This window comes from Flavimaricola marinus (assembly GCF_900184895.1).
Taxonomy (GTDB): domain Bacteria; phylum Pseudomonadota; class Alphaproteobacteria; order Rhodobacterales; family Rhodobacteraceae; genus Flavimaricola; species Flavimaricola marinus.
Window position 1 is genome coordinate 54169 of sequence record NZ_FXZK01000010.1, and the last position, 57671, is coordinate 111839.

A 57671-nucleotide genomic window follows, 5' to 3' on the forward strand; every position below is an offset into this window, starting at 1 on the left:
ACGACGAGGTGCCGACCTTCGATTTGAACGGCTCGATGACCGGGACCAACCTCGCAGGGGACGTGTTCAACGTCTCCGGGCCGGTGACCGTGACGGCGGCCATCGGGGCGGAACCCTCCGGCGACACCGTCTTCGTGCTGCTCGGCGGCAGCGAACTGGATTCGCCGCACACCGCGACGATCAACGGCGCGCCCAGCGATCCGTTCCTCGCGCTGATCGGCGTCGGTACGGAATAGCGCGACAGGCCGGATGCGGCGGCACTAGGCCATCGCACCCGGCCGTGAGCGTCAGGGATCGTTGTCGTCCACTTCCAGCTGACCCGATAGGCGACGGAACAGGATGCTCCAATACATGCCCACGGCCAGAACGAGGCTCAGCGCGAACAGCGCCAGCCAGGTGTTGAGCGACGGATTGGCGAGGCTGATCACGCCCCGGTCGACGAGAACCCAGACGATGGCGCCGACGATGGCCAGCACCAGCAACATCCCGAACATCCCGATCGAACGCAGGGTCGCCGTCATATACACGATATAGGACACGGCGAGGATCAGCCCGCCCAGCACCACCAACGGCAATTGCGCGTCGAAATTCGCCAAGGCCCAATCGACATAGTTGAACTCGGTCGGGTTGTAGGTCGCGGCCAAGAGCACGAAGGCAAAGACCCAGCGCAGCAGAAATCCCATCGGGTTGATCCTCTTGTTTTGTTGCGGCGCACCATGGCGGGCCGGGGCGGGGCTGTCCAGCGGTGGCGGGGATGCAATATGCGGTTTCGCCCGCCGCGTGGCAGCGATATAGGAGGCGTCGAAAACTCTCCGAGGGGACAGATATGGCAAACGTGGTGGTCGTGGGCGCTCAGTGGGGCGACGAAGGCAAAGGCAAGATCGTTGACTGGCTGAGCGAACGGGCCGATGTCATCGCCCGGTTTCAGGGCGGTCACAACGCGGGCCACACGCTGGTCGTCGAAGGGGTCACCTACAAATTGCACGCGCTGCCCTCGGGCGTGGTGCGCGGGGGCAAGCTGTCGGTGATCGGCAACGGGGTCGTGCTCGACCCGTGGCACCTGATGAACGAGATCGAGACGATCCGCGCCCAGGGCGTGACGATCAGCCCCGAAACGCTGATGATCGCCGAGAACACGCCGCTGATCCTGCCGTTCCACGGCGAGCTCGACCGGGCGCGGGAAAGCCAGAACTCCGTCGCCAAGATCGGCACCACCGGGCGGGGCATCGGCCCGGCCTATGAGGACAAGGTCGGCCGCCGGGTCATCCGGGTCGCCGATCTGGCCGACGACGCCACGCTGGAATTGCGGGTCGACCGGGCGCTGGTGCACCACAATGCGCTGCGCAACGGGCTGGGGCTGACGCCCATCGACCGGGACGGGCTCTTGGCACAACTCCGCGAGATCGCGCCGAAGGTGCTGGAATACGCGGCCCCGGTCTGGAAAGTGCTCGACGAAAAGCGCAAGGCCGGCAAGCGGATCCTGTTCGAAGGGGCGCAGGGCGCGCTTCTCGACATCGACTTCGGCACCTATCCCTTCGTGACCTCCTCCAACGTGATCGCGGGGCAGGCGGCCACCGGCACCGGGATCGGTCCGGGGGCGATCGATTTCGTTCTGGGCATCGTCAAGGCCTATACCACCCGCGTCGGCGAAGGGCCGTTCCCGACCGAACTGCTCGACGAGGACGGGCAGCGGCTGGGCGAGCGGGGCCACGAATTCGGCACCACCACCGGGCGCAAGCGGCGCTGCGGCTGGTTCGACGCCACGCTGGTGCGGCAGACCTGCGTGACGTCCGGCGTGACCGGCATCGCGCTGACCAAGCTCGATGTGCTCGACGGCTTCGAGACGCTCAAGATCTGCACCGGCTACGAACTCGACGGCGAAGTGCTCGACTATCTGCCCACCGCCGCCGACCGTCAGGCGCGTTGCGTGCCGGTCTACGAGGAAATGCCGGGCTGGTCGGAATCGACCGAAGGGGCACGGTCCTGGGCCGATCTGCCCGCCGAGGCGATCAAATACGTGCGCCGGGTCGAAGAGTTGATCGGCGCGCCCGTCGCCCTACTCTCTACCTCGCCCAAGCGCGAGGACACGATCCTCGTGCGCGACCCGTTCGCCGACTGAGGAGTGCCCATGGCGCTGAGCCACAAAGCCAAGAAACGCTGGTCCCTGCTGATCCTGTTGGTGGGGATTCCACTCTATGTGCTGGTGGTCATGGGGGTCATGGGCTTTGTCTATGACACCTACGGGCAACCGCCGTTCCTTGTGGAACTGGCGATCTACGTGGGGCTGGGTGTGCTCTGGGCGATCCCGCTCAAGCGGGTGTTCATGGGGGTCGGGCAGGCGGATCCGAACGATCCGCCGCAGGACTGACCGGCGAACTACGCCTCCACGGGTATCCACAATTCGACCGGGCCGCTGCCGGTCTTGGGATCGAAACGTGCGTCATAGACCTCCAGCTCAGGGGCCGCGCGGGCGCTGAGCCCCGCCTTGGCCAAGCCGGTGTCGAAAATCGCCTGCATGGTCTGGTGCATCTCGCTGACATGCCCGTCATGGAGCCAGACCGCATAACGGCCCTCCGGCACCTTGAGCCGTGTCATCCCCTCCGGCACATCGGCGCCATGCGCGGTGGCAAAGCCCGCGATATAGCGAAACCCGTCTCCGCCGGTGGTGTCATAACTGATGCCAAAGGCGCAGGGCTCGGTCGGGGAAAGCTCGTCCTCTCGGGCGTTGAGCACGCTCCACAGGGCCGGGATCGTCGGGATGGTGCCAAACGTGAAACGGTCGGCCATGCCCGTGACCTCGAAACCGGGGCGGGAGTCGAGGCGCGGGGCGGGCAGGGCTTTTGCGGGTTGGGTCGACATGATGAAAGGCTCCGTCAGGGGAAGGGTGGCCAGGGGCGTGCCACGGCGCAAGGCCGACGGCTGACACCCGAAGGCCGAGGTGAACGCACGGGTGAAGGCCTCGTGCGAGTTATAGCCCGCGTCGAGGGCGACTTGGAGAATGTCGTCCGGTGTCGCGGCCAGACGTCTGGCCGCCTTGGTCAGGGTGCGGGCGCGAAGGTGGGCCATCGGTGACTGACCCGTCGCAAGGCGCATCGCCCGGATCAAATGGGCCGGGCTGACACCGCATCGTTTCGCCAATTGCTCCAGCGTCGGCGCCGGATCACGCGCGGATTCGATGTGCCACAGTGCTGTGACGATCAGAGAGGGAGGGCGAAACGGCTCTGTCATGGGACCGAAACTGGCACAGCGCCGGACGCAGCGCTTGATCGAAATTGATCGGGCCCGCAATTCTTTCGATTTCCAGCCCAATCGCCCCTCTAGCGGGCGTCTTCCCAAACGGAAAACGGGCTCCCGATGGGAGCCCGTTTGCGTCTTTGCTGTGGCGCAGGCTCAGCCTGCGCGGCGCTCCGGGTGGAACCGGGTCTCGTCCGAGATCTGGAACCGCCCGTTGCGGACCTTCTGGATGCGGCCTTCGCGCAGCAGCGTGCCGAAGGACCGCAGCCCGTCTTCGCGGCTGAACTCGTCCGATGTCTCGCGGACCTTGTTGATCAGCTGCGGGCGGGAGAAATCCTCGGACCCTTCGACAAAGGCGGTGTAGGCTGCCGCCGCTTCGAGAAGGTCGCCCAGCGAATGCGCGCCCATCTCTTCTGCGAAATCCGCAAAGGAACCGGCCTTGGCCGCAGCTTCGGCGGTGGCGGCTGCCGGGGCGGCAGGCTCGATGGCGACGCGGCGCGGCCGGACCGGAGCGACCGGCGCTTTCGGCGCGGCCTCGGCGGCGGGCATGTCGACCCGCTGTGCGGCGACCAGCTTGAGCGGTGCGGCGCGGGGCCGCTCGGTCCGGGCAGGGGCCGCCTGCGGACGGGAGGGGCGCACGACATCGCGCAGATCCTTGCGGAAGGCGTTCTCGACTTCGCCGTCGTCCTCGTCGGTTTCGCCCAGGCTGCGGGCGGCTTCCTTGGCGGCGACAGCGGCCTTGAGCTGGGCGATCGCCTCGCGGCGACGGTTCGAATCCGGCTCGTTCAGTTGCGCGTCGGCCTTGGACATGATCCGCGAAACGGCGGCCTCGTCCTCGTCCGGGCCGCTGAGCATCTGCACACGGCGGACGCGGCGCGGTGCCTGTTCGCTGGTTTCGGCCATCGCCACCGGCTCGTCTGCCGCCTCGGCTTCGGCGTCGGTGCTGACCTCTGCGGTTTCGGCGTCGTGGTCGGCAGCGGTATCGGCTGCCTCATCCGCGTCGGCCTCATCCGCATCGGCGGCGCCGTAGTTCTCTGCGATCTCCTCGGGTTGCACGGCCTCTTTTGCCAGACCCATTTCGCGCTCGACGGCAGCCAGTTCGGCCATCAGCTCGGCTTCGTCCTCGGCGGAGAGGTCCGAGGCTTCGTCGGCAGCCTCGTCCGCCATCGGCGCATCAAGCGTCTCGAGGTCGGCCAGGTCCTCTTCCGAGGCGATCTCGTCTTCCGGGCCAAAGGGCGTGTCCTCGGCGGAAACCTCGTCGAGCGGTGCCTCGTCGGACGCCACTTCCGCTGCGAACTCGTCGTCCGTCAGGGCATCGACATCGTCCTGCGCCGTGTCGTCGGACAGCGCGTCAGCCTCGTCCTCGTCCTCGTCCTGTGCGGAGAGGTCGACTTCGTCTGCCGCATAGGCGTCGATGGCGGGGTCTTCGGCGTCGAATACCGGGCTGTTTGACAGGGGCAGTGCGGCGCTGTCGTCTGCGTCGGCACCTGCGGCCGCATCGTCGGCTGCCGGGGCTTCGACCTCCGCGTCCAGCTGCCCACGGGCCACGGCGCGATCGAAATCGGCGCGGCGCATCTTGATGACGCGGGCGCGAACCGGTGCGGCCTTGGTCTCTGCATCCGAAGCCTGTGCATCCGAAGCCTGTGCATCGGTGGTCTGTGCATCTGTGGTCGCTGCCTCGTCGGACACGGCTTCGGCGGCTTGATCCTCGGCTGCGTCCTGCGTGCTCTCGTCAGAGGCGGCGGCGTCCTGTGCCGGCGCGTCGGCCATGCCACGGGTCAGGGCGGCAATCGCGGCGCGGTTGGCAACGGAGGGCATGGCGGGCATGTCGTCCTCTGCCGCCAGATCGCTGACCGACGGGGCGCTGGCCTGCTTGCTGACCACGGCGCGGATGCGTTGCAGTTTCGCGGCGACGCTGTCGGCATCGGGATGAGCGGGAACCTCGACCTTCGGGGCCGCGACAGGGGCCGGCTTTGGCGCATGCTCCACATAGACCTGCCGGGGGGCGGGGCGCGTGGCCGCAGGCGGCATCGCAACGGGGGCTTCCGGTTCGGCCGGGGCGTCGGCATCGCTCAGGAAGATGTCATCGTCGTCCAGCTCGGCGTCTTGGGCGGAAGCGGCCTCGGAATAGGTCTCCTCGTAGTCGTCCTCGTCCTCGTAGTCGTCGGCACTGGCGTCGGCATAAAAGCCGTCGTCGATGTCCTCGTCGGCAGAGGCATCGGCGGGCGCCGAAGCGACCGGCTCCGAAACCGCGAGCAGCGGGGAAGCCTCGGCCTCCGTTTCGGAGCCGGGAGTGGCTTCGGCCACGTCGGCCTCGGGATTGGCGGCAGCGTCCTCCCGGGCAGCATCGGTTTGGGCGGAAACCGGATCGGCAGGTGCCTCGGCCGGCGGATCAGACACGCGCCCGGCGTCGGGCAGGGCCTGACTGGCGCGCAGCACGATATCGGTGCCGTCGGTGCGGGCATCGACCCTGCGGGCAATCTCGCGCTCTGCGATTCGGGCCAGCATCTCCGCATCCGGGGTCGGTGGTTCGGCGCCGAAGTATCGGTCGTCCGCCGCCAGATCGCGGAAATACTCCGCAATCGCTTTCATCGTCGAAAAGGAATCATCGAACCCCTCGAGGGTGCACGAAAACGTTCCATATGAGACGGTGAGAATCTTACTCGTTCCAACCATGTTTCTGCTCGCTTCTTTCCAATCCCAGCAACACTGTGTTTACCATCCATTGGTTCGCAAACCGGAACAGGATCAGGTTATTGGAGGTATTATTTCGTGACCCTTTTAGGGCATGTTTCCAATTCGAGGCATAATCGGGCACCCCTATGACAATTGTTTCCAGAAATACGCCAGTGACGCTGGTAGGTGGATCTCAACTTAGCGACAATGACCTTACCATAGCCTTAAGTCTCGCCCCAACCCTAGTTGCGGCCGATGGCGGTGCTCAGACGGTTCTGGCCGCGGGGCTTCGGCCCGTCGCGGTGATCGGCGACATGGACAGCATCAGCGACGCCGCGCGAGAGGCCTTCGCCGATTTGCTCCACCCGGTGCCCGAACAGGAGACCACCGATTTCGACAAGGCGCTGCGTCACATCGCGGCACCGCTGGTCATCGCGCTCGGGGTGATGGGCGGTCGGCTCGATCACGAACTGGCGATGCTCAACGGTCTGGTCTGTCGGCCGGGGCAGAGGTGCGTGGCGCTCGGGGCCGGGAACGTGGTGTTCCTCTGCCCGCCGACGGTGCATCTCGACCTCGCCGCGGGGACACCGGTCTCGCTGTTTCCGATGGGGCCGGTGCAGATGCGGTCCGAGGGGCTGGAATGGCCGACCGACGGGCTGCACTTCGCCCCCTCCGGTCGGATCGGCACGTCGAACGCGGCCAGGGGGGCGGTCCGGCTCCGGCCCGACGGCCCCGGAATGCTGGTCATCCTGCCGCGGGAAGAGCTCGCAGAGGTCGTCAGGGCGCTACAGGCGCCGGAAGCTTGCGAGACATGGCCCGCTCGCGGTGGATGATATAGAGGCCCGAGGCGATGGTGATCGCGATGCCAAGAGCGGCCAGACCGTTGGGCAGCGCCTGAAAGACCAGCCATCCGATCAGGGTGCTGAACGGGATCTCCAGATATTGCATCGGGGCGAGCGTGGCCGAAGGGGCAAAGCGCAGCGACCAGGTCATGAACAGATGTGCCCCGCAGCCCAACAGCCCCATCGCCGCCAAGAGCCACAGGGTGCCCGCGTCGAGCTCAGGCACCGCCGCCAAGGGGGCGCCGGGCCATAGCAGAAGGGCAGGGACAAGCAGGACAATCGCCTGAGCGCCGCTGATAGCCTGCAAGGCGATCGGATCGAACTGTCGGGCGACGACCCGGGTCACCAGCATGAAGAGGGCAAAGACGATCGCCACGCCAAGGGGAAGCAGGGCCGGCCAACCCACTTGGGCGAAGTTGGGCTGAATGACGAGCAAGGTCCCGACAAAGCCGACGGCGCAGGCGGCAAGGCGATGCGGACCGACATCCTCGGCCAGCACGAACTTGCCCAGCAGCAGCATGATGAAGGGCATCACAAAGGCGATGGCCACGGCATCGGCCAGCGGCAAATACTGCAACGCACTGAACATCAGGCCCATGCCGGCCATATGAAGCAACGTGCGCAGGGCGAGCAGGGCAAACACCCGGGGCGTGCAGCGGACCGACATGCGTGTGACGATCACGATGGGAAGCAGCAGGACAAGCTGCGCCGCGAAGCGCACCAGAACCAGCACCGAAATCGGAACCGTGCCGCCCAATAGCTTGGCCAAGGCATCGCCCAACGGGGCCAAAATGCAAAACCCAAGCATCAGGGCAATGCCCAGCATCGGGCGATCGAGGGTCGTATCTGGCTTTACCATCCGGTCACCCTAGAACCGGCTCCGACGCGCGGCAAGTGGCCTCACAGACCCCCGAAATCGCACCCCGAGAACGAGGGCGCAGCACCCATCTTCTTTGGGTCGAAAATATCCCCGCCGGAGGCATCCGACAGGGGCCAGACCCGCCTCGGGCGGGCAGGAGCGCCCCGCACCTCAGCAGTTCGGGACGTTCACCGCCAGGCCACCCAGCGCCGTCTCCTTATACTTTTCGCTCATGTCGGCGCCGGTCTGGCGCATGGTCTCGATGGCGGCATCGAGCGGGACGAAATGGGTGCCGTCCCCGCGCAGGGCAAGGCTCGCCGCCGACACCGCCTTGATCGCGCCCAGCCCGTTGCGTTCGATACAGGGCACCTGCACGAGGCCGCGGACCGGATCGCAGGTCATGCCCAGATGATGCTCCAGGGCGATCTCGGCGGCGTTCTCCACTTGCTCGGGGCTGCCACCCATCACCGCACAGAGACCGGCGGCGGCCATCGCGGCGGCACTGCCCACCTCGGCCTGACAGCCCGCCTCGGCGCCCGAGATCGAGGCGTTGAACTTGACCAGCCCGCCGATGGCGGCGGCGGTCAGCAGGAAATCGGCCACCTTGGCGGGGCTGGCACCGGGCACGAAATCGAGCCAGTAACGGATCGTCGCGGGAACGACGCCGGCGGCACCGTTTGTGGGGGCCGTCACTACCTGACCGCCGGCGGCATTCTCCTCGTTGACGGCCATCGCATAGGTCGACATCCAGTCGTTGATCGTATGCGGGGCGGTCATGTTCAGGCCGCGCTCGGCCTGCAACTTCTCGTGGATCGCCATGGCGCGACGCTTGACCTTCAGGCCGCCGGGCAGAATGCCATCGGTGGTCAGGCCACGGTCGATGCAGGCGTTCATCACCTCCCAGATGCGGGTCAGGCCCTTGTCCAGATCGGCGGCGCTCCGGCGCGACAGCTCGTTGGCGCGCTTCATCCCGGCGATGGTCAGGCCGCTGGCGGCGGCCATCTGCAACATCTCGGCGGCGCTCTTGAACGGGTAGGGAACGGGCGGGCCGTCGTCGGTGTCCTTGCCCGCCGCCAGTTCGGCCTCGGTCAGCACAAAGCCGCCGCCGATGGAGTAGTAGGTCACCTGGGTGATCACGTCGCCCTGGGCGTCGGTCGCCTTGAGGATCAGGCCGTTGGCATGGCCGGGCAGGTTCGGACCATAGTCAAATACCAGATGCTCGGCCGGGTCAAAGACCAGCTCGGGCAGGCCGTCGGGGCTGACGGTGTGCTCGGCCTTGATCCGGGCCAGTTCGGCCTCGGCCCTTTCGGCGTCGTAATCGTCGGCGCGAAACCCGGCGAGGCCGAGGATCACCGCCCGGTCCGTCGCATGGCCGACGCCCGTGAAGGCGAGCGAGCCGTGCAGCGTCGCCCGCAGGCCCGCCACCGAAAAGGGCAGGCCGCGCAGATGGTCCAGAAACCGGGCCGCCGCGACCATCGGGCCGATGGTGTGCGACGACGACGGGCCGACGCCCACCTTGAACATGTCAAAGACAGAGAGGAACATCAGACAGCACTTCCTTCGGGAGGATTGGGCAGACGAGGATCGGAAAACGGGGCCGGGCCAAGGCCCTCGGCGCGGGCCGCGGCCAGCGCGGCGGGGGTGGTCTCGAACGCCGCCGCCATCGCCCGCAGGGCAGGCCAGCGGGCCAGATCCAGCGCAGGCTCGGCCTCGGCATAGATCACCGCCCAGCGCAGCAGGGGGGCCAGATAGCACCGGGCCAACGTCGACGCATAGGCCTGCGGTGCGGCCTCGACCAGATCGAGTTGGGCGGCAAGGCGGGCGAGGGCGTTGGCGCGGATATCCTTCGGGTCAGAGCCGTAGAGATGCGGATAAAAGCAAGTGCGCAGGGTCGGATGCAGCGTGTTGGCCATCCAGAACAGCCACGTCAGCGCCGGGCCTCGGTCAGGCGCGTCCGGGACGGGAAACATCTGACCGGGGCGCTGATCGGCAAGCCACAACAGGATGGCGCCGGTCTCGAACAGGGCACCCTGCGGGGTCTCCAGCACCGGGATCAGCCCGTTGGGATTGAGCGCCAGATAGGCCGGTGCCTTGTGGCCATGACGGCGGCGGTCGACCAGAGCGGTCTCATAGGCAAAGCCGCCCGCCTCCAGCGCGAGGCGGATGCAGAGCGAGGCGTTGTCGGGGGCGTAATGCAGGCGCAGGGTCATGGCGCGACCCTACACCGGCCCCAACCGGAGGTCGGCACGAAAACGACCAGTCAGACGAAAATCGCGCAACGAATGACGGCGCGGCGGGCGGCGTGACATCATGACGGGGCAGGCAGGGTTTCAAAACAACGGCACTCCTGTCTAAACTATCAAGACGCCCCTGACAGACGCCAGCGACAGGGCTGGACGGCGACGCAGGGCAAGCCGGAGGACAGCATGGGCAACTTGGTCGATACCGACTGGCTGGCGGCACATATCGACGACCCGGACCTGCGACTGATCCAGATCGGCTGGGAGGGGCTGACGGCCTACGAGGCCGGGCATATTCCGGGGGCGGTCGGCTGGAACTGGAAAGCGGCGCTTTGGGATCCGTTCGAGCGTCAGTTTCCGACCGACGCCGATTTCTGTGCCCGGATGGGGGCGGCGGGGATACACGCGGGCTCGACCGTGGTGATCTATGGCGTGCCGGTGCAATTCGGAACCTATGCATGGTGGGTGCTGCGGCTCGCCGGACATGCGGACGTGCGGCTGCTGGACGGCGGACAGGTCAAATGGGAGCGTGAGGGCCGGCCGATCACAACCGACAGGCCAGAGATCGCCCCGGTCCGCTACGAGTTGGGTATGAAGCAACCCGATCTGCGGGCCGGGCGGGATGACGTGCTCAACGCGCTGGGCGATCCCGACTGGCTGATCCTCGATCACCGCTCGGCCGAGGAATACAACGGCGAACGGGTCGGTGTGCCGGGCAAACCAGACGTCGGGGCCGAGCGGGCCGGACGGATTCCGGGGGCCGTGCATTTGCCTTTCGAGGCGCTTCTGAACGACGACACCAGCTTTCGGTCGCGCGAGGAGCTTGCCGAAATCGTCGGGGCGCATGTGGGCGACGCGGACCAGAAGATCATCTGCTATTGCAGGCTGTCGCACCGGGCGACCCTGGCGAGCTTTGCGATGACCGAGCTTCTGGGGTTTCGCAATGTGCGGGTCTATGACGGATCCTGGACCGAATGGGGCAGCATGGTGGGCATGCCGATCGAGCGGGACTGACCGTTGATCGGGGCCGCGGGGTGGCGTCAGGCTCGCATGGTTTGGGCGGTCCGGCAGCATGGCGAGGCGGCGCGCTGGCGAGCGCGCAAAATCCGTTAACAGATTCCTGCCAAAGCCCCTCGCGCCAAAGCCACATCTTACCTATAAGACAGCCAACATTTTTGAACCGAACAAGGCGCATCTCATGACTGGCGAGCTTTCCCCCATCGACAAGGCCAAATTCGTGGCGGCCAAGCGGGCGACGCAATATGTCGAAACCGGCATGCGGGTCGGGCTCGGCACCGGCTCCACGGCGGCATGGCTGGTGCGGTGCCTCGGCGAAATGGTGCGCGACGAAGGTCTGCGGATCAAGGGCGTGCCGACGTCGAGCCGGACGGCGGCGTTGGCCCGGGACGTAGGCATCGAGGTGATCTCGCTCGACGAGGCGAAATGGCTCGACGTGACCATCGACGGGGCCGACGAATACGACAGCAACCTGAACCTGATCAAGGGCGGCGGCGGGGCGCTGTTGCAGGAAAAGATCGTCGCCACGGCCAGCGACCAGATGGTGGTGATCGCCGATATCAGCAAACAGGTCGAGACGCTCGGGGCGTTCCCGCTGCCCATCGAAGTGATCCCCTTCGGCTGGCAGACCACCAAGGCGCTGGTCGAAGAGACCTTGATCAGCATGGACGTGCTGGGCCGGACCACGACCCTGCGGATGAACGGCGAGGTGCCCTTCGTCACGGACGAGGGCAACCACATCATCGACCTGCACCTGAACCGGATCGGCCATGCACGGCAGCTCAGCCTCGTGCTCAACCAGATCCCCGGGGTCGTCGAGAACGGGCTGTTCATCGACATCTGCGACGTGGTCGTCATCGGTTACGGCGACGGCAAGGTCGAGGTGCGCGACGTGAACAAGGGCTCGGTCGAGGAGGAGAAGTTCGATTTCCTCGAAGACGAGAACCTGTTCGGCGACATATCTGATTGAGGGCGCGGGTGGCGGCCGGGCTGGGGGCTCTGCCCCCCGCGCGTGCCGCGCGTCCCCCGGAGTTTTCCGGCCAAGATGAAGGGGAGGGGCGGATGACGATCACGGCCCTGTGCCTTGGCGGCGCATCCTCTGGCAATCCGGGCGGGGCTGTGGAATACCCTCTCCGAAGCATCAGGAGGGCGTCTTGTGACCACATTCGACTATGATCTGTTTGTCATCGGCGGCGGCTCCGGCGGCGTGCGCGCGGCGCGCGTGGCGGCGGCGACCGGTGCCAAGGTCGGTCTGGCCGAGGAAAGCCGCATGGGTGGCACCTGTGTCATCCGCGGATGCGTGCCCAAGAAGCTGATGGTCTTTGCCTCGTCGTTCCGCGAGATGATCCCCGAGGCCCGCGCCTACGGCTGGGATCTGTCCGACGGCGCGTTCGAATGGGCGCCGTTCCATGCCAAGCTGAACGACGAACTGGACCGGCTGGAGCAGGTCTATCGCCGCCTTCTGGACGGGTCGGGCGTGGAGATGCACGATTGCCGCGCCACTCTGGTCGATGCCCATACCGTCAAGCTGGCCGACAAGGAGGTGACTGCCAAGCACATCCTGATCGCCACCGGCGGCCACCCGGTCCGCCCGGAGCTGAGCCATGCCGAGCTGGGCATGGTGTCGGACGACATCTTCAACATGGCGGCGCTGCCCAAGAGCGTGCTGATCATCGGCGGCGGCTATATCGCCTGCGAATTTGCCTGCATTCTCAACGGGCTCGGGGTCGAGGTGACGCAGTATTACCGGGGCGCCCAGATCCTGCGCGGTTTCGACGAGGAAGCCCGCGGCCTGATCGCCGAGGCGATGATCGAGGCCGGGATCGATCTGCACCTGGGCACCAATATCGTCGAGATGCGCCCGGCCAGCGAGGCCGAGGCCACCGATATGGGGATGCCCGCCGAAGAGCTGACCACACATGTCAAGGGCGAGGCCGCCGCGCCGCAGCCCGGCCCGGCCTGGGTCAAATCGACCAACGGGGCCGAGAAGGTCTTTGACCGGGTGCTGTTTGCCACCGGGCGTCAGGCCAATACCGAGGGGCTCGGGCTCGAGGAGATCGGCGTCGAGACCGGGCGCCGCGGCGAGATCGTGGTGGACGAGTATTCGCAGACGGCGGTGCCGTCGATCTATGCCATCGGCGACGTGACCGACCGGGTCAACCTGACCCCGGTGGCGATCCGCGAGGGCATGGCCTTCGTCGAGACGGTGTTCAAGGGCAACCCGACCCCCGTCGATCACGAGCTGATCCCGTCGGCGGTGTTTACCCAGCCGGAGCTGGGCACCGTGGGGCTGACCGAAGAGCAGGCGCGCGACCAGGAGCCGGTCGACATCTACTGCACCTCGTTCAAACCGATGCGGACCGCCTTTGCGGGCAAATCCGACAGGGTGCTGATGAAGCTGGTGGTTTCCAAGGAAACCCGCAAGGTTCTGGGCTGCCACATCGTCGCACCCGAGGCCGGAGAGATGATCCAGCTGGCCGGGATCGCGGTGAAGATGGGGGCAACAAAAGAAGACTTCGACCGGACCGTGGCGGTGCACCCGACCATGTCCGAAGAACTCGTAACGATGCGCGATCCTGTCAGGAGCGCTTGAATTCGGGCGCTTTACGCCCAATTAAGACCGTAAGAGCGTCCATCTTGCAGGCGCTGGTGAACACGAAGGGAAAGACAAGCTTCATGGCTGGTAATAACGGAGGTCCCTGGGGTGGCGGCGGCGGTGGCCGGGGCCCGGACGACGATGACGACAAAGGCAACCGGCCCCTGGGAGGGCGCAGGCCGGGTCAGGGCGAGGGGCCGCAAATCCCCGAGATCGACGATCTGGTCAACAAGGGGCGCGAACAACTGCGCGTCCTGATGGGCGGCGGCGGCAACCGGGGCGGCATGAACGGCGGCAGCGGCGGTCCGACCGGGCCCAAGCTGACTCGCGGGACCGTGGGTCTGGGCCTGCTGGCGGCTGTGCTTCTTTGGGGCTTCATGTCGTTCTACACGGTGCGGCCCGAAGAGCAGTCGGTCGAGCTGTTCCTTGGCTCCTACTCTTCGACGGGAGAGCCGGGCCTGAACTTCGCGCCCTATCCGTTCGTCACCTACGAAGTCGTCAACGTGACCTCCGAGCGGACCGAAAGCATCGGCACCGGCGGGCTTCGCAGCGACAACACCGGCCTGATGCTGACCACGGATGCGAATATCGTGGACATCGGATTTCAGGTGGTCTGGAACGTGAACGATCCGGCAAAGCTGTTGTTCAACCTCTCGGATCCGCAGCAGACCGTGCAGGCGGTGTCTGAATCGGTGATGCGCGAAATCATCGCAGCCTCGACCCTGGCACCAATCCTCAACCGGGACCGGGGTCTGATCGCCGACACCGCGCGGGAGAACATCCAGGCCACGGTGAACGAATACGACGCGGGCATCAACATCGTCCGGGTCAACCTCGCCAAGGCCGACCCGCCGGCCGAGGTCATCGACAGCTTCCGTGAAGTGCAGGCCGCAGAGCAAGAGCGCGACCGTCTGCAACGGACGGCCGACGCCTATGCCAACCGGGTTCTCGCCGAGGCCCGTGGTCAGGCGGCCCAGATCATCGAAGAGGCCGAGGGCTACCGCGCCCGCGTCACCAACGATGCGCTTGGTCAGGCCAGCCGGTTCAGCGCCATTCTGGCCGAGTATCAGAACGCCGAAGACGTCACCCGTCGCCGTATCTATCTCGAAACGATGGAACGTGTGCTGGGTGGTGTGACCAAGATCATCCTTGATCCGTCCGTCTCCGGCGGCTCCGAGGGCGGCACCGGGGTTGTCCCGTTCCTGCCTCTCAACGAGCTGGTGCGTGACAACAACGCGGCTGCCGCCGCTACGACGCAGGGGAACTAAGACATGAACAAAGCAGCATATCTCCTCCCCGCACTGGTCGTCGTGATCGCTGGTTTCCTGTCGTCCATCTATGTGGTCGACGAACGGGAAAAGGCGCTGGTGCTCCAGTTCGGTCAGATCGTGACCGTCAAGGAAACGCCGGGTCTCGGCTTCAAGATCCCGCTGATCCAGGAGGTCGTGAAGTATGACGACCGGATCCTGTCGCTCGACACCGACACCATCGAGGTGACACCTTCGGACGACCGTCGTCTGGTGGTGGACGCTTTCGCCCGGTATCGGATCGCCAATGTGGTGCAATTCCGGCAAGCGGTCGGCGTTGGTGGTCTTCGGACGGCAGAAGACAGGCTGGGCGACATCCTCAACTCGCAGATCCGCGAAGTGCTGGGTGCCGATCAGGTCACGTCCGACACCATCCTCTCGCAAGAACGGCGGGTTCTGATGAACCGTATCCGCGACCAGTCCCGGGCTCAGGCACTCAGCCTCGGCCTCGACGTGGTCGACGTGCGGCTCAAGCAGACCAACCTGCCCGATCAGAACCTCGACGCGACCTTCGCCCGGATGCGGGCCGAACGGGAGCGGGAGGCCGCCGACGAGATCGCCCGTGGTAACGAAGCCGCGCAGCGGGTTCGGGCGCTTGCCGACCGGACCGTGACCGAGACCATCTCCGAGGCAGAGCGGGACGCGCAGATCACCCGCGGTGAGGCCGACGCGCTGGCGTCGAACACCTTCGCCACGGCCTTTGGCGAAGACCTCGACTTCTTCGACTTCTACCGGTCGATGCAGGCGCTGGAGCGGTCTTTGCAAGGGTCGAATTCGACCATGCTGCTGTCGCCGGAAAGCTCGTTCCTGTCTTATCTGGGTGACGACACGCCCGTCGGACAAGGCGAGACGGGTCAACAGTAAATGGGCACCGCGCTCTTTGCGCTCGGGCTCGTATTAGTGGTGGAGGGGCTGGCCTGGGCGCTGGCCCCTTCTTCCATTGAGGCGATGCTCGAGGCGTTGCGACGGCTGGGGCTGGATCAGCGCCGGCTGGTCGGGCTCGGCGCCGTGGCGGCCGGGGTGGCGCTCATCTGGGCGGCACGCGGGCTTGGGATCTAGACGAAGTCTCAACCTCGCGCCGCATTAGGCGCAGGTTTCGGATCGCCCGAGGCGGTCGCACAGGGCAGATCAGAGGACACCGAACCAAGGATGTCCGATGCCCGACCTTATCCCTGCATTGCTACTGTTCCTGCTGCCGCTGGCCTATAGCCCCGGCCCCGGAAACCTGTTCTTCGCCGCGCTGGGCGCCCAAGGCGGGGTGCGGGCGGCGGCGGGGGCGCTGTTGGGCTATCACCTCGCCACATGGATCGTCACGCTAGGCATCGGGTTCGGGCTGGCAGAGCTGACCGGGGGAAACGGGCGGATCGGGAACGCGCTGCGCTATGCCGGGGCAGGCTACGTGGTGTGGCTGGGGGCTAGGCTGACGCGGGCCGGGGCGCTGGGCAAAGGGCCGGGACAGGTGCGAACCGCGACGGTGCGGGACGGGGCGATGCTGCTCCTGCTCAACCCCAAGGCCTACGTGATCATCGGGCTCATGTTCTCGGGCTTTCTTGCGAACGGGGCAGGGGAGGTGGTGCTGATCGCCACCATTTTCACGCTGAACAACCTCGTGGCCTTCTTGATCTGGACGCTGGCGGGCGACGGCCTGACGCGGGCATTTCGAAGCGACACCGCCGGGGCGCGGCTGAACGTCGGACTGGGGGCCATGCTGATCGGGGTCGGGATCTGGATGGGCTGGCCATAACGCACCGGAACATGACGCAAATGGACCTCGCGAGGGGTCGGACGCTCTGCTAGCGTCAGGGCATGTTGCGCGCAGCCCTTTCCTCGTCGGCCCTGACAGCCCCGCCCAGAGCCGTGATCTGGATCGGGTTCTATGGCGCGGTCGGCTTCGGCTGGCTGGCGCTGTTCTGGGCGGTGCAGGGACAGGCAGAGCCCGCGCCGGGGTTCTGGGCCTCGCTCTGCATCGGGGCGGGCGAAGCACGGCTCGGGGCGCTCTGGGCGATGTGGGGGCTGATGGCGGCGGCGATGATGCTGCCGACCTTCGCACCGGCACTGGCGACGTTCCTCGATCTCGGGCACGCAGGCGCCACCCGAATTCGCGATGCGGCAGCCTTGACCGGGGGCTATCTTGGCGTCTGGCTGGGGGCGGCGCTCGCTGGGGCGGTGGCACAACAAGCGCTCGGCTCATTGGGGCTCTTGAGTGAGGGCGGGAGCTTGCGCGGTGGGTTTGCCGCGGTCCTGCTGCTCGGGGCGGGGCTCTATCAGCTGTCGCCCGCCAAGGCGGCCTGCCTTGCCAAATGCCGGATGCCGCTGACGTTCTTCATGGGGCGGTGGCGGCCCGGTGCGGCACATGCCGCGCGGATGGGCGCGGAGCTGGGTGTGGTCTGCCTCGGCTGCTGCTGGGCGCTGATGGCGCTGGGCTTCGTCGGCGGGACGATGAACCTGCTGTGGATGGGGGCGGCGACGCTCTTCATGATCTTTGAGAAACTGCCCGACATCGGGCGCTGGTTGACCCGGCCGTCCGGCTGGGCGCTGATCGTGGCCGCAGGCGTGCAAGCGCTTGTGACCGCACTTTAGGGAGGACGACAATGGCTGACGCGCTGCCCAGTTGGGCGATCAAGGGGGAGTTGATCCTCAACTGCAATTGCACGGTATTCTGCCCCTGCGTGGTGAGCCTTGGCAAACACCCGCCCACCGAAGGCTATTGCCAGGCCTGGGTCGGAGTGCGGATCGACGAGGGGCATCACGACGGCGAAGACCTCTCGGGGCTGAACGTCGGGCTGCTGATGGACATTCCCGGCAACATGGGGCGCGGCAACTGGAAGGCGGCGGCGTTCATCGACGACCGGGCTTCCGAGGCGGCCTATGACGGCTTGGTGCGGATCTTTTCCGGGGCCGGGCGCGGAACGACCGGGCTCTTCGGGATCATGGTCTCTGAGTTTCTGGGGGCCGAGCGTCAGCCCGTGACCTACACCACCGAGGGCCGCACCCGGCATCTGACCGTGGGCAAAAAGATCAAGGGGGCCGTGACCCCGATCGGCGGCAAGGACCCGGACCAGGAGGTGGTCGTCAAGAACACCGAATACTGGATGGGTGCCGACGTCACCATCGCGCAGGCCGACAGGGGCCGGGTCCGCAGCCACGGCCGGGTCTGGGATTTCGAAGGCCGCTCGGCCGAGATCTGCCAGATCGACTGGGCCGGTCCCTGACGCGGACGAGCTTTAGGCTGGCCGCGCGCGGTTTGAACCGGTGGTTTGGGGGCTCTGCCCCCGGCCTGCGGCCTCCCCCGGGATATTTTTGACCCAAAGAAGCTATGGCATTTCACCGCGCCCGAAGGGTGGTGGCTTGACCATCGCCGCCGCTTGCCGCACCCATGGCTGAGACACAGGAGAGCCGTGATGAGCGTATGGGATTTCTGGATCGACCGGGGCGGCACCTTTACCGACGTGGTGGGGCGTGACCCTGACGGGGCGTTGCATCCGCTGAAACTCTTGTCGGAGAATCCCGGCGTCTACGAGGATGCCGCGATCGAGGGGATCTCGCGTCTGCTGGGTGGGATCGATCCGGAGCGCATCGGCACCGTCAAGATGGGCACCACGGTGGCCACCAACGCCCTGCTCGAGCGCAAGGGCGACCGCACCCTTCTGTTGATCACCCGTGGGTTCAAGGACGCCTTGCGTCTGGCCTATCAGGGTCGTCCGGACATCTTTGCCAAGGAAATCATCCTGCCCGAGCAGCTCTATGATCGTGTGATCGAGGTCGACGAACGTCAGCGGGCCGATGGCACGGTCGAGCAGCCCATCGATCTGGAGGCCTTGCGCGCGCCCTTGCAGGCGGCCCGCGCGGAGGGGATCGACGCGGTGGCGATCGTGCTGATGCACAGCTGGCGCGCGCCCGTGCACGAGGTGGCGCTGGCCCGGATGGTCCGCGAGATGGGCTTTGGCCAGGTCTCGGTCAGCCACGAGGTCTCGCCCCTTGTGAAGCTGGTGGGCCGCGGCGACACGACCGTCGTCGATGCCTATCTGTCGCCGATCCTGCGCCGCTATGTGGCTCGCGTGGCGGGCGCTCTGGGGGCGACGCCTGCGGGCGCGCCGGGGCCGACGCTGCAATTCATGATGTCCTCCGGCGGCATGACGGCAGCCGAGCAGTTCCAGGGCAAGGACGCGATCCTGTCAGGCCCCGCCGGCGGCGTCGTCGGCATGGTCGAGACCGCCCGGGATGCCGGGTTCGACCGGGTCATCGGCTTTGACATGGGCGGCACCTCGACCGACGTGGCCCACCACGCCGACGGCTATGAGCGGGCCTTCGACACCGAGGTGGCGGGGGTGCGCATCCGGGCGCCGATGATGCGCATTCACACCGTCGCCGCCGGCGGCGGGTCGATCCTGCACGCCGAGCCGGGCCGCTTTCGCGTCGGCCCCGACAGCGCTGGCGCCGATCCGGGGCCCGCCGCCTATGGACGGGGCGGCCCGCTCACGGTCACCGACGCCAACGTCATGCTCGGCAAGCTCAACCCCGATCTCTTTCCCGCGATCTTTGGCCCCGGCCAGGATCAGCCGCTCGACCGCGACACCGTCGCTGCGAAGTTTGCGGACATCGCCGCCCGCGAGGGCAAGAGCGCCGAGGATATCGCCGAGGGCTTTATCACCATCGCCGTGGCCAACATGGCCAATGCGATCAAGAAGATCTCCGTGCAGCGCGGCTATGACGTCACTCGCTACCTGCTCAATTCCTTTGGCGGGGCCGGGGGGCAGCACGCCTGCCTCGTGGCCGATGCTCTGGGAATGGAAGCGGTGCTGATCCACCCGCTCTCGGGGCTGCTCTCGGCCTACGGGATCGGGCTGGCGCGGGTCTCTGCCAGCCGCCAGCAGGGGCTTGTCGAGGCGCTGCACGATGCGCCCGGGCTCGCGGCGCTCACGGCCGATCTGACCGCCAAGGTCAGCGCCGATCTGGCGGCCCAAGGGATCACGGACCACGACGCCCGCACCACGCTGCACCTGCGCTACGCCGGCACGGACACCACCCTGCCCGTGGCGGATGGACCCGGCGCGCAAGCGGATTTCGAAGCCGCCCATCAGGCGCAGTTCGGCTTTATCGACCCCGAGCGCGAGATCATCATCGAGGCGGTCGAGGTCGAAGGCGCCGAGGCCCGGCCCGACACCGGGCGGCCCCCCGAAATCGACGCCGAGGCGAACACCCCAAAGGGCGCGACACGCCCGCTCTATACCGGTGGCGCGTGGCATCAGGCGCAGGTGCTGCACCGTGAGGCGCTCGGCCCCGGCGCCGAGATCAAGGGCCCCGCGATCCTCGTCGAGGCCAACCAGACCATCATCGTAGAGCCGGGCTGGACGGCCAAGCTCACCGCTCAGGACCACATCCTGATGCAGCGGCACGAGGCGGCGGACCGGGCGCAGGCCGCGGGGACAGAGGCCGATCCGATCCTGCTCGAAGTGTTCAACAACCTGTTCATGAACATCGCCGAACAGATGGGGGTGGCCCTGCAAAACACCGCCCAATCGGTGAACATCAAGGAACGGCTGGATTTCTCCTGCGCGGTGTTCGACGCCTCGGGGGCCTTGGTTGCCAACGCGCCGCACATGCCGGTTCACCTCGGGTCCATGGACCGCTCCGTCGAAGCGGTGATCCGCAACAACCCGGTGATCAACCCGGGCGACGCCTTCGCGCTGAACGCGCCCTACAACGGCGGCACGCACCTGCCCGATATCACCGTGGTCTCGCCGGTCTTCGACGACGACGACCGCGAAATCCTGTTCTGGACCGCCTCGCGCGGGCACCATGCCGATGTCGGCGGCACGGCTCCGGGGTCGATGACGCCGCTGGCCACCACGGTCGACGAAGAGGGGGTGCTGATCGACAACCTCCACCTCGTCAAGGGCGGCAGGTTTCAGGAGCAGGCGCTGCTCGATACGCTGACCGATCACCCATATCCGGCGCGTAATCCGGGGCAGAACGTGGCCGACCTCAAGGCGCAGGTGGCGGCCAATGCAAGGGGGGCGGCCGAGCTGAAACGGATCGTCGCCGATTTCGGGCTCGACGTGGTGCAGGCCTATATGGGGCATGTGCAGGACAACGCCGCCGAAGAGGTCGCGCGGCTTCTCGGTCGGCTCAGCGACTGTTCCTGCGACTACCTCACCGACACAGGGCAGACGATCCGGGTCAAGATCACCGTGGACCGCGACGCCCGCACCGCCCATGTCGATTTCACCGGCACCAGCCCCGCGATGGAGAACAACTTCAACGCGCCAGAGCCGGTCGCCCGCGCCGCCGTGCTCTATGTGTTCCGGGTGATGGTCGAAAGCCCGATCCCGATGAACGCAGGCTGCCTGCGGCCCGTCACCATCACCATCCCCGATGGCTGTATGCTGCGGCCCGAATATCCGCGCGCGGTCGTCGCCGGAAACGTGGAAACGTCGCAGCACGTGACCAACGCGTTGTTTCAGGCGCTGGGAGCCTTGGCCAATGCCCAAGGGACGATGAACAACACCACCTTCGGCAATGCCACGCACCAGTATTACGAGACGATCTGCTCGGGATCGCCCGCGGGGCAGATGAACGACGGCACCGCCTTTGCCGGAACCTCCGGTGTGCACACGCACATGACGAACTCGCGGCTGACCGATCCCGAAGTGCTGGAGATGCGGTTCCCGGTCCTCCTCGAAGAGTTCAGCCTGCGGCCCGGCTCCGGTGGCGACGGAGCCTGCCGAGGGGGTGACGGGACGCGGCGGGTGCTGCGCTTCCTCGAAGCGATGGATCTGGCGATCCTCTCGTCGCACCGGTCCCGGCCCCCGCAGGGGATCGCGGGCGGCGGCGACGGGCAGGTGGGGCGAACCGAGGTGCGCCGGCTCGACGGCACCGTCGAAGAGCTTGCCGCCTGCGCCCAGACCGCCCTCGAACCGGGCGAGGCGGTGATCGTCACGACGCCCACGCCGGGCGGCTTCGGGACGTAGTGTTAACCACGGCCCTTGGGCACAAGTGCCGAAAATGACACCGACCGGATACCGACGTGGTACCGACGGCATACCGCAGCGGCCGTCGCGCCGCTGCGGAATCGGTTAACGGCCCGGGAAAAAACCGCGTTATTGCGAGCCATTCGCAATAGGCTTGACTTTTTGCGAACCATTCTCATATTGAGCAAGACAGCACACTTTCCCCAAACAGGACAGCAAATGCCCTCCACAGACTCCAGATCCGCGGTTTCTCCGACCCGCAGACAGACGCTCTTCGGCCTTGCTGCATTGGGCTTTGCGAGCACTCCCGCCCTGGCACAATCGCCGCTCTCGATCGTTGCCACGACAGGCATGATCGCCGACACGGCACAGACGCTCGGCGGCGATCTGGTCAGCGTCCGGGCGCTGATGGGCCCCGGTGTCGACCCGCACGCCTACCGGCAGACGCGTAGCGACATCGTGGCGCTCTCGCGGGCCGATCTGGTGCTCTGGCACGGCCTCTACCTCGAGGCGCAGATGGAGGAATTGTTCAATGATCTCAGTAGGACGCGCGACGTTGTTGCGGTGACGAACGGGCTGGACCGTGGCCTGCTTCTGGCCCATGACGACTATGCCGACCGGTTCGATCCGCACGTCTGGATGACCCCGCAACTCTGGGCAAACGTGACCGACGCCATCGCCGCGGCGCTCCGCACCGCGGACCCCGACAACGCCGCCACCTACATGGAGCGGACGGCCGACTACAAGGCCGAGCTAGAGCGGCTCGCGGCCTATGCGACCGAGGTTCTGTCGAGTGTCCCCGACACCGCCCGCGTCCTCGTCACCGCCCATGACGCCTTCAGCTATTTCGGGCGTGACTTTGGCTTTGAAGTGCTTGGAATTCAAGGAATATCCACCGAAAGCGAGGCGGGCGTTCAGCGCATCGGAGAGCTGGTCGACACCCTCGTCGAACGCGACATCAAGGCGGTATTCGTGGAAAGCTCGGTCTCCGACAGGTCGGTCCGCGCACTGATCGAAGGCGCCGCCGCACAGGGTCACGAAGTGGCCATCGGAGGCGAGCTTTACTCCGACGCGATGGGCTCGGAAGGCAGCTACGAAGGCACCTACCTCGGGATGATCGACCACAACGTCACCACCATCGCTAGGGCTCTGGGCGGCACCGCCCCAGAGGCCGGCCGCCTCGGAAAACTGGGGGCCGCATGACAACGCCAGAGCTTCGGATCGCGGCGGACAACGCGGCAAAGATGGCCGCGTCCACGCAGGTGAGCGCGATGAAAATCCGCGGTATGACAGTGTCTTACGGCGAGAAGCCGGCGCTGTTTTCGGTCGATGCCGATTTCGCGTCAGGCGCGATGACCGCGATCATCGGCCCCAACGGCGCGGGCAAATCCACGCTGCTCAAAGCGGCCCTGGGCATCGTGCCGCGACTCTCGGGCGAGGTCTCGGTCTTCGATCGCCCCTTGTCGGTTTCGCGCGACCGGATCGCCTATGTGCCGCAACGGGCGAGTGTCGATTGGGATTTTCCCACTCGGGTCTTTGACGTCGTTTTGATGGGTCTTTACAGGCAGTTGGGACTTCTCGGACGGGTCAAGGCGCGGCACCGGCAGACCGCTCTGGAGTGCCTCGACCGGGTCGGCATGGCCGACTTCGCGGACCGGCAGATCGGGCAATTGTCCGGAGGCCAACAACAGCGCGTGTTTCTGGCCCGGTCCTTGGCGCAGGGGGCCGATCTCTACCTGCTCGACGAGCCGTTCGCCGGGGTCGATGCTGCCACCGAAGCTGCGATAATTGCAGTTCTCAAGGAATTGAAGAATCAGGGTAAATCGGTCGTGGCGGTGCATCACGATCTGGCCACTGTGACCCGCTATTTCGACCGTGTCCTGCTGCTGAACGTCAACAAGGTGGCCGAAGGGCCCGTGGCGAGTGCCTTTACCTCCGAGACGATATCGCAGACCTACGGCGGCCGCTTGGCATCGGCGCAGATCGACCAACTCGGATTGCTGGTCGTACCATGACAGAACTCTGGCAGGCGCTCACCTTGCAGGCGGGCTACAACGCCAGTCTGGTGGCCTTGGGGGCCGGTCTGCTAGGGCTGTCGGCAGGGGCAGCGGGCAGCTTCATGGTGCTGCGCAAACGAGCCCTCGTGTCGGATGCGATGGCGCATTCGACCTTGCCGGGGGTCGGCATTGCCTTCCTCATAATGGTGTCGTTTGGCGGCGAGGGGCGCAATCTGGCCGGGCTCCTGATCGGTTCGGCGGTGACCGCGACGCTGGGCCTCTATCTCGTGGACTGGATCAGCAGACGGACACGCCTTGCCGAAGACGCCGCGATTGGCGCTGTTTTATCGGTGTTTTTCGGTTTTGGCGTGGTTTTGCTCACCGTGATCCAGACCATGAGCGCGGGTCGCCAAGCTGGGTTAGAGAGCTTCCTCTTGGGCTCCACCGCCGGGATGCTGTTCAGCGATGCCGTTACGATCGCGGGCGGTGGGGCGATTGCCTTGGCGGTGATCTGGCTGTTGCGCCGCCCGATGACCTTGGTGGCGTTCGACGCGGGGTTCGCACAGGCCAGCGGCGTCAACGTGCGTCAGACAGACCTTGCAATGATGGCGCTTGTCATGGGGGTGACGGTCATCGGGCTCAAATTCGTGGGGCTGATCCTGATCGTGGCGCTCTTGATCATTCCGGCCGTCACCGCGCGGTTCTGGACCAACCGGGCCGAGGCATTGCTGTGGATCGCGGCCGGCGTGGGCGGTGCGTCGGGCTATATCGGGGCGGCAGTTTCCGCCAGCGCGCCTGACTTGCCGACCGGGCCGATCATCGTTCTGATCGCGGCTGCAATTTTCGTTTTCTCTATGTTTTTTGCTCCTTTGCGCGGCGTTCTTTATGCAGTGATCCGGCATCAGAGGTTTCAGGAGCGCGTGCATTTGCGGCAAGGTCTCTTGGCGATGGCCCGGTCGGAGCCGATCCACGACAAGATGACCCTTCGCCTTCTCTTGCGGGCAGGCTATATCCGGGCCGACGGGGTTGCGACCAAGGCGGGCGCAGCACAAGCCGCCAAAGCCGCCCGCGACGAGCGCCGCTGGACCACCGCGCGGCAGGTGCACCACGATTCGGCACAGACGGGCCGCTACGACGGGCTGACGCCCATCGAGAGCGTCTTTACCCCCGACGAGATTGCGTTGTTCGACGAACACCTTGCAGGAGCGCCCCGATCATGAGCGCCGAGTTCGTGCAGTTGAGCCTGACGCCGATCCTGATCGGGACGCTCGCGGCGATAGCCTGTGCCTTGCCGGGCAATTTCTTGATCCTGCGCAAACAGGCGCTGATCGGGGATGCGATCAGCCATGTCGTGCTGCCCGGCATCGTGGTGGCGTTTCTGCTGACGGGCACGATCGCTGCGGTTCCGATGCTGATCGGGGCGGGCGCGGCGGCGGTCGTGGCGGTGCTGCTGATCGAGGCGATCAAGCGGTTGGGGCGGATCGATCCGGGGGCAGCGATGGGTGTCGTCTTTACGGCGCTCTTTGCGGGCGGTGTCTTGCTGCTCGAGCAATCGGATACCAGCGGCGTCCACCTGGATGTGGAGCACGCGCTAATGGGGAGCCTCGAGAGCCTGATCTGGTTGGATGCGACGGGCTGGTCCTCGCTGACGGACCCAACTGCCTTGGCGCATTTGCCCCCCGAACTGGCCCGGATCGCGGTCGTAGCGGCAGCGGTCATCGTGCTGACCTGGCTGTTCTGGCGACCGCTGGAACTGACCACTTTCGACGAAGGATTCGCCCGCACGATCGGGCTCCCGGTGACTGCAATCGGTTTCGGATTGGTGGTGGTCGCGGCCGTGGCTGCCGTAGCGGCGTTCGATGCGGTGGGCTCGATCATCGTGATCGCAATGTTCATCTGCCCTCCGGCGGCGGCGCGGCTGATGACGGATCGGTTGACGGTGCAGGTTTGGTGGAGCGTGGCCTTTGCCAGCCTCTCGGCCATTCTGGGTTATATCCTCGCAGGTTACGGACCGCTTTGGATCGGCCTCAACGACGCGGTGAGTGCAGCCGGAATGGTCGCGACCGTTTCGGGGGTGATCCTCATGCTCGCCGCATTGTTCGGCCCGAGACGGTCCCGCGTGGGGGAAGGCAAAGGCGGCGCGTAACAACTCTAGTTGATGGTGTTTCCACTGCAGAAGCGCTAGAACGCCCATAACCTTTGGGAGCCACCGCCTTGGCCGATACCTTCGACGATCTCGAAAACCTCATTGCATGCCCGCACTGTGATGCGTTGTATCACGTCGTTTCGCCGAAAGTCGGCGAACGGGCTGTCTGCCATCGCTGCCATGCCGTTCTGATTGCGCCGAAACGGCGGGCCGGCATGTCGATCATCATGTTGGCGCTGAGCGTCATCGTGCTGGTCTTTGGTTCGATCTGGTTTCCTTTTCTGACCATTCACACATCCGGCTTCAGCAATTCGGCAACCCTTCTGGACGCCGCGTTCGCCTTTACCGACGGCCCGTTGCTCTTGCTGTCGCTGCCGGTACTGGCCCTGATCGTGGTGATCCCGCTGGCTCGGGTGATGTTGTTGATCTATGTGCTTTGGCCGGTCGTGCTGGATCGCAAGCCCTATCAGAAAGCACGGGAGGCGTTCCTGCTGTCGGAAAAGCTGCGGCCGTGGTCGATGGCCGAGATCTTTGCCCTCGGCTGCGCCGTCGCACTTGTCAAGGTCGCCGATCTGGCGCTGATCGGTTTTGGGCCCGCGTTCTACATGTTTTGCACCTTGGTCGTAATCATCGTGGTGCAGGACAACTACATGTGCCGATGGTCGATCTGGGCATCGCTTGATCCAGAGCGTGACGTATGAGCGGGACAGGGCAGCTTGCCGCGCTGACGGCGCGAGAGGCCGGGCTCGTCGGTTGCCGCCGCTGCACCCGCGTCTGGCCGATTGAGCGGACCGAATGCGGCCGTTGCGGCGCATCGCTCGAATCCCGCGATCCCAAGAGCCTGAGCCGCGTCTGGGCGTGGTGGACTGTCGGTGTGATGTTCTATTTCCCGGCGAACCTCTATCCGATGCTGTCCACCCGCACGTTGCTGTCGACCTCCGAATCCACGATCGTCGGCGGTGCCATCGACCTGATCCATCACGGGTCGATCGGGATCGCCGTGGTCATCCTCGTGGCGAGTGTCCTGATCCCGATGGCCAAGTTCCTGTGCATTGCGTTTCTGGCCCTGTCGGCGAGGCGAAACACCGACATGTCGGCGGGGTCGCGGCAGCACCTGTATGAGCTGGTCGAATACGTTGGCCGGTGGTCGATGATCGACGTATTCGTCGTTGCGATTTTATCCGCTTTGGTGCAACTGAACGTTGCGGCCTCGATCAATCCGGGGCCGGCCTCTCTGTCCTTTGCCCTATCTGTCATTTTCACGATGTTGTCCGCTCAGGCCTTTGATTCCAGATTGATCTGGGATCGCATCGAAGATGCCGACAAACCTGCTACACCATCGACGGGGGCGTCGTCCCCCCGCCAAGAGGATGCCTACAGTTGAACGATCAAATTCCGGATGTAACGATTGCCAGTTCCAGGCGGAGCCTGTGGGACCGCGCCTCTGTCGTGTGGCTCGTGCCTTTTGCCGCATTGGCCATCGCTCTCGGCGTGGCATGGCAAACCTACAACGACCGTGGACCCCTGATCGAGATCGTGTTCGACAACGCCGCCGGCGTCGCCAAGGGCGAGACGGAATTGCGGTACCGCGATGTCGCCATCGGCCTCGTCGAAACAGTGAAGTTCACCGAAGCCCTCGATCAGGTGATCGTGGGCGTGCGCGTGGACAAGGACGTGGCCCCGTATGTCGACGCCGAGTCCGAGTTCTGGGTCGTGCGCCCGGAGGTGACCACACAGGGCGTTTCGGGCCTCGATACGGTGCTGTCGGGTGTCTACCTGCAGGGCAACTGGGATGATCGGATCGGGGAGCCGCAATCGACCTTCGAGGGCCTCGCAGACGCGCCCCTCTTGGTCGGGGGGCAGCAGGGGCTGAGCATCGTGCTGAGATCGAACGACGGTTCGCTCAGCGGCAACACACCGATCCTCTACAAGGGGGTCGAGGTGGGGCAGGTCGGGACCGCCAATGTATCGAGCGATGGCTTCTCCGTCGAAGCGGTGGCCGTCGTCTATTCGCCCTACGACAACCTCGTCACCGACCAGACCCGGTTCTGGGACACCTCCGGCTTCTCGTTGTCCATCGGAACGAGCGGCGCGGCGGTCGATTTCGAATCCCTTGCGTCCCTGATTGCCGGCGGCGTGACCTTTGACACATTCGTCTCGGGCGCATCCTTGGCGCGCGATGACACGACCTTCACCGTCTATGGCGATGCCGGCGCTGCCCGGGCGAGCATCTTTGACCGGTCGGAAGGTGCGACGGTCGATATCATGGCAATCTTTGACGGCAACGTCTCGGGCCTCGTGACCGGTGCGGCGGTCGAGCTCAACGGCCTTCGCATCGGCGAGGTGTCTGGTCTGAACGGTGTCATCGAAGAGACCCCGTCGGGGAGCAACTTCGTCCGGTTGCAGACCATCCTTTCCATTCAGCCGTCGCGGCTTGGCCTCGATGGGGCGACCAATGCCGAGGACGCGCTGACCTTTCTTCAAGAGCAGGTCGACCAAGGCCTTCGCGCCCGGCTTGTGTCCGGCAGCATCCTGACCGGCGGTCTGAAGGTCCAGCTTGCAAGCGTTGCCAACGTTCCTCCGGCCAGCATGAACATCAACGCCCGTCCATTTCCGATCATTCCGGTGGCCGACAGCGAGATCTCGGACGTGAGCCTGACCGCACAGGGCGCCCTCGATCGGCTCAATGAGCTTCCGATCGAAGAACTGCTGCAAAGCGCCACCGATTTCCTGTCGAATGCGTCCGTCCTGGTCGGCAGCGCAGAAACCCAGCAAGTCCCTGCGGATATCAGCGCCTTGCTTGCCGAGATTCGCACCGTCGTCGGGTCTCCGGCGATCCAGTCCCTGCCTGACCAGCTGGGCAACGTGATGACCGATCTCGAGACGACGATGTCGGAGGTCCGCGTGATCCTGACTGCCGTTCAGGAGCAGGAAGTGGTGAACCGTGTCGCCAGTGCCGTGGATGCGGTGACCGGCCTGACCTCGGAGCTCGAGACGACGATAGAGGGCGTTCCGGCGCTTCTGGCGGAAATCGAGGCCCTTGCGGCGAAGGCCAATGGTCTGCCGCTTGAGGAGCTTCTGGTCGAACTGTCCGCGCTTTCGGCCAATGCCAACGGGCTGATCGGGGCGGATGCCACTCAAGCCCTGCCTGCCCAGATCGGACAGGTCACGGCCGAACTCGAAGGCGCGCTGGCCGAAGTGCAGACGCTCGTCGCTGATCTGAACGCCAATGCCGCCACCACCCGTTTGCTAGATGCCGTGGATGCGGCGGCAGCGACTGCCGCGAGCCTTGATGCCTCCTTTGCCGGGGTCCCGGATCTGGTCGCCCGTATCAGCGTGGTGGCCGAAGAGGCGCAGGGCATGGATCTGGCTACCTTGACCAGCGAGATCACCGCTCTGGTGGCCAGCGCCGACAGCTTGGTGTCGAGCGAGGCCACCCAGGCCCTGCCATCTGAGTTGAACGCTGCCCTGTCCGAATTGCAGACCCTGCTGGTGTCGGTCAACGGCAATGACACGGTTGTGCGCTTGCTCGCCGCTGTCGATGCCGCCACGGTCGCCGCGGAAGGCGTGACCACCTCGGTCGAAGGCGTGCCACAGCTCATCGAAAACCTCAATGCCGTGGCCGCCGATGCTCAGGGGCTTGAACTCGATGCGCTGATCGACCGGGTCACCTCTCTGGTGGCCAGTGCCGATACATTGCTGGCCGACGAGGGCACACAGGCCCTCCCGGCCGAGCTGACGGCATCCTTGGCTGAACTGCGCAGCCTCATGGCGGAGTTGAGCGACGGCGGTGCCATCGAAAACACCAACGCCGCCTTGCTGTCGGCCCGCAACGCGGCTGATGAAATCGCGGCGGCGGCGGAAACGCTTCCGGCACTGCTCAACCGGGCCAATGCGTTGCTCGGGCAGGCCAACACCACCTTGTCGGGCTTTGAAGATACGTCGCCCGCGATCCGCGATGCGCGTGCCGCCTTGCAGGAGGTTGCCCGTGCTGCCGAAGCCGTGGCCTCTTTGGCGCGGGCCATCGAACGCCGCCCCAACTCACTTCTGGTAGGACGATAAGTCGATGAAACTGCTTCCCCTCTCCCTTGTTCTTGTCGCCACACTGGCCGCCTGTTCGGAGCCTGCGCAGCGGTTCGCTGTGCCTGCGATCACGTCGACGGATAGCGTGTCGATCGCCTATCGGTCGGTCGAGGTGAGCGACATCGTGCTGCCCACCTATGCCAGCCTCGAAGAGATATTCGTGGAAACGCCGGACGGCGCTTTGACGAGTTCGTCGTCCCTGCTGTGGGCCGATGATCCGACCCGCGCGGCGACGCTGGAATTGACGCGCAGCCTTGCCGCGATCACCGGTGCGCGCGTCGCGTCAGAGCCATGGCCCTTCGACAGCTATGCCGATGTGCGAGTTGAAGTGCGGGTCGAGGAATTCATCGCCAGCCAGCGCGGCGAGTTTCGACTGTCTGGACAGTACTTCGTCGCGACATTCGACGGGGCAGGGCGCGACCGTGCCGTGCCTTTCCGCCTCAGCGTACCCCTCGTGCCCGAGGCTGGTCCGGCCGCAATTGCGGCGGCCCGCGCGGCCGTGATGGCCGAGCTGGCCGAGGACATTGCTCGCAACGGGCTACGATAGGCCCGGTTCTAGCGTCCGGTGGCGGTGTAGAGGCTTTGCGCCCGTCCGCCTGACTTGCAATAGGCGTGCACCTTGCCCGTCGCTGCGGTGACGGCCTTGTGGAATGCAACCACGTCTTCGGCAGTGGCTTGCCCCGGACGGATGGGAATGTGGTAGGCCGACATGCCAGCAGCTTTGGCCGCCGCCTCGATGGCAGAAAAGGGTGTCTGCCCCGGGTCTTCGTTGTCGGGACGATTGCAGATCACGGTCGAATAGCCTTCGGCCTTGAGCGCACCGATATCCTCCGGCTCGATCTGGCCGCTTACGGTGAACTCCGGTGCAATAGATTTCATGTCTCTGGCCGCCTCCTTGGTGGAAAATAACCGTGCCTCGATGGTTCGGGCGAGGCCCGATGCACGAAATAGTGCCAATATACTTGAGCCGAAGCAATAACCTTGCTCCGGCTCTGCCGATGTTGATCTAGGTGATCACGTTGGGGGCGTCGCGACCGGTGTGGGCCTTGATCCCGGCGATCTCATCCGCTGCGGCGATGATATCGGCGAGAGCTTCCTGGGCGTCGCGGTGCATCCGCGCCTTGTCGGTTTCCACCGTTTCGAGATAGACCCGCAAGGTCGCACCGACGGTGCCCGTTCCGGACAAGCGAAACACCACCCGACCGCCGCCAGCAAAGCCTATCCGAAGGCCTTGTGCCGCCGAATGAGACCCGTCGACGGGATCGTCATAGGCAAATTCGTCTGCGGATTCGACGGTCAGCGGTCCAAACGTCTGACCGGGAAGACTGGGCAATTTGTCCCTCAACCCGTCGAACAGGGCGTTGGCCTTGTCGCTTTCCACGTCTTCGTAATCGTGACGCGAATAGTAATTGCGACCGAACTCGGCCCAATGATCCGACATCATTTGCGAGACCGACTTGCCAGTGACCGCGAGGATATTCAGCCATAGAAGCACCGCCCAAAGGCCGTCTTTCTCGCGGACGTGGTCAGAGCCCGTGCCGGCACTTTCCTCGCCACAGAGCGTTGCCCGTCCGGCATCCAGCAGGTTGCCGAAGAACTTCCACCCGGTCGGCGTCTCAAAGCATTCGATGCCACGCGCTTCGGCAACGCGGTCGACTGCGCCAGATGTCGGCATCGAGCGGGCGACGCCTTTCAACCCGCCAGCATAGCCGGGAGCAAGATGCGCGTGGGCAGCAAGAACGGCGAGGCTGTCGGACGGCGTCACGTAGATGCCGCGCCCCATGATCATATTGCGATCGCCGTCACCGTCAGAGGCGGCCCCGAAATCGGGGGCGTCCGGTCCCATCATCGTCTTGACGAGGGATTTGGCCCAGATCGGGTTCGGATCAGGGTGGCCGCCACCGAAATCCTTGGACGGGATACCGTTGACCACCGAGCCGGGAGCGGCCCCGAGTGCACCTTCGAGGATCGCGGTCGCATAGGGGCCGGTGACAGCGTGCATCGCATCGAATTGCATCCTGAAGCCGCCCGCAAACAGTGCCGAGATCGCTTCGAAGTCGAACAACTCCCGCATCAGCGCGGCGTAGTCGGAGACGGGATCGACCACCTCGATTTCCATGTCGCCCAATGCAAGGCTGCCCGGCGTCGACAAATCGACATCTGCGGTATCGAGCGTCTTGTAGCTGCCGATCGTCTTTGTGACGGCAAAGATCTTGTCGGTGACGCCTTCCGGGGCAGGGCCGCCGTTCGGGGTGTTGTACTTCAACCCGAAGTCCTCCTCGGGGCCACCGGGATTATGGCTTGCCGACAGTATCAGCCCGCCATCGGTGCCGCGTTTGCGGATCAGGTGGCTTGCCGCGGGGGTCGACAACAGGGCGTTGGTGCCGACGATGACCTTTGCCGCGCCGTTGGCGGCGGCCATGCGCAGAATGGTCTGAGAAGCGGTCTGGTTGAAGAAACGTCCATCCCCGCCCAAGACGAGGCTCTTGCCTGCGACGCCGCCGATCCCGTCAAAGATCGACTGCACGTAGTTCTCGAGAAAATTCGGCTCCATGAAGACGCGGGTCTTCTTGCGCAACCCGCTGGTGCCGGGTTTTTGCCCGTCGATCGGCTGTGTCTGGATGGTATGGGGTGTCATCGGATCCTCCTCCTAGTAGCGTCGCGACTGTGCCTCCTGCACGAGCACGACGACTGAATTGGCTCGCACCCGCGTCATGCGTCGAGCTGGCTTGGGCGAGGCATAGGGGCGCGCGGTGTCGATATGGCGCACCCATTGACGCTCTTTTGGAGTCGCAGGCAGCGCGACGTTCAGACCGTGACCCGCATTGAGGACCACGATAATCGCTTCTTCGAGCGCTGCATACTCTGGCGTCCCCGACGCGGTGCGCATTTCGAGCGCGACATAGTGGAGGCCGGGATTGGACCAATCCTCGTCCGACATCGGCGTGCCGTCCGATTTCCGCCAGAAGAGATCGGGGACCCCATCGATAAGGCGGCTCTTGGAGTGCAGGAAACGGGTTTGCCGCAGGATCGGATGTTCCTTGCGGAATTGGATGATCCGTTGGCAGAAGGCCAGAAATTCGGGGTCGTCGCCCTTGTTCTCGGTTCCCCAATCCACCCAACCAAGCGGGTTGTCCTGACAGTAGACGTTGTTGTTGCCGTCCTGGGAATTGCCGAGTTCGTCCCCTGCGAGGATCAATGGCGTTCCCTGACTGAGCATCAGGGTGGCGACCATATTGCGCCGCCGCAAGGCACGCGCCGCGATGATCTCGGGTTTGTCGGACGGCCCCTCGTGCCCCATGTTGTCGGAGTGATTGTGCGAGTGGCCGTCACGGTTGTCTTCGCCATTCGCCAGATTGTGCTTTTCGTTGTAGCTGACCAAATCCTTGAGCGTGAAACCGTCATGCGCGGTGAGGAAATTCACCGAGGACGTCGCGTGCCGGGCGTCATGGTCAAACCGAATGGCGGATCCGCTCACCCGCCGTGCGAGCTTTGGCGCGATGCCCTCGTCACCGCGCCAAAACGCGCGGGTCTGATCCCGGAACTTGTCGTTCCATTCCGCCCAAGGCGGTGGGTAGGAGCCGAGTTGGTATCCGCCCGGTCCGATATCCCAAGGCTCTGCGATCATCTTGACGGTCGCGAGAACCGGATCCTGCCGGACCGCCTGAAAGAACGGGCTGTTCCTGTCGAAACCGTTGCTGGTCCGGCCCAGAACGGAACAGAGGTCGAAGCGGAACCCGTCGACATGCATCACTTCGACCCAGTAGCGCAGTGAATCCATGATCATGCGCATGACCATGGGGTGATCGACGTTCAGCGTGTTGCCTGTGCCGGTATCGTTGACGTAATAGCGCGGGTTGTGTTCTTGCAGCCGGTAGTAGCTGGCATTGTCGAGGCCCCGAAAGCTGAGGGTCGGCCCGAGTTCGTTGCCTTCGCCGGTATGGTTGTAAACCACGTCCAGAATGACCTCGATGCCGGCGCTGTGGAGGCGGGCGACCATTTGCTGGAATTCGGAAATCTGTCCGTGCGACATGTAGCGCGGCTCGGGCGCGAAGAACGACATGGACATGTAGCCCCAGTAATTCGTCAGCCCCTTGTCCAGCAAATGCTGTTCATTCAGGAAGGCGTGCACTGGCAGTAACTCGATCGCGGTCACCCCGAGGTTGTTGAGGTGCTCAAGGATCGGGTCCGAAGCGAGTGCGAGATACGTACCGCGGTTGGGGATATCGGGCCGGAGCGCGGTCAACCCTTTGACGTGGGCCTCGTAGAACACCGTCTCGGACATCGGTGTCCGAGGCGGACGGTCGTCGCCCCAGCTGAATGTGGGGTCGACCACGACGCCTCTGTTCATGAAATTGGCCGAGTTGCGCGTGTCGAAGGTGAGGTCCTTGTGCATCGCGGACATGTCGTAGCCCATGAGCGACTCGTCCCAGATCGGGTGGCCTGCGACCTGCTTGGCATATGGATCGAGCAGCAATTTGTGCGGATTGAACCGGTGCCCTTCGTCGGGCCGGTAGGGCCCATGTGCCCGATATCCATATTGCTGCCCCGGTCTGAGGCCCGAGATGTAGCCATGCCAGATGTGACCTTCGTTCTCTGGAAGGTCGATCAGCAGGTGCTCGTTGCCGCTGCGGTCAAAGAGGCAGAGCGTCATGCGGGTTGCATTTTGCGAGAAGACGGCAAAGTTTACGCCTTCGCCATCGAAGGTCGCGCCCATCGGATAGGGGCGTCCTGCAGTGATCGTTAGATTTTGAGTCATGAGCTGGGCGCAATATCCCGATATAGCGCGGCATAGGCGCGGGCGGATGGCCCCCAACCGACCGGTTGTCGCATGGCGTTTTTCTGCATCTTTGCCCACGTCGTGCTATCTGCATACAGATCGCAAAGCTGCGACAGGGCGCTGCGCAGGGATTGCGCGGTGATGGGGTTGAACTGAATGCCGGTGGCGGCCTGCACATCGAGCGCGGCCGTGGAAGCATTGATCACGGTGTCGGCCAGCCCGCCGGTCAGACCGACAACAGGGATTGTTCCGTAGCGCAGGCCATAAAGCTGTGTCAGGCCACAGGGTTCAAACCGGGACGGCACAAGGATCGCGTCGCCTCCAGCAATCATCCGATGCGACAGCGCTTCGTCGTAGCCGATATGAACGGCCACCTGATCGTTTCGCGCGGCATTGCGCAATGCGTCCTCGAAAGCCGGGTCGCCCGACCCCAGGACAGCCAGTTGCCCACCGCGCGCCAAAAGCGTCGGCATCGCTTCGAGCAGCAGATCGACGCCTTTCTGTTCGGTCAGCCGCGTGATCATCACGCAAAGCGGGCCCTCCGCCTCATCCAATCCGATTTCTGCACGCAACGCGGCCTTGTTGGCGGCCTTGCCCCGAGGGGTCTTGTAGGGTTTGATCTCCGGGTCTGTTGCCGGGTTCCAAACCTCTTCGTCGATACCATTCAGAATGCCAGATAGGTCGGCCGAGCGCAGCCGCATCACCCCGTCGAGGCCCATGCCGAAACTGTCGGTCATCAACTCGCGGGCGTATGTCGGCGACACGGTGGTTAGCTTGTCCGCCCCCATGAGACCCGCTTTCAATGCCGAGGCTCGCCCCCAGAATTCATAGCCGTCCTTGGTCATCCGTGAATGCCGCAGTCGCAGGGCGGGGATCTTGGCGGCATCAGCATTCCCTTGGAAAGCGATGTTGTGAATCGTCATCACCGTCCCGACTTTGCCCGTCCCGCCCATGTCGTGCAGGTACTCGGGAACCCAGCCCGCCTGCCAGTCGTGACAATGCAGGACATCCGGCCGCCAGTCGTCGATGGCACCCATTCCGATCCGAGCGGCCATCCAGCAGAGTGCGGCGAACCGTTCGGGATTGTCCGGCCAATCGCGTCCTTTCGGGCTGAGGTAGATCGAACCGCCCCTGTCATACAAATGCGGCGCATCGATGACGAGAAGGTCGAGCCCTGCTGCCGTGCCTGCAAGGAGCTTTCCGGGCCCGCCGAACAGGTTCGGCTCGGTATACACCGTCGCGGCGTCCCCAAGTGCTTTCAGAACCGCCGGATAGCCGGGCAGGAGCGTCCGAAACCCGACGCCCTCGTGCGCCAGCGCGGCGGGTAAAGCTCCGACGACATCCGCGAGCCCGCCGGTTTTCACCAGCGGGGCACATTCAGAAGCAACTGAAAGGACGTTCAGCATCAGGCGCGTTTCCTAGCTTTTGGACTCTCGCTGAATACCCGCTTCCCGGGCATCGAGCATGTCTTGGGTGATCAGTGTGATCCCCTTGTTGGACACTCGGAACCATTTTGCGTCTTCCACCGGGTCTTCCCCTACGACAAGGCCCTCTGGAATGATCACTCCCCGATCAATGACAACCCGCCGCAGGCGGGCCGATCTGTTGACGGTTACATAAGGCAAGACCACCGCATGATCGAGAACTGCATAGGAATTCGTGTGCACTTCGGTGAATAAAAGCGAATTCCGCACCTCGGTGCCCGAAATAATGCATCCTCCGGAGACCATTGATGAAATTGCCACCCCGCGGCGATCGCTTTCATCATGGATGAACTTCGCCGGTGGCACTGATTCGGAGTAGGTCCAAATCGGCCAATTTTTGTCCCAGAGGTTCAGATCCGGGGTGAAATCGGTCAGGTCGATGTTCGCCTGCCAGAAGGCGTCGACCGTACCGACATCGCGCCAATAGGCAGGGGCGTCAGGGGCATGCCGCACGCAAGACGTGTCGAAGCGGTGCGCCATCGCTTTGCCGTTCTTGACGATATCCGGGATCAGATCATTGCCGAAGTCATGCGAGGAATTGGGATCTTCGGCGTCTGCCTTGAGCAGATCACGAAGGAACGGCCACGAAAAGACGTAGATCCCCATCGAGGCCAGCGCCTTGTTCGGATCTTCCGGAGTTCCGGGAGGATCAGCGGGCTTTTCCAGAAACTGCGTGATCCGGTCGTTCTCGTCGACATGCATGACGCCAAAGGCCGTGGCCTCCATCCGCGGCACCGTCAGACATCCGATGGTGACATCTGCCCCATTCTCGACATGCTCACGAAGCATCTCGGCGTAGTCCATCTTGTAGATATGGTCGCCGGCCAGGATGATGATGTGATCGATGTCGTAACTGTCGACGATGTCGATGTTCTGGGTGACCGCATCGGCCGTGCCGCGATACCAGGCTTCGTTGTTGCCGCGTTGCGATGCCGGCAGGATGTCGAGAAACTCGTTTCGTTCGACCCGAAAAAAGGACCAGCCGCGCTGGCAATGGCGAATGAGACTGTGCGCCTTGTATTGGGTCGCCACTGCCATCTTGCGGATCCCCGAATTCATCGCATTCGAAAGTGCGAAGTCGATGATCCGGGCCTTGCCGCCGAAATAGACTGCGGGTTTGACCCGTCGATCCGTCAGTTCCTTTAACCGGGAGCCTCGGCCCCCCGCGAGCACGAATGCCATGGCTCGGTTCGTCAGGCGCCGATTGTTTTGCATAAGATGGGTCTCCTCCCGTTATTTTTATGCCGACGAGAGCTGAAAAATCAGCGTCGACAATGGCGGCAATGTGATGGTGATGGAGGCCGGTTGGCCGTTCCATTCTACCGCTGACGCCTCCACGCCTCCCATATTGCCGCGATTTGCACCGCCGTAGATGCCCGCATCGGTATTCAGTCGTTCGGCCCAGTGCCCGAGTTCGGGCACGCCGACACGAAACTCCGATCGTTCGATGTTTGCAAAGTTGCAGACCACGATGCAGGGATTGGACCCGTCCTTGCCACGCCGAAGGAAACTGATCGTCGACTGTTCGGCATCGCCGCCGTCTATCCAGCCGAAACCGGTGTGTTCGCAATCCAGCTCATACAAGGCGGGCGTGCTGCGATAGAGCTCGTTCAGATCACGCACCAAGGTCTGAATGCCTTTGTTGGCGGGTTGCTGAGCGGCGTCCCAATTGATCTGGGAGTCGTGGTCCCATTCCTCTGGCTGGCCGAATTCGCAGCCCATGAACAAGAGCTTCTTGCCCGGATGTCCCCACATGAACCCATAGTAGGCCCGCAGGTTCGCGAATTTTTCCCAATCGTTGCCGGGCATTTTCGACAGCATGGAGCCTTTGCCATGCACGACCTCGTCGTGGCTGATCGGAAGGATGAAATTCTCCGAAAAGGCGTAGTCGATGCCAAAGGTCATCTGATGATGGTGATACTTGCGGTAGATCGGATCGTGCTTGATGTACTCGAGCGTGTCGTTCATCCAGCCCATGTTCCATTTGAAGCCGAAGCCAAGACCGCCCGCATCCACCGGAGCGGACACCTTGGGGAACGAGGTCGATTCCTCGGCGACGGTCATGATGCCCGGAAATTGCCCGTATGTGGCGGTGTTCATCCGACGGAACATGTCGATCGCTTCATAGTTCTCGCGACCACCGTCCTTGTTCGGAATCCATTCGCCTTCCTGACGCGAATAATCCCGATACAGCATCGACGCCACGGCATCCACGCGAAGCCCGTCGAGATGATACTCGTCCAGCCAATACAGCGCGTTCGCAGTAAGGAAATTGGCCACTTCGGACCGACCATAGTTGTAGATCAAGGTCTTCCAGTCGTTGTGAAAGCCCTCTTTCGGATCGGAGTGTTCATAGAGGTGCGAGCCGTCAAACCGGCCAAGCCCGTGTGGATCTGTCGGGAAGTGCCCCGGCACCCAATCGAGCAGAACCCCGAGCCCCGCTTGGTGCGCGGCATCGACGAGATCGCGGAATTCGTTTGGTGGCCCAAAGCGGATCGTAGGCGCAAACATTCCTACGGGTTGGTAGCCCCAAGAACCGTCGAACGGATATTCGGACACCGGCATCAATTCGATATGGGTGAACCCCATGTCGCGGGCGTAGTTCACGAGGTCTTCCGCCGCTTCCTTGTAGGAAAGGGACCGCCCGTTCTGATCCCATATCCGTTTCCACGATCCCAGATGGACTTCGTAGATCGAAATGGGGGCGTCTCGGCGGTTTACGTCGGCACGATCGCCCATCCAACCGCCGTCGTGCCAGCCGTAATTGGACAGATCGCGCACCACGCTCCCTGTTTCCGGCGGGTGTTGCGAGCCAAATCCCACGGGATCGGCCTTCAGCGGCCCTACGCTGCCATCCCCGGCGACGATTTCGTATTTGTAGATCGCGCCGTCACCGACGCCGGGAATGAAAATCTCCCAGACGCCCGTGCCGCCACGTCTGCGCATGACATGCCGGCGTCCGTCCCAGAAATTGAAATCACCGACGACCGACACCCGCCGGGCAGACGGCGCCCAGACCGCGAAATGGGTGCCGGGAGTGTCGTCGAGCGTCATCACATGGGCGCCGAGGGCTTCCCATAGCCGATTGTGATTGCCTTCCCCGAGCAGGTATTCGTCGAAATCGGTCAGTACCGCGCCAAAGCGGTAGGCGTCTTCGTATGTCCAGCTTGATCCGTCGGCCCCGGTCCCTTCGAGCAGGTACGGTTTCGTGCCGGGCACCTTTCCTGAAAACAACGCTCCATCGACCCGTTCAAGCGGATACCGTTTCTTCCCGACGATAGCCGAGAGCGTATCGGCACCTGGATCAATCGCGGTGACCCAACGACTTCGGCCTTGTTTGTGCGGGCCGAGAACTGAGAACGGATCTGAATGGCGAGCCTCAAGCAGGGCAGCTGTGGTCTCGCGCGTGAGATGCGGGGTATTGGGATGCGTTTTCATGTTCCCATCATAGGGACAAGTGGTAACTCAGCAAGACCAAGTTGCTATGCGGATTGCCCGATTTGAAGCGCCAGATCCGCGGGAACGGCACGCGCCACGACACGTTGAGCATTGGGAATATCGTTGCTTTCCGCTCGGCGGGTGGCGGCTGCCCGAGACAGACCGTGGCTCAACCATCGTTGTATCAATCTCGCCCGGATTTCCGGCATCGGAACTTCGAGCATCACCGTGATATCCCACAGCGTGAATAGCCTGCGCCACGGCTCTTCGTCGAAAAGCAGGTAATTGCCTTCGACCAGAACCACTTGGCATTCGGACGGCACGGAGACCGAACCCGCAATTGCGATGTCACGTTGGCGATCAAAGCTGGGCAAAATGACCTCGCCCCCATGCTTTATGCGCTGCATCGCATGGATGAAGCCGTGAGCATCGAAGGTTTCGGGAGCACCCTTGCGCCCCCTGAGCCCTCGATCCTCAAGAATGGAGTTGTCCAGATGGAAGCCATCCATCGGGACAACCTGAGCGAGACATTTCTGCAATCTCAACCGCTTGGCAACTTCGTCAGCCAAGGTCGATTTGCCGCTGCCCGGCGCCCCTGCGATGGCGACGAGCAGCCTGTCTTGATCGGCGCGCTTCTCGTGGACCAATTCGGCCACTGCGTTCACATGGGCCGTGATGTTTAGCAAGATTTAGCCTCTAGACTGCTTCGAGTTCGGTCTCGGGTTCCTTGGCCCCAGTCATATAGGCAACCGCGTCGGACATCGAATGATTTTTCGGGTTGATGACACAAAGACGTTTGCCGAGCCGGTGAATGTGAATTCTGTCGGCGACCTCGAACACATGCGGCATGTTGTGGCTGATCAGGATGATGGGGATGCCCCGCGATTTGACGTCCTGGATCAACTCCAGCACCTTGCGGCTTTCCTTGACGCCCAGTGCGGCCGTCGGCTCGTCCAGAATGATCACCTTGGAGCCAAAAGCTGCGGCCCGTGCCACCGCGACACCCTGGCGCTGACCACCGGACAGAGTTTCAACCGCCTGGTTGATGTTCTGAATGGTCATCAGGCCCAGTTCGGACAGTTTGTCACGAGCGAACTTTTCCATCGCGGGGCGGTCGAGCTGACGCAGGTATTGACCCCGCCAACCCGGTTTGCGCATTTCGCGCCCCATGAACATGTTGTCAGCGATCGACAGGGCAGGGGACATGGCAAGCGTCTGGTAGACAGTCTCGATCCCGGCCTCCCTCGCCTGAATAGGCGAGGTGAAGTGGATTTTCTTGCCTTCGAGATACACATCGCCCTGATCCGGGACGACGGCACCAGAAACCGCTTTGATGAGTGTCGACTTGCCGGCGCCGTTGTCGCCGATGACTGCAAGGATTTCGCCGGGAAAGAGGTCGAAGTCGCAATGATCGAGTGCAGTCACTTTGCCATAACGCTTGACCAGATTGCGGCCTTTGAGAAGCGGTTCCATTACGATGACACCTTTCTGATCCATTGGTCGACAGCGACGGCTGCGATGATGAGCACGCCAATCAAGAGGTAGGTCCACTGAGCATCCGCACCGAGCAGGCGCAGGCCCATGGTGAACACACCCACGATAAAGGCACCGAAGATCATGCCCAGGATGGAGCCACGTCCGCCAAAGAGCGAGATGCCTCCGATGACGACAGCGGTGATACTGTCGATATTGGCCAACTGCCCGGAAGTGGGTGACACGGAGCCGATCCGTCCGATCAGGGCCCAGCCAGCGAAGGCGCAGATCAGACCAGACATCACATAGACTGAGATCAGTGTGCCCTTGACGTTCACACCCGACAGCTCTGCTGCTTCGGGATCGTCACCGACAGCATAGACATGTCGTCCCCAGGCCGTATTGCGCAGCGCATAGGCAAGGCCGATCACCAGAAGGATCATGAACAGCACGCCAACGGTGAAGTTTGCCCCACCACGCCCCTCGGCGTCGCCGCCAATGGTAAACGCGGCTTTTCCAAAGACCTGCAGGAGCGAAGCCTCGGAAGCTATATCCTGGCTGCGGATGGTTTCGTTTGCGGAATAGAGGAAGTTGGTTGCCAGAACGATCTGCCACATGCCCAGCGTAACGATGAAGGGTGGCAGTTTGATTCGCGCGACAAGAAAGCCGTTTATGAAACCGCAAAGCGCGCCTACCGCCAGTCCGGCCACGACGGACACCTCGACGGGCAGGCCGTAGCGGAACGTGAACTGGCCCATGATCACCGAAGAGAACACCATGATCGCGCCGACGCTGAGGTCGATGCCGGCGGTCAGGATGACCAGAGCTTGCGCGGCCCCGACGATCCCGACGATCATCACCTGATCAAGGATAAAGGAAAGGGTGCGAAGGCTGAAAAAACGATAGCGGGAGTTGGAGATGTCCTCCAAATCAACCATCCCAAGGGAATACATCAAAGGCTCGCGGTCGATCAACAGACCGAAGACCGGGATCGCCACCAGCAAGACGATTAGCGAAACCGCAGCCGGAAATCTGTGAAGCAGGCTTTGAAACCTTGCAACGGCGCCCTTGCGCTCGTCCTCGAACGAGGCGACCTGTTGCGAGGCGCCCTCTAGGGCCGACTCGTAGTTATCCTGTGGTGACATTTGCCCCTCCCTTGGTGAAGTGGGCACCACGATGGCGCCCACTTTCGGTCTTCTGAGTTGAGTGTAAGTCTAGGGTAGCGGCTAGATCTACCCTAGATTGTCGCGATTAGCCCCAGCAGAGCTCGGTGCCTTCGGCGGTGTCGATGCTCTCGATACCTTCGACCGGCTTGTCAGTGACGAGCGCGACGCCTGTGTCGAAGAAGTCCTTGCCTTCAGTAGGCTGGGGCAGGGTTCCGTCTGCCGCGTAGGCTGCAATCGCTTCGATACCCAGCGCGGCCATGCGCAGCGGATACTGCTGCGACGTCGCACCGATCACGCCGTCTGCGACGTTCTGGATGCCGGGGCAGCCACCGTCGACGGACACGATGAGAACGTCGTTCTCACGACCGACCGACTTGAGCGCCTCGTAGGCACCGGCAGCGGCAGGCTCGTTGATGGTGTAGACCACGTTGATGTCGGGATCGACGGCCAACAGGGCTTCCATGGCAGTCCGGCCACCTTCTTCGTTACCGGCGGTCACTTCGTTTCCGATGATCCGGGGATCGGTTTCGTCGCCCCAACGGGTCACGTCGCCGACGTCGATGCCAAAGCCGGTCAGGAAGCCCTGATCGCGCAGAACGCCAACGGTCGGCTGGCTGACAGCGAGGTCGAGCATTGCGATCTTGGCATCTGCAGCGGCATCACCGAGGGATGCAGCGGCCCAGGCGCCGATCAGCTCACCGGCGAGGAAGTTGTCGGTCGCGAAAGTCGCGTCGGCGGCGTCGATCGGCGACAGCGGTGTGTCGAGAGCGATAACGACGAGGCCAGCTTCGCGTGCTTCGGTCACCGCGGACACGATGGACGATGTGTCGGACGCCGTCAGCAGGATGCCCGATGCGCCTTCTGCGATGCATGTCTCGATGGCGGCAACCTGTGTCTCGTGGTCGCCGTCGACCCGACCTGCGAAGGTCAGCAGATTGATGCCGAGCTCTTCGGCTGCAGCAGTCGCACCTTCGCGCATCTTCACGAAGAAGGGGTTGGTGTCTGTCTTGGTGATAAGGCAAGCCGAAGTGGCATGGCCGCCAGCATAAGCGGCGCCGGTTGCGGCAACGAGTGCGATTGCGGAGCCCGCAAGTAGTTTCTTCATGGTATCCTCCCAAAAGATTGAGGCGGTTGTTGAGCCGCCGCGACAACGATGCATCACAGCACCGCGATCTGTCGACATCAAACCTCGATTCGAACCTAGCGTCAATAAATAAATCAAGTTGACTTATTATTTAGCAAAGTCCTAGTCTGGCCCGAGAGGGGGAAGCGATCATGGAAGGTGTAATGCGGCCGCAGGAGCCTCAGGGGCTGTCCGGCGGAGTCAATCAGCACGGCGTTCGCGATTACAACGAGCGCCTGATCCTATCGACTATTCAACGCCTTGGCCCCCACGCCGGGAGCGAGATCGCCCGTATGACTGGTCTCTCACCACAGACCGTGTCCGTGATCTTGCGGGCACTCGAGCAAGACGGATTGCTGGAGCGGGGCACGCCTCAGAGGGGCCGGGTCGGCAAGCCGTCCGTGCCGATGGGCCTTTCGCCGGAGGGCGTTTTCGCGTTCGGTCTCAAGATCGGCCGTCGCAGCGCCGATCTGGTTTTGACCGATTTCTTCGGCATCGTGCGCCATCAGCTTCAAGTGACGTACCGCTATCCCATGCCGATGGATCTGCTCGACTTCCTGAGATCCGGCATTGCGGCGATAACGGCCAAGATGCCTTCGAAACAACGCAGTCGCATCGCGGGTATCGGCATCGCCCAGCCACATGAGATCTGGAATTGGCACGAAACGATCGGTGCCCCGTCCGAGGAGTTGGCTTCTTGGCGAGAGGTCGACTTCGTCGATCAGATTTCGCGGTTCAGCTCGCTGCCGGTCTTTATTGAGAACGACGCAACCGCAGCTTGCCGCGCCGAGCATATATATGGTCGGGGTCGCGAATTCCGCGATTTCGCCTACTTCTTTGTCGGCTCCTTTATCGGGGGCGGTGTTGTCCTGAACCATTCGATATTCGATGGCGCCCAAGGGAACGCCGGCGCATTTGGCTCGCTACCCGCGCGTCGCCCTGACGGCAGTATCGGACAACTTCTCGATACCGCCTCGCTCTATCTGCTGGAGGCGGCCATCGTCGAGGCTGGGATGGAACCATCAAGGCTTTGGACGCAGCCGCAAGACTGGTCCGGCTTCCCGGAGCTGCTGGATGCCTGGATCGACCGCGCCGCGGTCGAGCTTGCGCATGCTGCATTGACGGTGTGTTCGGTGATCGATTTCGGGGCCGTACTGATCGACGGAGCTTTCCCGGAAGTCGTGCGCAGCCGCCTTATCGAGGGGGTGGAAAGCGAGTTGGCCACGCTCGATAGCCGGGGGCTGGTCTTGCCCGTCATCGGGGCCGGGCGCGTCGGTGGAAACGCCCGTGCCATCGGTGCGGCTTGCGGTCCGGTTGTCTCGCAATACTTGCTCAACACTCATTCCGGCTTTTCGGGTGGCTAGGGCCGTCAGCCTGCCCGCAGGGTTGTTCGCTCGATCAATTCTGGCTTGATCAAGCGCGATTCACGGGCACGATCCGGCTCGGAGCGAAGTTCTTGCATAAGGTCGATGCAGTGGCCCGCGATTTCGTCACGGGGAATGCGGATCGTGGTCAAGCCGATGTCATGCCAGCCGGACATCGCGATATCGTCGAGGCCGATCAGTCCGAAATCGTCGGGAACGGAAACTCCTGCCTGCCGCAACGCGGCCAATGCTCCGATTGCAAGCACGTCACTGGCGCAGAAGCAGGCGTCGCATTGAGAAGATTTCAGCAAGCCCTGGATGGCATCGAACCCGCCCTCGTAGCTCCAGCTCGACGCGTCGAACGGCTCGACCGTGATCCCGAGTTTCTCACCCGTGATGCGATAGCCGGGGAAGGGGTCCCTGACGGATTTGTCGCCGCGCGGCCCGCCGAGATAGGCCAACTTGCGATACCCGCGTTCGTGAAGGGTATTTGCCGCAAGTCGTCCGGCGGCGGCATCCTGAACGGCGCTTTGAGACACGAAAGGCTGGTGGCTCTTGAAGTCGAAAGCCTGCACGACGGTCAGCCCGCTCTGGTCGAACGCTCGGATGAAGGGCAGCGGAAGGGTAGGCGACAAGAGAACCAGCGCCTCGACGCCATATTCCTGCACCATCCGGATTGCCTTGTCCGCCGAAACGTCACCTCCGAGGTTCATCAGGATCGGGCGAAAGCCTTGCTCCTGAAGGTGGGTGGTGAAGTGCCCCAAAAGCTCCAACAGGGCAGGGTTGGCGAAGTCGTCGGTCACGAGCCCTACGAGGCCGGTGCGCCCGCTCGCCAATCCGGCGGCGAGCCGGTTCGGTCGGTAGCCTAGCGCGTCTGCGGTTGCGAGAACGAGCTTGCGCATATCCTCGGATACCGGTGCGCCGGGCGTGAAACTGCGCGATACGGCGGCGGTCGAAACACCGGCCTTCTCGGCAACGTCCTTTAAAGTAACTGGTTTGTTCGGCGCGATTTTCGGGCGCGCCAATACTGCTGTGCCTGCCATCTTTGACCCTTTCTTTATGTGGCCTTTGGGAAAGCATTAACCATTTGCCTCGGTATTGCAATCGCTTGCAGCCTGACAGGTCGCGCACTTGTGGTATTTGGGTCAATCGTCCACTACGGAGCCCGGGCGGCAATCGTTTGCTTGCTTGCGTTGTGACGCTGGTGCTGGAACGAGGGTACGGACGGCCTAGGTCTTTCGGGGAAAGGCGCGGAAAATGAATTTGGATCCAAGGCAATACTGGCGCGTCCTGAAGGCGGTATTCGAACGTGCCGAACGGGCGCACCTCGGTTTGATTGCAGCTGGAGTGGCATTTTTCGGCATGTTCGCGATCTTTCCGGCGATAGCGGCCCTGATCGCCGTTTTCGGACTGGTCGCAGATCCGTCGATCGTGGAAGCCCAGTTGTCGTTGATGAAGGAAATCATCCCCGAGGAGCCTTACAAGCTGTTCGAGGGGCAGATTTCCAGCCTCTTGCAGGCGCGGTCCGACGCGTTGGGCTGGGCCACCGCGTTGTCGACCCTGGTGGCGCTCTGGTCCGCACGCGCCGGTGTCGCCGCGCTCATGCAGGGGCTGAATGCGATCAGTGGTGGGCGCAATCGACGTGGGTTGCGGCACTATGCGGTGGCCCTGCTGCTGACCGCTTGTCTTGTCGGGATAGCGGTCGCGGCTTTGCTGGTCGTCGTGATTGCCCCGATCGTTCTGGCGTTCCTGCCGCTGTCTGGAGCAGCTGGTCTGCTGCTTCAGGTGGTGCGATGGGTCGTGGCGCTCTTTATCGTGTTTGCGGCCCTCGGTCTGCTCTATCGATTTGGGCCGAACAATCGCGGCAACAGGATGGGATGGATAACGCCGGGGGCGTTCCTCGTCGTGGTTCTCTGGATTATCGCGTCGATCGGATTTTCAACATATCTGACCAATTTCGGTAGCTATAACGAAGTTTATGGTTCGATTGGTGCAGTTATCGCGATGCTGATGTGGCTCTACATCAGCGCCTATCTGGTCCTGATGGGGGCGGTTCTGAACGTCATCCTGTTGGGGCAGGACTGGGGAGAGCCGGCCCGGCCGAAAGCCGAATAGCCCCACCTCAGACGTCGACCCTGTGCTGATTTGGCATCAAAATCCGCCATTTGTTGCATCTGAGACTCAATTTTCATGGGGTGAAAGCGGCATTACCCACGGGTCAAGAAATTGCTAGAAATAGGTGCCGACACAAGTTATCGTGTTCGCAATCAATAAATGCACCCCATCAATGTGGGTGCTCATGAGGCGGAGTAGTTGGTATGTCGGCGATTGAATTCGTCGTCCGTAGTGATGCGGGCGCATTAAACCGTGGCTTCATTGGCGGGGAGGGCGTGAGTGCGCCTCTGATGGCCGAAGTGGGCTCGGATATCTCCCTGAAATTGGAGCGGACGCAAATCCTGTCGTACGGCCGGCGCGGTCAGGCGCTTGAGATCACGCTGATCGATGGTCAGGTGATCGTCGTCGAGAATTACTTCTCTCTGGATGGTCTCCCGCAGAGCGACCTGTTCATCTCGACCGACGGATTGCTGTCCGAAGTCCAGCTCGCGGCCGGTCCGGGCGATACGTATTTCTCGACTTATGTGGATAGTGACGCCATTGGCAAATGGGGTCCTGATGACGAGTTGTATTTCCTCGACGGCCCTGCTGTCCAATTGGCGGGCGTCGTCGCGGACGATGTCGGAATGCTCGACACAGGCTTCCTGACCGGACTGCCGCTGATGCCGGCTGCCCTGTTGGGCGCGGCTGCCCTGGCCCCGACGGTCGCAGGTGGCTCGGAAGGAACGGAAGAGGAAGAGGTGCTTGGCACCGTCGAGACCCGTCCCGATCCTGTTGCCGAAATCCTGACCGGAACCGTGGAGAGCGGAACCGTCGTCAATGCCGAGGATCATGCCGACGGCGTCGATATCGTCGGCACCGGCACACCCGGTGCGACTGTTGTCGTCACGGTCGGTGAGGCAACCCAAGAAACCGTTATCGGCGATGACGGCAATTGGGGTGTCACCTTCCCAAGCGATGAAATCGATACCGGGACATACGAGATCCCTGTCGAGGTGGTCGTGTCCGACGATGGACGTGAGATCACATTGGAAGAAACCCTTTCGGTCGATACCGAGGCTAGCGTCACGTTCGATGAGGATGCCGTCGGTGGCGACGGCACTGTAAACGATGCAGAGGCGGGGGCCGAAGTGCTCCTGACCGGGACAACCGAGCCCGGCTCGACTGTTGTCGTCAGCATCGATGGGGTCGACTATGAGGCGGTCGTCGACGGAGAAAGCTGGACCGTAACTCTCGGGGCCGACACCTTGGCCGATGGGGAATACGTCCAGAATGTAACCGTGACCGCAACCGACGCCGTCGGGAATACCGCTGTCACGACTGGCGACTTTACAATCGATACCGAGACCAGCGTTGGGGTGGCGACGGCGACCATCGGTGGCAATGGTGTCGTGAATGCGCAGGAACATGCGAGCGGATTTACCGTCACGGGCACCGCAGAGGCAGGCGCCAGCGTCGTCGTGACCCTTGGCGATGCGTCTCATACCGTCACGGCGACATCCGAGGGGACGTGGTCGGTATACTTCGTGCCCTCCGAGGTGCCGGACGGCACGTACGAAGCCACGGTGACCGCGGTGGCAACGGATATCGCCGGCAACACCGCCACTGCCAGCGGAACGATCCAGATCGACACCGAAATGTCGGTCACAGTCGATACGGCTTCTGTCGAAATCGACGGTATCGTCAACGCGGCCGAAGCGTCTGACGGTGTGTCGATCACGGGAACTGCCGAGGCGGGGTCTGCCGTCACGGTCATCATGGGATCGGTTACCCACACGACGACGGCCGCTGCCGATGGCACTTGGTCGGTCACCTATGCCGCGAATGAGATTGCGACCGGCACTTACAACGCGACTGTTCAGGTGTCTGCAACCGACGCCGCGGGCAATACCGCGACCACAACCGGCACGCTGACGATTGACACCGAAGCGCGGGTGACTTTCGACGAGAGCGCCGTTGGTGGCGACGGAATGGTCGATGCGTCGGAAGCGGGCAATGTTGTGCTGACCGGGACGACTGAAGCTGGATCGACGGTCACCGTTACTCTGAACGGAGCCGAATATTCCGCGACCGTGACGGGCACCAACTGGACGCTGACATTGCCTGCCGGAGATGTGCCTTCGGGTGAATATCTTCAGGATGTGACCGTTACGGCGATTGACCGGTTTGGCAACACGGCGTCCACGACCGGCAGCTATGCCGTCGATACCGAGACATCTGTCACCGTCGACACAAGCACCGTGGAAGGCGACGGAATCGTCAATGCCGTCGAGCATTCCGATGGCGTGACGCTCACGGGCACAGCCGAGGCAGGTGCTACTGTCCAAGTCACGATGGCGGGGGTCACTCAGACGGTCACCGCAAATGGTCGCGGCGAATGGAGTGCGGATTTTGCCGCAGCAGACGTACCGACAGGCGAAACGACCGTGGATGTCAGCGTGACGTCGACCGATCTGGTCGGAAACACTGCGTCCGCGTCTGGAACAATCGAGATCGACACGATTACCGACGTCACGATCGATACCTCGACCTTTGGCGGCGACAGCGTGGTCAATGCAGTCGAACGCGACGCGGGCATCACTCTGACCGGCACAGCCGAGGCGGGTGCCTCTGTCGCTGTGACGATGGCGGGAGTGACCCAGACCGTCACCGCAGGCGCGAACGGCGCATGGAATGCCGACTTCGCCGCTGCCGATATTCCGACAGGCGAGACCACTGCCGATGTGACTGTCACGTCGACGGACGCCGCCGGAAACACTGCGACGGCCACGGACACCGTGCAGATCGATACGTTCGTGAACGCATTGGACGTCAACAGCGGCCCTGTTGGCGGCGATGGTGTCATCAACTTCGAAGAGCAGGGGCAGGCCATCGAGCTGACCGGGGTGGTCGAGCCAGGGTCGACCGTCGAAGTGTCCTTGGCCGGCGTCGCGGCAACAGCCACCGTCGCCGCGGATGGGAGTTGGTCCGTCAGCTATCCCGCCAATGCGATCCCCGGTGGCGAATACGATACCGACCTCGTCGTCAGTGCGACCGATGCCGCAGGCAATACTGCCGATCTGACGCAAGCCGTTCGGGTCGATACGGTTGCCGGTGATTTGACGCTCAGTCCTGACCCGATCGAGGGCGACGACATCGTCAATGCGGTCGAGCATTCGGACGGGGTGACGATCTACGGCACGGCAACACCGGGATTGACGGTCACCGTCACACTGGGCGAAGCATCGCAGCAAGTGGTTGCCGCAGCTGACGGCACATGGTCGACCGACTTCGCGTCCGCGACGATCCCCGTGGGCACATACGACTCTCCGATTTCGGCCACGATCACGGATGATGCCGGCAATACCAAGTCGGTCACGGATGTGGTCCGTATCGATACGGAGTTGCCGTTCACCTTGGATGCGCCGATCGAAGGCGACGATGTGATCAACGCGGCCGAGGCCGAAGACGGCGTCGTGTTGTCGGGAACGGTCGAGCCGGGTTCGACCGTTGAGGTCACATTCGCAGGCTCTAGCCGCACGGTGACCGCCGGCGCGGACGGTGTCTGGTCGGTCAGCTATGCTGCAGCCGATATCCCTGCGGGTGAATCCCTTCAGGACATCACAGCGGTCGCCACCGACATCGCGGGCAACGAAGCTGTCATCACCGATCAGGTCCGGGTCGATACCATCGTCAACACGCTGACCGTTGATGGCCCCGTCGAAGGCGACGATCTGGTCAACCGTGCCGAAGCCGGTGACGGCATCACGCTGACCGGAACGGTCGAAGTCGGCTCAACCGTCATGGTGACCTTTGAGGGCATCACGCGGGCAGCCACCGTCGCTTCGGACGGCAGCTGGAACGTGGATTTCGCCGCGAACGAGATCCCTGGTGGCGAGTACACGGCAGATGTGACGATCGATGCGACCGATGCTTACGGCAACACCCGGTCCATTACGGACAGCTTCGAGGTGGATACGACGCCGCCGGAAGCCCCGTTGATCGAGAGTTATACCCGCAGTGGTCAAGGCGTCCGTGCCTTGTCGACCTCACTGTCCGACGACAACATCACCATTCACTCGGTTGATAGCAGCGGTCAGGCCGCCGAGCTTGATCCGGTTGTCGAGGAGAACACCACGTTCAACGAGTTGGATTTCAACTTTACCCAGCCGGTTCCGAACGGATCGCATCTGGTGATGAATGCCAGCGATGACAGCGGCAACAGCACCGCCACCCTGTTCGTCTTGGAAGAGACCAACACCAACGCGGTTTCGATCGTCAATCAGGGCTCTGCGTCCAACAGTGGCCTCGACGGGTTCGACATCGAGGCGATCGATCTTCAGTTCGCCGAGGACAGTGTACTAACGCTGACTGCATCCGATCTGGAGGCGCTTTGCGCTCATTCGAACAGCCTCACGATCCATGGTGGACAGGACGATACCGTCAACATCGCAGGTGCCACGGCAACCGGCGAGACATCGGAAATCGGTGGCCAGACCTATGCCCACTACGCGCTGGGTGACAACGGCGGCAGCCTGATCATCGACGAGACCATCAACGTCATCACTTGAGAGTGACGGCGAAGGCGGAGGCCGGATCAACCGGCCCCGCTTCCCCTTCCAAGGGGCAAGTGTGTATGAGGGGGCAGACGTGACCAAGGCGGTGCAAGGCAGGCAAAGGCAAACCCGGGCGTCGATCACTGCGTTGATCATCGGCCTCGGGCTAAGCGGCTGCTCCGAGATGTCGGCGGGTGGCTTGTCGGGCGCGGCAATGTCCCTCTTGAGTAACGACGAGGCCGCAACTTCTGCCGAGGCAGAGCCGATTTCCGCATCATCCGATGCCGTTCTCGATTCCGAAATGGAGGACGGAACGACTTCGCCCTTGATCGAGGGTCTCTTGAACCGTCGATCTGTCTTGGGCCCCGGCCCATTGCGCGATGTTGCGATTTCGGTGATGGCCGCCAATACCCGCGCCGCAGAAGCCGATTTGCGCGCGGCGACGCTCAGGGCCGAGGCAAAATCCTTGAACTGGCTTCCAAGTCTGGGTCCATCGGTGAGCTTGACTTCACTCGGGTCCGTCGTTGCCTCTCTCGTGATCAATCAGGCATTGATCGACAACGGAGTCCGTCGTGCTGAACGCGATTTTGCAAAACACGATGTCGAGGTCGCCGCGGTCGCTCTGGCCGAGGATAGCAACGAGCGGGTGCTGCAGGCATTGGAGCTTTACCTGCGTGCTGAGGCTGCTCAGGCCAGGGCCGACGTCAATGCCGAGGCGATGGAGCGGATGAGCCATTTTGCCTACATCATGCGGGAACGTGTGAACGCCGGGATCAGTGATCGCGCCGACTTGCAGGTCGTTACCCAGAAGCAAAACCAGATGGCGTCGGATATGGCAGCGGATTTCGAAACCGCGCAATCCGCCCGCAACGAGCTTCAGGCCATGGCGGCGACGCCCTTGTCCGAGGTGCGCGGGCTCTCGGAAATCGATACCCCGTCTTTGACCGCAGAGCCGTTGACCGTGATGAAGGCGATGGCGGAGAGCGACCGGGCGGTGGCGGAAGCCCGCGCTGCCCGCGCCGGATTTTTGCCAGGGCTGTCCATCGGGGGCAGCGTCGGCACGTCTGGTGACAATCTCGGCCTGAATGTCGGTGCTCCGAATGGCCTGTCCTTTGGCATGGGCGCCTCGATGCGGGCGATCGAAGCTGAGGAGCAGGCCGCGGCGGCACGTGTCGGAGCTGAACGCGAAGCTGCCGAGCGCGATCTCGCATCATTGGAGGGGCGCTTGGTGTCCTTGCGCCGCCAAGAGGCCGAGGCCCGCCGGCTCGCCGAACAAGCTGCCGCGAATTACGACCTTTTCGCTGAACAGCAACGCGCCGGACAGCGCGGAGTCACCGAAGTCGTCGGTGTGTTCGAAACGAAAGTTCGAGCAGAGCGCACGGCCGTGGAGATGCGTTTTAATATCGCGATGGCCGAGCTGCGTATCGCGGCCCGGCTGGGGACGTTGGTAGATGGAGAGCGGATGTGAGTGGACCTGTCCTGGCCTTTGATATCAGTGCCACACGTGGCGCGAAGCTGACGCGAATTGCGACGGAGACAACCGATACGACAAAGAAGGCACTGACGACGCCCCCCGTCTTGGGGGTGGTCGCCGCAAACAAGACCGGTCCGGCAATCGAACCGGCGTCCGACCCATTTAGCCCAAAGGCAAAATCACGCGCGGACCTTGCTGCGACCTATGCTGGATTGCTGGGAGTCGACGTGTCGCGTGGTGATCTGTTGGAGAGGATGGCCATATCGGGCGGTGACAATGTCACTCCGGAAATTATCGCAGAAGCCTTGACCGATGCGGGGCTGATGACTCGGATCACGAAGACCCCGAGATTGCGAGCCTCTCTCTGGCCTGCTTTGGCCGAAATGACCTCCGGCCAGGTCGTCTTGGTCTTGGATCAGTCCGATGCTGGACTGACGATCTATGACACCACCTGTCCGGCCAACCGTGCCGAAGTTCCGATGGATGAATTCATGTCGGTCTATGCTGGCACGGTGTTGCGTGCAGATGTCGGCGTCGCTGAATTGAACCGTCGTCATGCCGAGAAGGGGAAGGCTCCGCATTGGTTCTGGGGCGAGATGGCCAAGTTCCGTCGCCACATTGCCGAGGTGGCCATGGGGTCGTTCGTCGCGAACCTTCTTGCTGTCGCCGTGGCGTTGTTCTCTTTGCAGGTCTACGACCGGGTGATCCCGCATCAATCCGTGGCGACCTTGTGGGTGCTGGCCGTAGGGGCGGGCCTCGCCATGCTGCTTGAAGCGTTCCTGCGCATTGCGCGGGCGCGGCTGATGGACGGTGCGGGGCGCCGGATCGAGATGCAGGTTCAGACCCTGTTGATGGACCGCATCCTTGGCATGCGGGCAGGTCGCAAGGAAAACACGCCGTCCGGCACATTTGCCGCGGTCCGTGAATTCAGCTCGATCCGAGAGTTCTTCACCGCGTCGACCATCGGCACACTGACCGACTTGCCCTTCATCGTGTTGTTCTTGGCGCTGGTGGCGTCGATTGGCGGCAACGTGGTTTGGGTGTTGTTCATCGGCGGAATTCTGATGGTCCTGCCGTCCTTCTTTCTACAGAAGAAGATGATCGAGCTGACCCGTGCCACCCAAGGCGCTTCGACCAAATCGAGCCGTCTGCTGCATGAGGCCATCTACGAGGCCGATACGATCAAGGCCCATCGGGGGGAGGACCGGTTCCGCAGGGTCTGGGGGGAGCTTTCGGCGCTGTCGTCCTTGGCGACGTCCGAGCAGCGCAAGCTAGCGTCCACGCTCACTTTCTGGAGCCAAGGTGTCCAGCAGGCGACCTACGTGAGTGCGGTGGTCACCGGCACCTTCATGGTCTTCACAGGAGAGTTCACTGTCGGTACGATCATCGCGGTCGGTATCCTGACCTCGCGGACATTGGGGCCGCTGACGCAACTGGCCTCAACTCTGGCGCGCTGGTCGAACGTTCAGGCCGCATTGGAGGCGCTGGACCGGGTCGCGATGTCGGAACAGGACGAGGCCGAGGGCCGGACCTACCTGCGCCGTGAGAAGCTGCGCGGCTCGTTCGAGTTTCAGGACCTTGTCTATTGCTACGACGAGGACGGTGCCCGGTCGGTGGATATCGCCGGCTTGGCCATCGAACCCGGGCAGCGCGTCGCCATTCTCGGCGCCAACGGCTCCGGGAAATCGACCCTTCTGAAACTTCTCTCGGGCATCTATCAGCCGACCGCCGGCCGGATCATGATAGATGGCGTAGATATGGGACAGGTGATGCCGCGGGATCTGCGTCGGTCCATCGGCTATCTCAGTCAGGAAGTCCGACTTTTCGCGGGCACGTTGCGTGACAACCTCAATCTGACACTGCTGGAACGAGATGACGATCGTCTGTTGCGAGCGCTGGATTTCGCAGGGTTGGGTCCGTTCGTCCGCGCACATCCCAAAGGTCTGGACCTTGAAATCCGGGATGGTGGCGAAGGTCTTTCGGTCGGCCAGCGTCAGTCCATCGGCTGGGCGCGGCTCTGGCTGCAGGATCCCGCAATCTGTTTGCTCGATGAGCCTACCGCCGCGCTGGATCAGGCGCTGGAATCCACTCTGGTCAGTCGCCTCGATGCCTGGCTCCGGGGGCGGACCGCGATCATCGCCACACATCGGCTTCCGATCCTGCAACTGACCGACCGGACATTGGTCCTGCAAAACGGGCGCATGGTTGTGGACGGCCCGCGCGACGAAGTGCTTGCGCATCTCAACAAGAAGAAAGCGACCAGCTGATGGCCCTTTGGGATCAGGAATTCGAAGGCCGTATGCGTGGCCCCAGCATGCTTATCTGGCTGGTGGCGGCAACTGTTCTTATCTTTTTGATCTGGGCCAAATTTGCATGGATCGATGAAATCGTCCGGGCAGAGGGCGAGATTGTTTCTGCGGCGCGTCCGCAGATCATTCAGAACCTCGAAGGCGGCATTCTTGCCGAACTCTTGGTGTCGGAGGGCGATACCGTCGAGCCCGGCGATGTGCTGGCTCGTCTGCGTGGCACCAATTTCATGACGGCGGTAGACGATCTGGAAGAGCAGATAGATGCTGCGGAAATCCGCCGTTTGCGACTGGAGGCCGAGATCGCAGGGCAACACAGTTTCTTGGTGCCCCCCGAGGTCGCTGCTCGAAGCCCGCAGATCGTTGCGTCGGAACAATCGTTGCTCGCCGCCCGCCAAGCCGACTACATCAGCCGCACCGAGGGCGCGGCTCGGATCGTAGCCGAGAGCCGGCGTGAACTGGCCGTGATGGAAGACCTTCTGGAGCGGGAGATTGCGGCATTGATCGAGGTCACGCGCGCCAGAAATGCTCTGAGCGATGCGGAAATCCGCTACAACGAAGTCGTCACCGGGACCGAACTTGAACGGGCAAGCGCCTATTCGGATACATTGCAGGAACTCGCACAGCTGCGGCAGGACCTTCGCGTGGCCCAAGACCAGCTGTCTCGCACCGTCATCACCTCACCGATGCGCGGCATCGTCAACGATCTCGCGATCACGACGATCGGTGGCGTTGTCCGTCCTGGCGAGGAAATATTCGAGATCATTCCGCTCGGTGATGAGCTGTTTGTTGAGGCAAGGGTCAAGCCCGAGGATATCGCGAATGTGGTGCCTGGGCAGCATGCGACGATCAAGCTGTCTGCCTACGACTACACCGTCTATGGCTCGTTGCCCGGTGAGGTTCTCGTTATCTCGGCGGATACGTTCGAAGACGAACGTCGCAGCGACCTGCCGCCTACTTATCGTGTGACCCTGCGCGTCGATCTCAGCAATTTGACGGAGCGCCAGCAACGCATTGAAATCCGCCCCGGAATGCAGGCCGCGGTCGAGCTGCATACGGGCGCCAAGACGGTCCTGCAGTATCTGACAAAGCCACTCTACCGGTCTCGTGAGGCGCTGCGTGAGCCCTGATGCGGCTCAGGTCGTGATCTTGCCACGGACAAGCTGTCCGGCAGCGCGATAGTACTGGAGGACAAAGCCCCAACCATGGGTGTATTCGTCGGTCATGGCGACTGAGGCGTCAGCAAACCGGTCGAACCCACCATGCGTGAGGTCGATCCGGGTGCCACTCCCTTCCTCCTCAAAGACGACGCTGACCTGAGTCGCTTCTGAGGCGTCGCGTCCAACGTGCCAGTCTATGTCCAGACGCACTCCGGGCTCCCATTGCGAGATGCGCCCCCAGACCTCTTTGCGCCCTTGCGCGGTCGTCTCGACAATCCGGCCGCCCTTGCGGGGCTCCAGCGAGACATACTTGGGGAGATCCCCTTTTGCCGCTGAAACGGAATGGCTTGCGACGGGCCACCATGTGCCAAATCCCTCCGTGAATAGCTTGAAGGCGGCGGCCGGATCGAGGGGGACGACGATGGATTTGCAAATTGGGGCAAGCGTGTCCTTGGGCATCGGGCTATTCCTTTCGCGCGGCTTTGGCGGCTTGGGCATGAGCGGCGGCGGCGAAGCCGGCCAACGCATCGTCCCAGACCGTATCCAGATAGGTGCGGAGTGCGGCGATTCCATCGGGTGCGATGGAATAAAGACGCCGAGTTCCTTGCGGTGTCACGAGCAACAGGCCGGCCTCGGACAGCACTCGCAAATGCTGTGAAACCGCAGGTCGACTGATCGGCAGGTCGGCGGCGAGATCACAGACGGGGAGCGGACCGGTTCGCAACCGATCAAGCAACGCTCGACGCGTCGGATCGCCGAGCGCATGGAATGTCGCGTCTATTGCATCTCCGTAAGTCATGACTTACCGTAAGTGACGGCTTACGGTTTGGCAACTGTGAACTCTTGTGCTGCAAGAGTTGGCAAGTCGACCTTGAAGCCCCTTTGAGTGACCACTAAGACTCTCGAAGGTATTTCCGATTAGTGACGCAAGCGTCCACACAAGAGGCAACAGCAGATGCAAGACCCGATTGAGACCTACATGAACCTCGTCCCTATGGTGGTGGAACAGACCAGCCGTGGGGAGCGGGCCTATGACATCTTTTCGCGGCTGCTCAAGGAGCGGATCATTTTCCTGAATGGTCCAGTCCATGATGGGATGAGCCAACTGATCGTCGCGCAGCTTCTTCACCTCGAGGCGGAGAATCCGAAGAAAGAAATCTCGATGTATATCAACAGCCCGGGTGGCGTCGTCACCTCTGGCCTGTCGATCTATGACACCATGCAATACATCCGTCCCAAGGTCTCCACGCTGGTCATTGGCCAGGCTGCGTCCATGGGGTCGTTG

The 57671-nt window shown here is 63.2% G+C and carries 48 protein-coding genes (2 of these 48 only partly in view); 29 read left to right on the forward strand and 19 right to left on the reverse strand.

Annotated features, from left to right (window positions below):
* Window positions 1-236, forward strand: the 3' end of a protein-coding gene (locus LOM8899_RS18255; protein WP_093993697.1) for a hypothetical protein. It extends 463 nt beyond the left edge of the window; only the last 236 of its 699 coding nucleotides appear in the window; the start codon falls outside the window, past its left edge; it ends in the stop codon at window positions 234-236.
* Window positions 237-287: 51 nt separating this feature from the next.
* On the opposite strand, the gene LOM8899_RS18260 is transcribed toward LOM8899_RS18255, so the two are convergent.
* Entirely contained in the window at window positions 288-683 is a 396-nt protein-coding gene (locus LOM8899_RS18260) for a DUF6524 family protein (protein ID WP_093993698.1), read from the reverse strand.
* A 143-nt stretch (window positions 684-826) separates the two neighbouring features.
* Here LOM8899_RS18260 and LOM8899_RS18265 point away from each other — a divergent pair, with 143 nt between their 5' ends.
* Both LOM8899_RS18265 and LOM8899_RS18270 read left to right on the forward strand, forming a co-directional pair.
* Window positions 827-2119: an adenylosuccinate synthase gene (locus LOM8899_RS18265; RefSeq protein ID WP_093993699.1), complete on the forward strand. Its 1293-nt coding sequence runs from the start codon at window positions 827-829 to the stop codon at window positions 2117-2119.
* Between the two features lie 9 nt (window positions 2120-2128).
* On the forward strand, window positions 2129-2368 hold the full coding sequence (locus LOM8899_RS18270; protein ID WP_093993700.1) for a DUF2842 domain-containing protein: 240 nt from the start codon (window positions 2129-2131) through the stop codon (window positions 2366-2368).
* 8 nt (window positions 2369-2376) lie between these two features.
* Here LOM8899_RS18270 and LOM8899_RS18275 read toward each other — a convergent pair whose 3' ends face one another.
* A complete protein-coding gene (locus LOM8899_RS18275; protein WP_093993701.1) occupies window positions 2377-3228 on the reverse strand; it encodes an AraC family transcriptional regulator in 852 nt (283 codons plus the stop codon).
* Window positions 3229-3390: 162 nt separating this feature from the next.
* A complete protein-coding gene (locus tag LOM8899_RS18280; protein ID WP_133065068.1) occupies window positions 3391-5910 on the reverse strand; it encodes a hypothetical protein in 2520 nt (839 codons plus the stop codon).
* 146 nt (window positions 5911-6056) lie between these two features.
* Here LOM8899_RS18280 and LOM8899_RS18285 point away from each other — a divergent pair, with 146 nt between their 5' ends.
* Complete coding sequence (locus LOM8899_RS18285; RefSeq protein WP_093993703.1) at window positions 6057-6743, forward strand: thiamine diphosphokinase; 687 nt, start codon at window positions 6057-6059, stop codon at window positions 6741-6743.
* On the opposite strand, the gene LOM8899_RS18290 is transcribed toward LOM8899_RS18285, so the two are convergent.
* The 3 genes from LOM8899_RS18290 to LOM8899_RS18300 all read right to left on the reverse strand — a co-directional run bounded on the left by LOM8899_RS18290 (window position 6688) and on the right by LOM8899_RS18300 (window position 9821).
* The gene (locus LOM8899_RS18290) at window positions 6688-7611 is read right to left on the reverse strand and encodes a DMT family transporter (protein ID WP_093993704.1); all 924 of its coding nucleotides are present in this window, start codon (window positions 7609-7611) and stop codon (window positions 6688-6690) included. The two genes, LOM8899_RS18285 and LOM8899_RS18290, sit on opposite strands and share 56 nt — an antisense overlap.
* Before the next feature lie 171 nt (window positions 7612-7782).
* On the reverse strand, window positions 7783-9156 hold the full coding sequence (locus LOM8899_RS18295; protein WP_093993705.1) for an L-serine ammonia-lyase: 1374 nt from the start codon (window positions 9154-9156) through the stop codon (window positions 7783-7785).
* Entirely contained in the window at window positions 9156-9821 is a 666-nt protein-coding gene (locus LOM8899_RS18300) for a glutathione S-transferase family protein (protein WP_093993706.1), read from the reverse strand. Before LOM8899_RS18300 ends, LOM8899_RS18295 begins: the two co-directional genes overlap by 1 nt.
* 216 nt (window positions 9822-10037) lie before the next feature.
* Between LOM8899_RS18300 and LOM8899_RS18305 the strand changes: the two genes are divergently transcribed.
* From LOM8899_RS18305 to LOM8899_RS18390, 18 genes are all read left to right on the forward strand, one after another.
* On the forward strand, window positions 10038-10865 hold the full coding sequence (locus LOM8899_RS18305; protein WP_093993707.1) for a sulfurtransferase: 828 nt from the start codon (window positions 10038-10040) through the stop codon (window positions 10863-10865).
* Between the two features lie 184 nt (window positions 10866-11049).
* Entirely contained in the window at window positions 11050-11838 is a 789-nt protein-coding gene (gene rpiA / locus LOM8899_RS18310; protein ID WP_093993708.1) for a ribose-5-phosphate isomerase RpiA, read from the forward strand.
* A gap of 186 nt (window positions 11839-12024) precedes the next feature.
* Complete coding sequence (gene gorA / locus LOM8899_RS18315) at window positions 12025-13461, forward strand: glutathione-disulfide reductase (RefSeq protein ID WP_093993709.1); 1437 nt, start codon at window positions 12025-12027, stop codon at window positions 13459-13461.
* 83 nt (window positions 13462-13544) lie between these two features.
* Window positions 13545-14732, forward strand: a complete 1188-nt coding sequence (gene hflK, locus LOM8899_RS18320; RefSeq protein ID WP_093993765.1) for an FtsH protease activity modulator HflK — start codon at window positions 13545-13547, stop codon at window positions 14730-14732.
* Window positions 14733-14735: 3 nt separating this feature from the next.
* The gene (hflC, locus tag LOM8899_RS18325; RefSeq protein WP_093993710.1) at window positions 14736-15635 is read left to right on the forward strand and encodes a protease modulator HflC; all 900 of its coding nucleotides are present in this window, start codon (window positions 14736-14738) and stop codon (window positions 15633-15635) included.
* Complete coding sequence (locus LOM8899_RS18330; RefSeq protein ID WP_093993711.1) at window positions 15636-15830, forward strand: DUF2065 domain-containing protein; 195 nt, start codon at window positions 15636-15638, stop codon at window positions 15828-15830. It abuts the gene before it with no gap.
* A gap of 97 nt (window positions 15831-15927) precedes the next feature.
* The gene (locus LOM8899_RS18335; RefSeq protein WP_093993712.1) at window positions 15928-16515 is read left to right on the forward strand and encodes a LysE family translocator; all 588 of its coding nucleotides are present in this window, start codon (window positions 15928-15930) and stop codon (window positions 16513-16515) included.
* A gap of 62 nt (window positions 16516-16577) precedes the next feature.
* Window positions 16578-17351: a DUF2182 domain-containing protein gene (locus LOM8899_RS18340; RefSeq protein WP_093993713.1), complete on the forward strand. Its 774-nt coding sequence runs from the start codon at window positions 16578-16580 to the stop codon at window positions 17349-17351.
* 11 nt (window positions 17352-17362) lie between these two features.
* A complete protein-coding gene (locus LOM8899_RS18345; protein WP_093993714.1) occupies window positions 17363-17983 on the forward strand; it encodes a DUF1326 domain-containing protein in 621 nt (206 codons plus the stop codon).
* Between the two features lie 189 nt (window positions 17984-18172).
* A complete protein-coding gene (locus tag LOM8899_RS18350) occupies window positions 18173-21742 on the forward strand; it encodes a hydantoinase B/oxoprolinase family protein (protein WP_093993715.1) in 3570 nt (1189 codons plus the stop codon).
* 219 nt (window positions 21743-21961) lie between these two features.
* Window positions 21962-22945, forward strand: a complete 984-nt coding sequence (locus LOM8899_RS18355; RefSeq protein WP_093993716.1) for a metal ABC transporter solute-binding protein, Zn/Mn family — start codon at window positions 21962-21964, stop codon at window positions 22943-22945.
* 41 nt (window positions 22946-22986) lie between these two features.
* Entirely contained in the window at window positions 22987-23757 is a 771-nt protein-coding gene (locus tag LOM8899_RS18360) for a metal ABC transporter ATP-binding protein (protein ID WP_093993766.1), read from the forward strand.
* Complete coding sequence (locus tag LOM8899_RS18365; RefSeq protein WP_093993717.1) at window positions 23754-24959, forward strand: metal ABC transporter permease; 1206 nt, start codon at window positions 23754-23756, stop codon at window positions 24957-24959. Before LOM8899_RS18360 ends, LOM8899_RS18365 begins: the two co-directional genes overlap by 4 nt.
* Window positions 24956-25885 (forward strand): metal ABC transporter permease, encoded by a 930-nt coding sequence (locus LOM8899_RS18370; RefSeq protein WP_093993718.1) that lies wholly within the window; start codon window positions 24956-24958, stop codon window positions 25883-25885. The genes LOM8899_RS18365 and LOM8899_RS18370 overlap by 4 nt, the downstream gene beginning before the upstream one ends.
* A 68-nt stretch (window positions 25886-25953) precedes the next feature.
* The gene (locus LOM8899_RS18375; RefSeq protein WP_211096228.1) at window positions 25954-26586 is read left to right on the forward strand and encodes a paraquat-inducible protein A; all 633 of its coding nucleotides are present in this window, start codon (window positions 25954-25956) and stop codon (window positions 26584-26586) included.
* Entirely contained in the window at window positions 26583-27269 is a 687-nt protein-coding gene (locus LOM8899_RS18380) for a paraquat-inducible protein A (protein WP_093993720.1), read from the forward strand. Before LOM8899_RS18375 ends, LOM8899_RS18380 begins: the two co-directional genes overlap by 4 nt.
* Window positions 27266-29947: a PqiB family protein gene (locus tag LOM8899_RS18385; protein ID WP_093993721.1), complete on the forward strand. Its 2682-nt coding sequence runs from the start codon at window positions 27266-27268 to the stop codon at window positions 29945-29947. The genes LOM8899_RS18380 and LOM8899_RS18385 overlap by 4 nt, the downstream gene beginning before the upstream one ends.
* Before the next feature lie 4 nt (window positions 29948-29951).
* Window positions 29952-30515 carry a PqiC family protein gene (locus LOM8899_RS18390; protein WP_093993722.1) on the forward strand — a complete coding sequence of 188 codons (564 nt, stop codon included), beginning with the start codon at window positions 29952-29954 and terminating at the stop codon, window positions 30513-30515.
* Between the two features lie 8 nt (window positions 30516-30523).
* Here the strand turns inward: LOM8899_RS18390 and LOM8899_RS18395 are convergent, their stop codons facing one another.
* From LOM8899_RS18395 to LOM8899_RS18440, 10 genes are all read right to left on the reverse strand, one after another.
* Entirely contained in the window at window positions 30524-30847 is a 324-nt protein-coding gene (locus tag LOM8899_RS18395; RefSeq protein WP_093993723.1) for a protein tyrosine phosphatase family protein, read from the reverse strand.
* A gap of 127 nt (window positions 30848-30974) precedes the next feature.
* Window positions 30975-32606, reverse strand: a complete 1632-nt coding sequence (locus tag LOM8899_RS18400; protein WP_093993724.1) for an alpha-D-glucose phosphate-specific phosphoglucomutase — start codon at window positions 32604-32606, stop codon at window positions 30975-30977.
* Between the two features lie 12 nt (window positions 32607-32618).
* The gene (glgX, locus tag LOM8899_RS18405; protein WP_093993725.1) at window positions 32619-34727 is read right to left on the reverse strand and encodes a glycogen debranching protein GlgX; all 2109 of its coding nucleotides are present in this window, start codon (window positions 34725-34727) and stop codon (window positions 32619-32621) included.
* Window positions 34724-36154, reverse strand: coding sequence for a glycogen synthase GlgA (gene glgA / locus LOM8899_RS18410; RefSeq protein ID WP_093993726.1), 1431 nt, complete (start codon window positions 36152-36154; stop codon window positions 34724-34726). The genes glgX and glgA overlap by 4 nt, the downstream gene beginning before the upstream one ends.
* Before the next feature lie 12 nt (window positions 36155-36166).
* Window positions 36167-37447 (reverse strand): glucose-1-phosphate adenylyltransferase, encoded by a 1281-nt coding sequence (glgC, locus tag LOM8899_RS18415; protein ID WP_093993727.1) that lies wholly within the window; start codon window positions 37445-37447, stop codon window positions 36167-36169.
* A 24-nt stretch (window positions 37448-37471) separates the two neighbouring features.
* A complete protein-coding gene (gene glgB / locus LOM8899_RS18420) occupies window positions 37472-39670 on the reverse strand; it encodes a 1,4-alpha-glucan branching protein GlgB (protein WP_093993728.1) in 2199 nt (732 codons plus the stop codon).
* Between the two features lie 44 nt (window positions 39671-39714).
* Window positions 39715-40356 (reverse strand): nucleoside triphosphate hydrolase, encoded by a 642-nt coding sequence (locus LOM8899_RS18425; protein WP_093993729.1) that lies wholly within the window; start codon window positions 40354-40356, stop codon window positions 39715-39717.
* A gap of 10 nt (window positions 40357-40366) precedes the next feature.
* Window positions 40367-41143, reverse strand: coding sequence for an ATP-binding cassette domain-containing protein (locus LOM8899_RS18430; protein ID WP_093993730.1), 777 nt, complete (start codon window positions 41141-41143; stop codon window positions 40367-40369).
* Window positions 41143-42288, reverse strand: a complete 1146-nt coding sequence (locus LOM8899_RS18435; protein WP_093993731.1) for an ABC transporter permease — start codon at window positions 42286-42288, stop codon at window positions 41143-41145. The genes LOM8899_RS18430 and LOM8899_RS18435 overlap by 1 nt, the downstream gene beginning before the upstream one ends.
* 106 nt (window positions 42289-42394) lie before the next feature.
* Window positions 42395-43414, reverse strand: a complete 1020-nt coding sequence (locus LOM8899_RS18440; protein ID WP_093993767.1) for a sugar ABC transporter substrate-binding protein — start codon at window positions 43412-43414, stop codon at window positions 42395-42397.
* A 170-nt stretch (window positions 43415-43584) separates the two neighbouring features.
* On the opposite strand from LOM8899_RS18440, the gene LOM8899_RS18445 reads away from it, so the two are divergent.
* On the forward strand, window positions 43585-44796 hold the full coding sequence (locus LOM8899_RS18445) for an ROK family transcriptional regulator (RefSeq protein WP_245820601.1): 1212 nt from the start codon (window positions 43585-43587) through the stop codon (window positions 44794-44796).
* Window positions 44797-44801: 5 nt separating this feature from the next.
* Here LOM8899_RS18445 and LOM8899_RS18450 read toward each other — a convergent pair whose 3' ends face one another.
* A complete protein-coding gene (locus LOM8899_RS18450; RefSeq protein ID WP_093993733.1) occupies window positions 44802-45839 on the reverse strand; it encodes a LacI family DNA-binding transcriptional regulator in 1038 nt (345 codons plus the stop codon).
* A 214-nt stretch (window positions 45840-46053) separates the two neighbouring features.
* Between LOM8899_RS18450 and LOM8899_RS18455 the strand changes: the two genes are divergently transcribed.
* From LOM8899_RS18455 to LOM8899_RS18475, 5 genes are all read left to right on the forward strand, one after another.
* The gene (locus LOM8899_RS18455; protein ID WP_093993734.1) at window positions 46054-46911 is read left to right on the forward strand and encodes a YihY/virulence factor BrkB family protein; all 858 of its coding nucleotides are present in this window, start codon (window positions 46054-46056) and stop codon (window positions 46909-46911) included.
* A gap of 203 nt (window positions 46912-47114) precedes the next feature.
* Complete coding sequence (locus LOM8899_RS18460; protein ID WP_110521988.1) at window positions 47115-51461, forward strand: Ig-like domain-containing protein; 4347 nt, start codon at window positions 47115-47117, stop codon at window positions 51459-51461.
* Window positions 51462-51522: 61 nt separating this feature from the next.
* On the forward strand, window positions 51523-52914 hold the full coding sequence (locus LOM8899_RS18465; protein WP_093993736.1) for a TolC family protein: 1392 nt from the start codon (window positions 51523-51525) through the stop codon (window positions 52912-52914).
* Complete coding sequence (locus tag LOM8899_RS18470; protein WP_370739391.1) at window positions 52911-55187, forward strand: ATP-binding cassette domain-containing protein; 2277 nt, start codon at window positions 52911-52913, stop codon at window positions 55185-55187. The genes LOM8899_RS18465 and LOM8899_RS18470 overlap by 4 nt, the downstream gene beginning before the upstream one ends.
* A complete protein-coding gene (locus LOM8899_RS18475; protein ID WP_093993737.1) occupies window positions 55187-56356 on the forward strand; it encodes a beta-barrel domain-containing protein in 1170 nt (389 codons plus the stop codon). Before LOM8899_RS18470 ends, LOM8899_RS18475 begins: the two co-directional genes overlap by 1 nt.
* 6 nt (window positions 56357-56362) lie before the next feature.
* Here the strand turns inward: LOM8899_RS18475 and LOM8899_RS18480 are convergent, their stop codons facing one another.
* The gene (locus LOM8899_RS18480) at window positions 56363-56845 is read right to left on the reverse strand and encodes an SRPBCC domain-containing protein (RefSeq protein ID WP_093993738.1); all 483 of its coding nucleotides are present in this window, start codon (window positions 56843-56845) and stop codon (window positions 56363-56365) included.
* A 4-nt stretch (window positions 56846-56849) separates the two neighbouring features.
* Window positions 56850-57185: an ArsR/SmtB family transcription factor gene (locus LOM8899_RS18485; RefSeq protein WP_093993739.1), complete on the reverse strand. Its 336-nt coding sequence runs from the start codon at window positions 57183-57185 to the stop codon at window positions 56850-56852.
* Between the two features lie 156 nt (window positions 57186-57341).
* Between LOM8899_RS18485 and LOM8899_RS18490 the strand changes: the two genes are divergently transcribed.
* Window positions 57342-57671: the 5' portion of an ATP-dependent Clp protease proteolytic subunit gene (locus LOM8899_RS18490; protein ID WP_093993740.1), read on the forward strand. 300 nt of this gene lie beyond the right edge of the window; 330 of the gene's 630 nt are visible here — the first part of the coding sequence; the start codon lies at window positions 57342-57344; the stop codon falls past the right edge of the window.

Bases quoted from the DNA above. Each gene is read 5' to 3' on its own strand.
- LOM8899_RS18260 (WP_093993698.1), bottom strand. From the start codon at position 683: ATGGGATTTCTGCTGCGCTGGGTCTTTGCCTTCGTGCTCTTGGCCGCG.
- LOM8899_RS18265 (WP_093993699.1), top strand. From the start codon at position 827: ATGGCAAACGTGGTGGTCGTGGGCGCTCAGTGGGGCGACGAAGGCAAA.
- LOM8899_RS18270 (WP_093993700.1), top strand. From the start codon at position 2,129: ATGGCGCTGAGCCACAAAGCCAAGAAACGCTGGTCCCTGCTGATCCTG.
- LOM8899_RS18275 (WP_093993701.1), bottom strand. From the start codon at position 3,228: ATGACAGAGCCGTTTCGCCCTCCCTCTCTGATCGTCACAGCACTGTGG.
- LOM8899_RS18280 (WP_133065068.1), bottom strand. From the start codon at position 5,910: ATGGTTGGAACGAGTAAGATTCTCACCGTCTCATATGGAACGTTTTCG.
- LOM8899_RS18285 (WP_093993703.1), top strand. From the start codon at position 6,057: ATGACAATTGTTTCCAGAAATACGCCAGTGACGCTGGTAGGTGGATCT.
- LOM8899_RS18290 (WP_093993704.1), bottom strand. From the start codon at position 7,611: ATGGTAAAGCCAGATACGACCCTCGATCGCCCGATGCTGGGCATTGCC.
- LOM8899_RS18295 (WP_093993705.1), bottom strand. From the start codon at position 9,156: ATGTTCCTCTCTGTCTTTGACATGTTCAAGGTGGGCGTCGGCCCGTCG.
- LOM8899_RS18300 (WP_093993706.1), bottom strand. From the start codon at position 9,821: ATGACCCTGCGCCTGCATTACGCCCCCGACAACGCCTCGCTCTGCATC.
- LOM8899_RS18305 (WP_093993707.1), top strand. From the start codon at position 10,038: ATGGGCAACTTGGTCGATACCGACTGGCTGGCGGCACATATCGACGAC.
- rpiA (WP_093993708.1), top strand. From the start codon at position 11,050: ATGACTGGCGAGCTTTCCCCCATCGACAAGGCCAAATTCGTGGCGGCC.
- hflK (WP_093993765.1), top strand. From the start codon at position 13,545: ATGGCTGGTAATAACGGAGGTCCCTGGGGTGGCGGCGGCGGTGGCCGG.
- hflC (WP_093993710.1), top strand. From the start codon at position 14,736: ATGAACAAAGCAGCATATCTCCTCCCCGCACTGGTCGTCGTGATCGCT.
- LOM8899_RS18330 (WP_093993711.1), top strand. From the start codon at position 15,636: ATGGGCACCGCGCTCTTTGCGCTCGGGCTCGTATTAGTGGTGGAGGGG.
- LOM8899_RS18335 (WP_093993712.1), top strand. From the start codon at position 15,928: ATGCCCGACCTTATCCCTGCATTGCTACTGTTCCTGCTGCCGCTGGCC.
- LOM8899_RS18340 (WP_093993713.1), top strand. From the start codon at position 16,578: ATGTTGCGCGCAGCCCTTTCCTCGTCGGCCCTGACAGCCCCGCCCAGA.
- LOM8899_RS18345 (WP_093993714.1), top strand. From the start codon at position 17,363: ATGGCTGACGCGCTGCCCAGTTGGGCGATCAAGGGGGAGTTGATCCTC.
- LOM8899_RS18350 (WP_093993715.1), top strand. From the start codon at position 18,173: ATGAGCGTATGGGATTTCTGGATCGACCGGGGCGGCACCTTTACCGAC.
- LOM8899_RS18355 (WP_093993716.1), top strand. From the start codon at position 21,962: ATGCCCTCCACAGACTCCAGATCCGCGGTTTCTCCGACCCGCAGACAG.
- LOM8899_RS18360 (WP_093993766.1), top strand. From the start codon at position 22,987: ATGGCCGCGTCCACGCAGGTGAGCGCGATGAAAATCCGCGGTATGACA.
- LOM8899_RS18365 (WP_093993717.1), top strand. From the start codon at position 23,754: ATGACAGAACTCTGGCAGGCGCTCACCTTGCAGGCGGGCTACAACGCC.
- LOM8899_RS18370 (WP_093993718.1), top strand. From the start codon at position 24,956: ATGAGCGCCGAGTTCGTGCAGTTGAGCCTGACGCCGATCCTGATCGGG.
- LOM8899_RS18380 (WP_093993720.1), top strand. From the start codon at position 26,583: ATGAGCGGGACAGGGCAGCTTGCCGCGCTGACGGCGCGAGAGGCCGGG.
- LOM8899_RS18390 (WP_093993722.1), top strand. From the start codon at position 29,952: ATGAAACTGCTTCCCCTCTCCCTTGTTCTTGTCGCCACACTGGCCGCC.
- LOM8899_RS18395 (WP_093993723.1), bottom strand. From the start codon at position 30,847: ATGAAATCTATTGCACCGGAGTTCACCGTAAGCGGCCAGATCGAGCCG.
- LOM8899_RS18400 (WP_093993724.1), bottom strand. From the start codon at position 32,606: ATGACACCCCATACCATCCAGACACAGCCGATCGACGGGCAAAAACCC.
- glgX (WP_093993725.1), bottom strand. From the start codon at position 34,727: ATGACTCAAAATCTAACGATCACTGCAGGACGCCCCTATCCGATGGGC.
- glgA (WP_093993726.1), bottom strand. From the start codon at position 36,154: ATGCTGAACGTCCTTTCAGTTGCTTCTGAATGTGCCCCGCTGGTGAAA.
- glgC (WP_093993727.1), bottom strand. From the start codon at position 37,447: ATGCAAAACAATCGGCGCCTGACGAACCGAGCCATGGCATTCGTGCTC.
- glgB (WP_093993728.1), bottom strand. From the start codon at position 39,670: ATGAAAACGCATCCCAATACCCCGCATCTCACGCGCGAGACCACAGCT.
- LOM8899_RS18430 (WP_093993730.1), bottom strand. From the start codon at position 41,143: ATGGAACCGCTTCTCAAAGGCCGCAATCTGGTCAAGCGTTATGGCAAA.
- LOM8899_RS18435 (WP_093993731.1), bottom strand. From the start codon at position 42,288: ATGTCACCACAGGATAACTACGAGTCGGCCCTAGAGGGCGCCTCGCAA.
- LOM8899_RS18440 (WP_093993767.1), bottom strand. From the start codon at position 43,414: ATGAAGAAACTACTTGCGGGCTCCGCAATCGCACTCGTTGCCGCAACC.
- LOM8899_RS18445 (WP_245820601.1), top strand. From the start codon at position 43,585: ATGGAAGGTGTAATGCGGCCGCAGGAGCCTCAGGGGCTGTCCGGCGGA.
- LOM8899_RS18450 (WP_093993733.1), bottom strand. From the start codon at position 45,839: ATGGCAGGCACAGCAGTATTGGCGCGCCCGAAAATCGCGCCGAACAAA.
- LOM8899_RS18455 (WP_093993734.1), top strand. From the start codon at position 46,054: ATGAATTTGGATCCAAGGCAATACTGGCGCGTCCTGAAGGCGGTATTC.
- LOM8899_RS18460 (WP_110521988.1), top strand. From the start codon at position 47,115: ATGTCGGCGATTGAATTCGTCGTCCGTAGTGATGCGGGCGCATTAAAC.
- LOM8899_RS18475 (WP_093993737.1), top strand. From the start codon at position 55,187: ATGGCCCTTTGGGATCAGGAATTCGAAGGCCGTATGCGTGGCCCCAGC.
- LOM8899_RS18480 (WP_093993738.1), bottom strand. From the start codon at position 56,845: ATGCCCAAGGACACGCTTGCCCCAATTTGCAAATCCATCGTCGTCCCC.
- LOM8899_RS18485 (WP_093993739.1), bottom strand. From the start codon at position 57,185: ATGACTTACGGAGATGCAATAGACGCGACATTCCATGCGCTCGGCGAT.